The organism is Sabulicella rubraurantiaca (assembly GCF_017355885.1).
Taxonomy (GTDB): domain Bacteria; phylum Pseudomonadota; class Alphaproteobacteria; order Acetobacterales; family Acetobacteraceae; genus Roseococcus; species Roseococcus rubraurantiacus.
In genome coordinates this window covers 1-53744 of record NZ_JAFEUU010000016.1, presented here as the reverse complement: position 1 = coordinate 53744, position 53744 = coordinate 1, and the positions used below count along the sequence as shown (strand labels likewise).

Below are 53744 nucleotides of genomic sequence, written 5' to 3'. Positions count from 1 at the left end.
GGCGACACCTTGCTGGCCCAGCGCATTGCAGAGGTGAACAACCAGCTCACCTCCGCCGTCTCGGAGCGCAGCGCGCGCGAGGCGCGGCTGGCCCAGGCGCGGGAGCAGGTGCGCCGTGGCGAGGCCGACCGGATCACCGAGGTCGGCGGCTCCCCCGTCATCCAGCGCCTCCGCGAGCAGGAGGCCACGGTGATTCGCCGCGAGGCCGAGCAGTCCAGCCGCTTCGGTCCCCGCCATCCCGAGATCCTGCGGATCCGGGCCGAGTTGCGCGACCTTCGCAGCGCCATCGGCCAGGAGATCCGCCGCGCCATCTCCTCGCTCGAGAGCGAGGTGGCGGTGGCGCAGGCCCGCGAGGCCGATTTGCGCGCCCAGGTTTCCTCGCTTGAGCGGCGCGTCGCCACCACCGAGCAGGCGGAGATCACCCTGCGTGAGCTGGAGCGCGAGGCGGCCGCGAGCCGCAGCCTCTACGAAAACCTTTTGCTGCAGCGACAGCAGATTGCGGTGCAGCAGGGACTGCAGCTTCCCGATGTCCGCATCGTGTCGGAGGCCAGCCCGCCGGCGAAGCCAAGCTCGCCTAACGTCCTCCGCTTCACTCTGATGGGCGCCGCGCTGGCCGGGATGCTGCTGATGGGAGTGGCTTTCGTGCGGGAGTTCCTGCACGGCGGCATTCGTGGCGTGGCGGATCTCGAGCGTGCGACGGGGCTGCCCTGCCTCGGCACGATCCCCGCCCTGCGCCGCCGCGAGATCGCGAAGCGCGGGGCTTCGGAGATCATGGTGCGCGAGCCGCTGTCCCGCTTCGCCGATGCGGTGCGGTCGCTGCGGGTCGCGCTGCTGTCGCAATTCTCCGAGCGACGGCCGCCGGCCACGCTGCTCGTCACCTCGGCCCTGCCGGGCGAGGGCAAGACCACCCTGGCATTTGCGCTGGCCCAAAGCTTGGTGGACGCCGGCCACCGCGTCCTGCTGATCGACGCCGACCTGCGCCGCAACTCACCCGCGCCGCGCGGCGAAGCGGGTGCACGGCGGGTCTGGCTGAACGATCTACTCAAGCCCGGCGGCGACGAGTTATGGCCCGTCCTGCCTGATCCGGAGACCGGCCTCGCCTATGTCCCGAGCCGTGCAAGCGACCGTGCACCGCAGGACGTGCTGGGCTCGCCCGCGATGCTGCGCGCGCTCAAGCGGGCGGCGCACGATTTCGACGTTGTTCTGTTGGACTCGCCGCCGCTCGTGGCGGCATCCGATGCGCTCGTGCTGGGCGCGCTGGCCGAGGCAACGATCCTGGTTGCGCGCTGGCGGCGCACGCCGAGGGATGCGGCCGCTTCGGCCGCGGCGGAACTCGCCAAGGCCGGATTGCCGGTCGTGGGGGCGGTGCTGACCCTCGCGAAGTCTGACAGCCCACTCTTCCAGGCCGGCGAGCTGGAGACGTACCGCCGCCAGGCCAAGAGCTACTACGACTCCCTGCCGGTGCCGCAGCGCCCGGCACGGGAGGAAGGACGCCGGCGCGCGGCGGAATTGACCCACCGCCCGACGCGCGAGGAAACATCCCCGTGAAGGCCGGCGTGACTGGTGGCATTGGGCGGCGCGCCGCCCTGAGTGCCGGCGTGGCGCTGGCGGTCCCGGGACTGCCCCGAGAAGGCGCCGCAACGGAGCTTCCGCTGCGAGAGCGCGCGCGGCGCAAAGGCCTTCTGTTCGGCGCCGCTGCCCGCTCCTTCAACCTGCGCGACGACCCCGCCTATGCTGCTGCCTTCGCCCGCGAATGTGGGGTGCTGGTGACGGAATGGGAGGCAAAGTGGGGCCCCCTGCGTCCCGCGCGTGAGGAATTCAGCTTCGGTGCCGTGGACGCACTCTGGCAGTTCGCGCGGCGCAACGGCCTCGGCTTCCGTGGCCACGCCCTGGTCTGGCATGAGCACATGCCGCGCTGGATCGCCGGCATGGAGAACCGCGCCGCGCGGGGCATCCTGGAGGAGCATATCCGCCGGGTTCTTGGCCACTATCGCCGCGCGCAGTCCTGGGACGTGGTGAACGAGGCCATCGACGTGAAGGATGGCCGTGCCGACGGGCTGCGCCAGACCGTCTGGCTCCGTGCCCTCGGGCCCTCTTATGTGCGCGACGCCTTCGTCCTGGCGCGCGTGGCGGATCCTCACACGCTGCTCGCCTACAATGATTACGGCATCGAGTACGAGGACCGCGACAGCCGCGCGAAGCGCGTGGCGGTGCTGCGCCTGCTGGAAACACTGAAGCAGCAGGGCGCACCGGTCGACATCTTCGGCGTGCAGGCGCATCTGAACCCGGCGCGGCCCTTCGACCCCGCTGCCCTGCGCGGCTTCCTGCGCACGGCGGCCGAGATGGGCCTCGACATCTACATTACCGAACTTGACGTGCACGACCGCGACCTCCCGGCCGATGGCGCCCGGCGCGACCGGATCGTGGCCGAGCACGCCCAGGCCTGGCTGGAAGCGGCGCTTTCCGAGCCGCGGGTGAAGGCGGTGTTCACCTGGGGCCTCAGCGACCGCTACAACTGGCGCAACGAGGTGGATTGGAGCCGCCGCCGCGACGGGCTTCCCTCGCGCGGATTGCCGCTCGACCAGGATTTGCAGCCGAAGCCCTTCTGGACGGCCATTGCCCGCGCCCTCGACGGCGCAGATCCCCGGGGCGGGTGAGAAAGGAGCCACGGGTGATCTACATCGCGACCCCGGGCGGCCTCGAGGCCAAGGGCGGCATCGGCCGGATCGTTTCCTACTTCGTGCGGGAGATTGAGCGGCGTCCGGACGCGCCACGCCTCATCATTGTGGACACATACGGGCCTGGCCGGGCCGTGCTGATGCCGCTCTTCTTCGCCGCCGCCCTGCTGCGCCTGTTCTTCGCTTGCCTCACGCGCCGTGCGAGCCTCCTGCACGTCCACATGGCCGAATACGGCAGTGTCCTGCGCAAGGGGATCATTACCTTGATGGCGCGGGCGCTGCGCGTGCCGGTCGTTCTGCACCTGCATGGAGCGAATTTCCGCGACCATTGCGAGCGCGCCGGCCCCATGGAGCGCCGCCTGATCCGGCGAGTGCTGCGATCGGTGGCCGAGGTGGTCGTGCTCGGCGCCTATTGGCGCGACTTCGTTTCGGAGTTCCTCGGACCCGGTGGCCCACGCGTGACCATCCTGGTGAACGCCGTCGAGGGGCCGGCATCGGTGCCGAAGCGGCCGGAAGCGCCGCCCCTTCAGCTCCTCTTCCTCGGGCGGGTTGGCGAGCGGAAGGGCGCGGGCGAGTTCCTGGAAGCCCTGGCCTCGCCGGAATGCCAGCCTTTCGACTGGGTGGCCAACGTCGCCGGCGATGGCGAGGTGGAGACCTATCGTGCGAAGGCGGGGACGCTCGGCCTCGCCGGACGGGTGAGTTTCCTCGGCTGGACGGAGGAAACGCGAAGCCGTGAGCTGCTTGCCCGCTCGCACCTCTTCGTGCTGCCCTCCCGCAACGAAGGGCTGCCGGTCGCCATCGTGGAGGCCATGGCCTACGGGTTGGCGATCGTCGCGACACCCGTCGGCTCCGTTCCAACGGCGGTCGAGGATGGCAGGACCGGCATCCTCGTCCCGCCTGGGGACGCCCCCGCCCTCGCGGCCGCGCTCGCGCGGCTTCTCGGCGAACCGGCGCTGCGGCGCGAACTCGCGTCGAATGCCCGTGCGCGGTTCGAGCGCGACTTCGACATTCGCGGCTTCTGCGACCGGCTGCTGGAGATTTACCGCCGCAACGCGGCGCGGTGGCCCACGTGAGCGTCTCGGCCCGCTTCCCCGAGCGTCGCGCCGCCTCCGCGCCGCGGCTCGCCATCACGCAGGACGGTGCGGTCCGCGCCGCGGTGGTGCTCCTGCTCGTCTGGTATCTCGGTCCGACGGCGCCCTTCCTGCCGGCGGAGGCCTTTGTCTCCGAGGATGCGAAGCACGGCGTCTTCGTGGAGCAGGCCTTCCTGCGCCTGTCCTGGATCCCGGTCTACGGGCTGACCTTCATCCTGGCGCTGCCGCACCTGCCGAAGGTGATCCGTGCCGCGGCGCGAAGCCCCTTTGGCGTATTGCTCGTCGCGCTCGCCCTGGTTTCTACGGCGTGGTCCACCTCACCGGCGGATACGCTGCGCCGCACGGTCGGCCTCGCAGGAACGACGCTGCTCGGCTTCTATCTTGTTGCGCGTTTCGAGCGGGAGGAGCTGATGCGCCTGCTCGGCTGGGCCTTCGCCCTGGCCGCCGTGCTCAGCATCGTCTTCGTGGCGACGCGGCCGGGCGTCGGCATTTCCGGCCCACCGCATCCCGGCGCATGGCGCGGGGTCTTTCCGCACAAGAACGTGCTGGGACAGACCATGCTGATGGGAATTGTGACGGCACTCGGCCTCGCGGCGGTGAGCCGCCGCAGACGCTGGGCCTTTGTCCTGGCGGGGCTGTGCGGGCTCCTCCTGCTTCTTTCCACGGCCAAGACACCCATCGCGGTCGCCGCCGTGCTGACGATGCTTGTGGGCGTGTCGCAGCTGCTGCGGCGACGTCCTGGGCGCGCGGGTTTCCTGGGCGCGCTGGTCGTCGTCCTGGTACTCTGCGCACCTTTCTTTGTCTTCGTCGTGCTCGAACCCGTGCTCGCCTTGTTGGGGCGCGACCTGACGCTCACGGGCCGCACGGATATCTGGGGCCTCTCGCTGGCCGCAGTTGCGGAGAAGCCGCTGATCGGCTGGGGCTATGGCGGGTTCTGGACCGCGCCGCTGGGCCCCGTACTCGATATCCGCTTCATCATCGGGTGGGACGTGCCGAACGCCCATAATGGCTTCCTGGACCTGTTGCTGGCCTTCGGCGTCGTCGGGCTGCTTCTTTTCCTTATGCTCGTGGTCCGGGTCATTCGCGCCAACGTGCAGGAGATCCGCGACACCGGGTCCTGGGGCGCCACCTGGTCGCTCGCCTCGGTGACGCTTCTGATGATCTATGGCTTCGCGGAGAGCGCGATCATGGTGCAGAACACCTTTGCCTGGGTGCTGCTGATCGCGCTGACGGCCTATGCCGGAAAGCCGCGCGCGGTCGCGCGGGGCCGTGCCGTCACGGTGCCGCGCTTCCAGTGGGCAGCCCGCCGCCCCACATCCTTTGGGGCTGCGGAAGCGAGGCAGGCAACTTTCCCACCGCGCAAGCCGGGCTGAAGCGAAGCATGTCGGAACCCTCCTCGCCCGCCGTTGCCGGCCGCGCGTTGCTTTACCTCGTCGGGCGCATCGTTCCCGCAGCGGTGACCTTTATCTCCATCGGGGTGCTTACGCGCTTCCTTTCCCCGGAGGAGTACGGAACCTATGCCATCGCACTGTCGATGATCTCGCTCTTCTCGATGGCGGCGTATAACTGGCTCTACGTCTCGATCGTGCGGCTCCGGCCCATGGAGGCGGATGCGGCCAAGCCCTTCCAGGCTGCTATACTCATTCTCTATCTGGTCTGCGTGGCGCTCGTCCTGTCGTTTGGCGCCCTCTATGTCGCCGCCTTTTCCCCCTGGGGCGAAGCCTCATTGTGGGGGGCGGCGGCGGCGCTTTTCGTCGTGCAGGGCTGGCTTGAGATCAACCTGCATTTCCTCATCAGCCGGAGTGAGGCTGGGCGCTATGTCCTCGTCACGCTCGTCCGCTCGCTCGCAGTCACCGTCCTCGCGATCCTTGCCGCGGCGCTGGGCGGCGGCGCGGCGAGCGTGCTGGTCGCCACCGCGCTTGCCATGCTCGGACCTGCGCTCTGGCTGACCTTCAGCCTGTGGCGCGAGGTCCGGCTGTGGGAGACGGAGGCAGCGGACATAAAGCGCATCGCCCGCTTCGGCCTGCCCCTCGCCCCCAGCTTCGTCCTCGACAACGTCATCTTCTACGCCGACCGGCTGATCTTGGGCTGGCTGATCAATGCGCAGGCGGTCGGTCTCTACGCCGTGGGCTACGACCTCGCCGACCGTACGCTCAAGGCGCTGATGTACTCGATCGGCTCGGCGTCCCTGCCTGCGGCGGTCCAAGCCCTGGAGAGCGAAGGCGAGGAGGCCGCGCGACGCCAGCTTGCGCAAAACCTCCTCACCCTCGCGAGCTTTGGCCTGCCGGCGACGGTGGGGCTCTGCCTCACAGCTTCCGAGCTTTCCATCCTCGTGGGGTCGGAGTTCCGCGAGGTCACCAAAATCCTGATCCCGCTGGTGGCGGTGGCCACCTTTCTGGCCTGCATCCGGTCGAGTTACCTGGACCATGCCTTCCACTTGGCACGGCGGCCCCTGCCGTTGCTGCTGGTGACGGGCACAACGGCCACCTTCAACATCAGCCTCAACATCCTGTTGATCCCGTCCTTCGGCTTGCTGGGCGCGGCCTACGCCAACCTGGCCGCCTTCCTCATTGCGGTGTTCCTGGCCTGGTCCATGGGACGTTCCGCCTTCCGCCTGCCGTATCCCTGGCGTGGCCTCGCCAAGATCGCCGCCGCAACTGCGGTGATGGGCGCTGTCCTGGCCCTGCCCATCTGGCCCGATGCACCGGTCCTGGCCCTGGCACTCAAGACGACGCTGGGCGGGGCGGTCTTCTTGACCATCGCACTCCTGCTGCGAGCCGAGATCGTCTCCGAACTAACTTGGAGCGTTAGGAATCGGCTTTCTTCTCGTAAACGCGACAAGGGGGGCACGACGTGACATCTCGCAGGCTTCGACGCCTCGCAGCACTGCTCATCGCTTTTCTCCCGACGAACGGGTTGCGGCGCGCCGCCTACCGGCTGGCTCTAGGCTACGAGATCCACCCCACGGCGCGCGTGGATGGGCTGAGCTTCATCAACGTGGCGCGGCTGGTCCTCGGCCCCGGCGCGCATCTGGAGCGCTTCAATCTCTTCTCCGGCCCTCTCTCGCTCACGGTGGGCGCGCGTTCCTCCATCGGTTCATCGAACCAGATCCGTTGCGGCCGATGGACAGGGACTTCCGCGCCCTCCGATCACGGCGCGCGGTATCAGCAGCGCATGGTGGTGGGCGATGGCTGCCGCATCTCACCCGGCCATTTCTTTGATGCGAATGGTGAGATCCTGATCGGCGACCGGTGCTGGATCGCCGGCCGCGGCAGCCAGTTCTGGACGCACGGCGCCAGCACGCCACGCTCTACCGTCCATATCGGCGCCGATTGCTTCATCGGTTCCGCCTGCCGCTTCGCCCCTGGCTCGGCGGTGGCGGATAACACCATCGTCTCGCTTGGAAGCGTGGTGACGCGCAGCTTCTCGACGCCCTATCGGCTGCTGGGCGGCGTGCCCGCCAAGGAGTTGCGCGACATCGAGGAGGACATCACCTCCAAGCGGCTCTTTGCCGGTCGTTGGACCGAATCCTCCCAAGTGTGACGGGTCTCGTCAGGGCTCTTCGGGTGCGGCGGCACGACTGCGCGTGAGGCGGGAGCGGACCCCCTGGTAGAGCCCCTCAGGCAGGGTGGAGCGCGCGGCCAGCTTGATGGCGCCGGGCAGGGAGATGGCTCGCGTCGTCACGGCCCGCAGCAGCAGGGCCAGCGCGTCGCGCTTGCGCTCGCGCCAGAGCCAAGGGCCAAGCTCGTTCGCCTCGAAGGCGATGCGGGCGCGCTCGGACATGGTGTCGCCCGCCGCATCCAGGAATTGCCGCGCGCGGCGCTCGCTGACCTCGGCGCTCAGCCGGTCCGGCCGCTCATCGTTATGCCAGGTGACAAGCGGCTCGCGCACGAGCCGGTATTCCGCCCCCGCCGCACCGCACTCGATGAAGAAGAGGTGGTCCTCGTACTGGCGCAGCCCTTCGCGGAAGCGGACGGCATCGACGAGGGAGCGGGTCAGGAGAAAGGAACTGGTCTGCGCGAAGCCGCCGTCAACGTAGAGATACTCGGCGAAGCTCTGCCCGGGATGTGGTCCATGCTCGGGACGCACCCGCGTCCAGCCGCCGGGCATGATGACCTCGGTCTGTGTCACGCAGAAGATTTTCGCTTCATCCGCGCCCGCGATGGCGGCAACTTGCCGTTCCAGCTTCGCAGGATGCCAAAGGTCATCGGAATCGAGAAAGGCGACGAAGCGGCCACGCGCCGCATCCATCCCCGTATTCCGCGCCGCCGACACCCCACGATTCCGCTCGTGCCGGAGCAGGTGGAGACGCGGGTCGTAGCGAAAAGGAGCCAACGCACCGCCGAGATCGTCCGATGAGGCGTCGTCCACGATGAGAAGTTCGGTCTCCTTGAGCGTCTGGGACAGGACGGAACGAATCGCGGGCGCCACGATGCCTGCACGGTTGAAAACGGGCATCACGACGCTCACGACGGGTGGGAGATGTTGGTCGGGAGAAGCGATGACTGCACCTCGCGTTGCTGCTGGCCGGTAAGACGTCGGGGCCGCCCGAACGGCCTCGCTGGCCAGGGCGCGACGCCGTATATGAAGTGCCGGGGAGGCTGAAAGGCAAGCATTGGTCGCTTTCCAACCTGCGGGCGCGCCGGCCCTTCGCTGGTCCGTCGGCGCGGCACTCGCGCTGGTGCTGCTGGCAACGCCTGCCGAGCTGCACGGGCAGGGCCGCCCATCGGATTCGGCATCCACCGCCCAAGGCGTGACTGTCCAAACGCGGCCGCGGCCGGAATACGACCCGGTCGGCGTGCGGCTCGGCGCATTCCGGCTCGATGGCTCGCTCGAGGCGGGGCCTGGACTCGACGACAACCCCGCGCCCAACCAGCGCCGCAGCCGCGGCCAGGCGACACTGGAGGAGGCGCTCTCGCTCAGGCTGGCGAGTGGTTGGACCCGGCATTCCGTCACGGCCGCGCTGACGCAGGAGACGCGCCGCTACCTTTCAGATCCCAGCCTGAGCTGGAACGACTTCGCCTTCGATCTTGGGGGGCGGTTGGATATCGGCCGGGCCTCCTCCCTCGGGATGCTCTACAGCCGCCAGCGCAATCACTATGACCTGGGCAATTTCGACGTCCAGCGCGCGGGGGTGAGGCGTCCGGTCCAGTTCGACTCCGACGTGTTTCAGCTGCGGGGCATTGGCGCGCTGAACCGGCTGAACTTCGTCGGCGGCCTCGAACATCGCACCTTCCGCTACGAGCGCACGGGCGCCGCGGTCGGCAGCGATCGCGACCACCTGACGGCAGAGGCGGGAGCTGCCTATCTCTTCCAGCCGGGGCGCGGCCTCGATGCCGTGACTCGGCTGACCCGCATCTCCTACCTGCAGCCGGGGCAGCGCGGCCGCGATTCTTTGACCTGGGAAGCGCTGGCGGGGCTGCGCTACGACTTCAACGGCGTCTGGGGCGTTCGCTTCAGTCTTGGCTATCGCCGCCGCGAGTACGAGGATCCCAATCTGCGCGCCCTTTCCGGCCCGGCCTTCGACGCGCAGGTGACGTGGATGCCCTCGCAAGTGGCCACGCTCGGTCTGTTGACGCAGCGGACCATCGAGGAATCCATCCGGCCCGGCAGTGTCGCCTATACCCGCACCGCGTTGCGCACGACGCTGGACTATGAAGTGCGACGCAACATCATCGCCACCGCGACGCTCGGAGCGGAGATGAGGGAGTACGAAAGGCCGCGAGAGCGCGTGCTGGATGGCGTCGCCACGCTCGGCGTCACCATGTTGCTGAACCGACGTGCCACGCTGCTCTTCAACTATGAGCACACGCGCCGCTTCGAGGCGCCGAGCGGCTTCCGCGAATATGGCCGGAATCTGCTCTCGCTGCGCCTTCGGCTTTCGCTCTGATCGTCCCTCGACCGGAGGGTGACCGACCCTTAAACTGCGGACATGAGCGGCAAGCCAAGATGCCTTCCGGTCCCGGACCGGCGCCAATTCCTCTTGCGCCAGGCACCGGTGCTGGCGGTCCTGGCCACCGGCGTCGCCGGCTGCTCGACGCCCGGTGCTAAGCTTCCTCCGCTTCCGCCGGCCTCCGCGGAACCGTATCGCCTCGGCCCCGGTGACCGCGTGCGCGTCACGGTGTTCGACGATCCTCAGTTGACTGGGGATTTCCGGGTCTCCGACGCCGGGGCGATCGCCTTGCCGCTGGCGGGTTCCGTCTCGGCGAATGGCCTCACCACTGGCGAGGTAGAGCGCGCGATCGAGGGTATCCTGAAAGAGAAGGGCCTCTTTCAGCAGCCCTCCGTTGCCGTGGAGGTCACGGAATACCGGCCCGTCTACGTGCTGGGGATGGTGGAGCGCGGTGGGCAGGCCCCGTACCAGCCGGGAATGACGGTGCTTTCAGCGATCGCCGTGTTCGGCGGCTTCAACTACCGAGCCGTCCGTGACCACGTCAGCATCACTCGTATCGGCGAAGACGGTGTAGCCCGCGAGTATCGCGCCGGACCCCAGGCGCTGGTGCGCCCTGGGGATGTCATCAACGTCTTCGAGCGCTGGTTCTGAGGGTCCATCCCGGTGCCTCCGGGATGCCGCCTTGCAGGCCGCCTTCATTTCTTGGCCCGCGCGCTGGGAAGGCGCACAATCCTGCCGCGACGAAGGGCGGTTGGAACCTGCGATGTACGCTCTGATGTGGCTTCTGCCGATCACGCTCGCAATGGCCGGAGGCGGGCTGGCGCTTTTCCTGTGGTGCACGCGCTCAGGCCAGTTCGAGGACCTTGAGGGAGCCGCGTGGCGCATCCTGCAGGATGACAAGCCGCATCGCCCCTCACGGCGCGAGCCGGACCACCACGAGGGCTGAGCGCCCTTCCTCGTCCCGCGCCACCGCCGTCACCTGCCAGTTGCCGGCATCCGGCAGCGTGACCCGGGCCGACCAGCTTCCATCGGCGCGCGGGATGGCCTGGATGGAGCTATCGGAGGCGGCGTGAGTCGTGCGCTCGAGCCGAGCCTCGGCAAGGGAAGCGGGCACCTGGGCGCCCGCCGCATCCCGCAGCCGCAGGACCAGGTCGTAGCCATCCCGGCCCGCCTGCGACACGGACGCATCCAGCCGGAGTTCCGCCGTGGGGCTGAGTCGTGCCATGCCCACGCGCCGGGGCGCATCGGCCACCATCCCGGGGTCGGTGCGGGCGGCCAGCACCGCCATGACCGCATCGGCCGCCATCAGGGCCAGCAGCGGCAGCAGCGCCAGCAGCGGGATCCAGCGCGGGGCGGCACGCCTATTCACCGAGGCCCCGGACGTGCAGGACCAGCTTGCGGATCATGTCGTCCGAAAGCCGGCCACCGAAGGCCGGCATGACGCCATTGCGCCCGCTCCAGAGCGTCTGGAACAGGGAGTTCCGGTCGCTGCCGTAAAGCCAAACCTGATCGGTCAGGTTCGGCGCGCCTAGTTCCTGGTTCCCCTTTCCATCCTCGCCGTGGCAGGAGGCGCAGTTCTCCGCGAAGACGGGGCCGGAGCGCTGCGCGGCCGCCGCATCGTGCTCGAGCCCGCCGGAGCCACGCAGCCACTCGACCATGTCGAGCACCTGCCGACGGTCCATCATGCCCTGCGCGCCGAAGCCCGGCATCTGGCTGGTGCGGGTTTCGTCGGAGCCATGCCAGCGTATGCCGACGCGCAGCGTCTGCTCGATGGCATCCACCTCGCCGCCCCACAGCCAGTCGCCATCGGCGAGGTTGGGGAAGCCACGGGTGCCGCGCCCGTCCTTGCCGTGGCACGGCGCGCAATTCTCGCCGAACAGACCGCGCCCCGCTGCGGCGCCATAGGCGCGGAGCTCGGGGCTTGCCTCGATCTCCTCCCATCTTGCTGCGGCGAAGCGGCGGGCGACGCTGGGCGCATTGGCCTCGGCGATCTCGGCGGCGCGCGGCAAGTCGCCGCGCGAGTTCCAGCCCAGGATTCCCGGCGTGGCGCCGCCGAACCACGGCCAGGCCGGATAGGCGACCCAGATCCAAATCGAGGCGAAGAAGGTGAGGAGATAGATGTAGGTCCAGACCTTGGGCGGGCTGCTGTCCAGCTCGCGGATGCCATCGAAGGTTGGCAGGGTGTGGCGCAAAGGGGAGTTCGGATCCCGCTCCGGATCCGGCGCTCCGGGCGCCACTTGCGGCCTGGGCGGCACCCAGTCGCCGATGCGTTCCTCGCGGTCCGGGGGCGTGTTCATGCGCGGACCTCCAGGCCGGACCGGACGGGGCCGGGCATGGCCAGCGCCATCAACGGACCATGTCCGGGCGCGGCCTGCGCCAGTCGAACTCCACCAGCGTGCCAAGCATCTGCAGATAGGCGACCAGCGCGTCCATCTCCGTCAGGCCGGGCTGCCCATCGAAGTTGCGCGCCTGTGCCTTGGGGTAGCGCCCGAGCATCTCGGTCGCGTCGTCGGCAGAGCCGGCCTGGGCGACCAGATCGGCACGCGCATTCGCAAGCTGCTCCTCGGTGTAGGGGACGCCGACGCGCTGGTGCGTGCGCATCAGGCGGTCGATGCGCTCCACCCGCAGCGGCGTCGTCGCGAGGAAGGCATAGGAGGGCATGATGGAAGCGGGCACGACATCGCGCGGGTTGAGCAGGTGCCGCACGTGCCAGTCATCGGAGTACTTGTTCCCGACCCGGGCGAGGTCCGGTCCCGTGCGCTTCGAGCCCCATTGGAAGGGGTGGTCATACATGCTCTCGGCGGCGAGGGAGTAGGGGCCATAGCGCTCCACCTCGTCGCGGAAGGGGCGGATCTGCTGGCTGTGGTAGACATAGCAGCCCTCGCGGATGTAGACGGCGCGGCCGGCGAGTTCGAGCGGCGTGTAGGGCCGCATCCCCTCCACCTTCTCCACCGTGTTCTCGAGGGCGAAGAGGGGCGCCACCTCGACAATACCGCCCACCGAGAGCACGACCAGGATGGCGAGGGCGAAGCGCACCGCGCGGCGTTCGAAGCGGCCGTGCAGCCGGGCGAAGCGGGGGGATTTCTCGTCGGTTGCCATGGCCGCGCTACTCCGCTGGCACCGGGGCTGGCGCCTGCACCGGGCGCGGCTCCTGAATGGTGTGCCACACGTTCCACGCCATGACGCCCGCGCCCGAGAGGTAGAGCACGCCCCCCATCAGGCGCATGGCGTAGTAGGGCTTCGCGGCGATGACCGTGTCGAGGAAGGAGTATTGGAGGAAGCCGAGCGAAGTGTAGGCGCGCCACATTAGCCCCTGCATGACGCCCGCGCCCCACATGGCGGTGACGTAGAGCATGATGCCGGTCAGCCCGAGCCAGAAATGCCATTCCAGGGCGGCGCGGGAGTGCATGCCCTCGCGGCCCCAGATGCGCGGGACGAGGTAGTAGATGGCGCCGAAGACGATGAAGCCGTTCCAGCCGAGGGCGCCGGAGTGGACGTGGCTGATGGTCCATTCGGTGTAGTGCGACAGGCCGTTCACCGTGCGCACGCCCATGAAGGGACCTTCGAAGGTGGCCACCGCGTAGAACACCACCGCCACGATCATGAAGCGCAGCACCGGATCGGTGCGCAGCCTGTCCCAGCGGCCGGAGGCGGTCATGAAGCCGTTCAGCGCCGATGCCCAGGAGGGCATCCAGAGCATGATCGTGAAGGTCATGCCCAGCGTCTGAACCCAGTCGGGCAGGCTGGTGTAATGCAGGTGGTGCGGGCCGGCCCACATGTACATGAAGACCAGCGACCAGAAGGAGATGATGGAGAGCCGGTAGGACCAGATCGGCGCATCGGCCTGCTTGGGCAGGTAGTAGTACATGACGCCGAGGAAGCCTGCGGTCAGGAAGAAGCCCACCGCGTTGTGGCCGTACCACCACTGCGTCATTGCATCCTGCACGCCGCTGAACAGGGAGACGCTGTCCGACTCGTTCCATGCCACGGGCACGGCAAGGTTGTTGACCACGTGGAGCACGGTCACCGCGACGATGAAGGCGAGGTAGTACCAGTTCGCCACGTAGATATGGGCCTCGCGCCGCTTCAGCAGCGTCCCGACGAACAGGCCGAGATAGGTCAGCCAGACGATCGCGAGCCAGAGGTCAGTGAGCCATTCCGGCTCCGCATATTCGCGGCTTTGCGTCACGCCCATGACGTAGCCGAGCGCGGCGAGCACGATGAAGAGCTGATAGCCCCAGAAAACGAACTCCGCCGCGAAGCGGCCGGGGAGCCGGGCCCGGCAGGTCCGCTGGACGCAGTAGAGGCTGGTGCCGATCACGGCGTTGCCGCCGAAGGCAAAGACCACGCCACTCGTGTGAACGGGGCGCAGTCGGCCGAAGGTGAACCAGGGTTCGACGTTCAGCTGCGGCCAAACCATTTGCGCGGCGATGAGCACGCCCATCCCCATGCCGACGAGGGCCCAGAAGACGGAGGCGACGATGAAGAGGCGGACGACGTGATCGTCGTAGTCGGGAACCTCATCCACCGCTGCGCGCCCGGCTACGCCCGTCATAGCCTCGCTCATTCGCGGTTCCTCCGCAGAACAGGCATATGATGAAACAGCATGGTGGCCGCGCCGTGCAACCCGCGTTCGCATGCAACCGCAAGTTTTACGCTTTCCAACCGCGCGCTTGATGTGGAAGGATTTCCCGATGGAAGAGAATTCCGAGCAGCGCGGTTCATCGGGCACCGATGGCTACGGGCTGGCCACCGGCGGCTGGGCGCTTCTCGTCGCCCTGCTGGTGATCGGCGGGCTCTTGCTGTCGGCCCGCGCGGGGGATGACTACATGGCGGCGAGTGGCATGCTCTTCGCGGGGTTCGGGGTGTTCCTTGGCTATCGGCTGCTGCATCGGTCGCTGCCATGAACGCCCCGGTTCCCGGCCGTTTCGAGGACCCGCCCGTCGGCGCGGCGGTCGATCCCGTCAGCGCCAGTGGCGAGCTGGTGGCGGCCGGCATCCCAGTGCGGCGCGCTCCGCCCGAAGCGGTGGCGCGATGGATGGGCGCGGGGTGGCGCGACTTTCAGCGGAAACCCGCAACCGGGCTCGGCGTGGGCCTGTTCTGCGCGCTGGTCGGCTGGGCCATCGTCGCGGCGATGTGGAATGCTCAGAGCGCGGTGCTGATCCTGCCGCTCATCACCGGCTTCATGCTGGCGGCGCCGATCCTGGCCGTGCCCCTCTACGAGGCCAGCCGGCGCCAGATGCGGAGCAAGGCGCCGGGCGGTGGGGCGCTCTTCGCCGGCTTCTCCCGCAATCGCTGGGGCATCGGCCTGATGAGCGCGCTGCTCATGCTGTTCTTCTATGGCTGGATGCGCGTGGCGACGATGATCTGGTTCCTGTTCTTCGGCCTCGACCTGCCGCCGATCGACACCTTCCTCGCCACGGCCCTGGCGGATTACAGCTTCGTCATCACCTCCTTCGGGGTGGGCGCCGTGCTCTCTGCCCTCGTCTTCGCGCTCAGCGCCGTCAGCCTGCCGATGCTGGTGGATCGGCAGGTGGATGCGATGACCGCCGCGATGACGAGCCTGCGCGCCTGCCTCACCAACCCGCTCACCATGGCGCTGTGGGCTTTCGTCATCGCGATCCTGACACTGATCGGGATCGGCGCGGGGCTGTTCGGGCTGATGCTGGTCGTGCCCGTGATCGGCCATGCGACGTGGCATGCCTATGCGGAACTTGTCGGGACCGTGGATGAGCCCGCCGGGTCCGGTCAGCTCCCGCCCTGAGGCGGGGCCTCGTCACTCCGCGGCGTTGCGGGGCCACTCCGGCATCTCGCCGCCGAGGCGGCGGGTCAGCGTGACGGCCGCCTCGCTCAACAGCGACCTTGCGGCAGCCTGCGCCTCCGGCGTCCAGCGAATGACCGGCGCAGACAGGACGAGCGCCCCGGCGAGGGCGCCATTCGGCCCGAAGACAGGCATGGCCATCGCCCCGGTATGCGGGTCGGTCGCGCCCATGGTCACGATCGGCAGTTCGAGCGCCGCGGCATAGGCGGGCAGGGGCCGCGGCGTGAAGGCGCGCAGCACCTGCGCGATGGCGGAACTGTCGAGCGGCAGTGCGTCACCCACCCGGACATGCATGCGCAGGAGGTGGGGGCTGTCCACGCGGAACAGGCAGAGGCGCTGCTCGCCGCGCCGGACGTAGAAAGCCGCCGTCTCTCCGGTGCGGGCGACGAGTTCCTCCAGCACCGGGACGACATGCGCCTCCATCCGGAAGGACTGGGTGTAGATCGTGCCGAGTCGCAGCACCTCCGCATCCAGCCGGTAGGAGCCATCCTCCTCGCGCGCCAGATAGCCGTGGTCCTCCAACGAGATGGCGAGGCGCATGATCGTGCTCTTCACCAGCCCGGTCCGGGCCGCGAGTTCCGCAAGGGACACGGAGCGGTCGCCCTTCCGGAAGGCCGAGAGCACGGTCAGCGCCCGGTCCGCCGCGGCGACTCCTTCCAGCGCCGGGCGCCGCTTTGCCTTCTCCGCCATCCCTACCTCCAGCCTCGGTCCAAGCTAGGCTCTCTCCCCCGGCGGCTCCACCCGGGCGCGCAGGATGCTGCCTGTCTCGCTGTCGGTGATGAACAGGTCGCGCCCGTCGCGTCCGCCGAGGCAGAGATTGGTGGTCGAGGCGCCGGCGCAGGAGGTGATCGCGAGGATCGGCTCCGCCCGCGCATTGATGCGCCAGATGGTACCGATGCCCGTATGCGCGACGAGCAGGTTCCCGTCCGGGTCCCAGGCCAGCCCGTCGGGGCCGCTCGGCCCGCCATGCAGATGCAGGAAGACGCCCGCCTTGGTGACCGCGCCGTCGCCGTGCAGCGGCAGGCGCCAGATCTGGTTCGCGCGCGTCACGGCGACGAGGCAATGCGACAGGTCCGGCGCGACGACGATGCCGTTCGGGCTGGGCACCGTGCCGATCAGCAGGTCCAGCCTGCCATCGGGGCGCAGCCGGTACACGCGCCCCGTGGGGTCGTGCAGCCCGGTCTGGCCCTGGTCGGTGAAGAAGATGCTGCCATCGGCGCCGAGGGCGAGGTCGTTCAGCCCCTTGAAGCCTTCGCTACGCGCAGTCTCCAGAATGGGTGAGATGGCGCCCGTCCCCGGATCCACGCGGATCAGCCCGCGCTTGTAGTCGGTGACGAGCAGCGTGCCGTCGGCGGCGACCTTCAGCCCGTTTGGCCAGCCATCATACTCAGCCACCTGGTCCCAGTCGCCATCCGGCCCGATGCGGAAGATGCGCCCATAGGGGATGTCGGTGACATAGAGGCGGCCTGCCGCGTCGAAGCAGGGTCCTTCGAGGAAGCTGTCCACGTCGCGGCCGCCGCGATTCCAGCGCGCCCATTCCGTGGCGCGGGGGCGGCGGAACCGGTCCGGCAGGCGCGTGAAGACCTCGGTGCCGATGCGCGGAGGCGGGGCGAAGAAGGGCATCGGCCTTACTGCTTTTCGATGCCGCTGGTGCGGGCGACGTCGCTCCAGCGGGCGGTCTCCTCGGCAAGGAGGGCGGCGAAGGCGGCGGGCGGCATGCCGCCGGGCTCGGAGGCGATCGAGGCGAGGAAGTCCCGGACTTCCTGCGCCTGCAATGCCTTCGCGACCTCGCCCTGGAGGCGCGTCACGATGGCCTCCGGCGTGCGGGCTGGTGCGGCAAGGCCGGACCAGTTCACCACGCCCTCTCCATTGGGGCCGAAATTCGCCATCCCGGCTTCCCGGAAGGTCGGGACGTCCGGCAGGGCAGAAGTGCGCCGCGTGCCGCTGATCGCGAGGACGCGAAGCATCCCGCCCTGCACGTGACCCAGCGCCGAGCCCAGCGAGACCATCACCATGTCCACCTGCCGCGCCAGCACGGCCGTCACCGCATCGCCGGCGCCGCGGAAGGGCACGTGAAAAAGCCTGACTCCGGCCGCCTGTGCGAAGGCGGCGGTGGAGAAATGCGGCGCGCTGCCGATGCCGCCCGTGCCGAAGGTAATCTTCTCCGGCTCGCGCTTCGCCGCCTCCATCAGCGAGGCGAGGTCTCGCCACGGTGCGTCGCGGTGGACGGCCAGCATGACCGGCGAGAAGGCGCTGACCGTCACGGGGCGGAAGGCTGTTGCGTGATCGAAGGGCAGGCGCTGGAACAGGTAGGGAAGCATGGCGTAGGTGTTGTCCATCGCCAGCAGCGTGTGCCCGTCCGGCGCGGCGCGGGCCACATCCGCAGCGCCGATGGTGCCCGTCGCGCCCGACTTGTTTTCCACCACCACCGGCTGGCCGAGAGCTTCCGAGAGCTTGGGGGCAAGGCGCCGCGCGATCGTGTCTACGGCCCCACCGGGTGCCCAGGCGACGACGATCCGGACCGGGCGCGTGGGCCATGCATCGCCCTGCGCAAGGCCGGCACGGGGCGCCCCGCCCAGCATGAGCGGCAGCGCGGGAAGGGCGGAGCGGAGGATCTGGCGACGAGAGAGCATGACGGGGTTCCCTTGCCTGGCGTGCCGCGTCATTTCGTGCGGCCTTGATTTTCGAAACTTTATTTCGTTATACGCGAAAACCGGCTGCGCCTGTCAAGCGAAGCCGGAGTCAGGGAAGGAAACCTCCAGAATGCCAGCATCCCGTTTCAGCCGGCGCACGGCCCTTCTCGGCGGGGCGGTGGCCCTGACGAGCCCGGCCCTTGCGCAGTCTCGCGCTTGGCCAGCAGGTCGCCCGATCGAAATCGTCGTGCCCTTCGCACCCGGTGGCGGCATGGATCTGATGGCGCGCACGGTCGCGCCCTTTCTCGCCGAGCGGCTGCCCGGCGCACGCATCGTTGTGAATAATCGCCCCGGGGCCGGCGGCCAGCTCGGCACGGAGGCGGTGGCGAATGCAGCGCCTGACGGCTTCATCCTGGGCGCCTGCGCCACGCCGACCATCCTCAGCCAGCCCATCGAGCGTCCGGTCCGCTGGCGCCCCGCGGAACTCACCTTCCTTGCGCAGGTGGTCGAGGATCCCTGCGGCCTCTTCGTCCGGGCCGACAGCCCGTTGCAGGGCCTGCCCGACTTCCTCGCGGCGGCGCGGGCCCGCCCAGGCGATTTGTCCTACGGAACGGCCGGCATCGGCGGGGACGACCACATCGCCACACTGCTGCTGGAGGAGGCGGCCAATGTCCGGCTCAGCCATGTGCCGTTCAATGGCACCTCGCAACTGCTCGTCCCGCTCCTGGGCGGGCAGCTGGAGGTCGGCGCCTTCAACATCAGCGAGGCCCTGCCCCTGCTGCGCGACCGCGTCATCCGCGGCTTGGCGTTGGCCAGCGAAGCGCGCGACCCGACCGCGCCGGACATCCCGACCTATCGCGAGGGTGGCGTGGACGTGGTGTTCGCCGCCGGAAGGGGAATCTTCGGTCCTCCTCGGCTCTCGGACCCGATCCGCGCGGCGATCGAGGCCGCCTTCACGGCGATTTTCGCCGATCCGGCCTGGCCCGAGGCTGCGGCGCGCGCGGGCTTGCCGCTGAAGCCGCTGGTCGGCGCGGCCTATCGCGAGGCGGCGCTGGGAGGGGAGGCGGCGCTCCGCGCCCTCTGGTCCCGCCGTCCCTGGAAAGAGTGATCGACAAAATAAAACATCGTTGCATTTTGGCGCATGGGGGGGATAATCAGCCCCCACACGACCCCTGGGAGAGTTTCGGCATGGCCACTGGCTTCAGGATCCTGGCACGCTCGCGCAAGGCCGAGCCCGAGCTGATCGCACGCTTCAGCGGCCTCCCGGTCGCCAATGTCAGCGACGTGATGTCGCGCATGACGGCAGGCGGGGCGCGGCTGCGCCCCATGCATGCGGGCGGCGTGCTGGCCGGCCCGGCCCTGACGGTGAAGACGCGCCCCGGCGACAATCTGATGGTCCACAAGGCCATCGGCCTCGCCGAGCCGGGCGACGTCATCGTGGTGGATGCGGGCGGCGACCTGAGCAACGCCATCATCGGCGAACTCATGCTCGCGCAGATGGTGAAGCGCGGCCTGGCCGGCATCGTCATCAACGGCGCCATCCGCGACAGCGCGGCGATCCGGGCGCAGGGCTTCCCGGTCTTCGCCGCCGGCGTCACCCATCGCGGCCCCTACAAGGACGGTCCGGGCGAGATCAACGTTCCCATCGCCCTGGATGGCATGGTGATCGAGCCGGGCGACCTCGTGCTCGGCGACGATGACGGGCTGCTCTGCGTTCCACTTGGCGAGGCGGAAGCGATCCATGCCGCCGCGACCGCCAAGCAGGAAGCGGAGGAGAAGCAGATGGCCAATATCGTGGCCGGCAAGCACGACCCCTCCTGGGTGGATGCCACGCTCCGGCGCCTGGGCTGCGAAGGCCTCGGCTGAAGACGTCCCGATCCGAACCCCCCGAAAGAGATCCCCCCATGCCTCAGCCCCCTGCCACCCAGCCCGCCGTCCTCGTCACGGCCGCGAAGCTCGCACCGGAAGCGGTCGCCATCCTCGAGGAGGCTGGCTACGCGGTGCCCTGCACCACCGCCTACCCATCGGAGGCGGAGCTGCTTGCCGCCATCGCCGAGCACCGGCCTGTCGCGCTGCTGCACCGCCAGGGGCTGATCAACGGTACGGTCATGGATGCGGCGGCGCCCGCGCTGCGCGTCATCGCGCGTCACGGCGCCGGGGTGGATGGCATCGACCTCCCGGCGGCCGAGGCGCGCGGCCTGACCGTCACACGGGCCGCGGGCGCCAATTCCCGCTCCGTCGCTGAGCACGCCATGGCGCTGATGCTCGCCCTGCTGAAGGACCTGCCGTCGGTTGCCTCCGGCATGCGCGAAGGCCTTTGGGAGAAGACCTCCCGCATGACGCGCGACGTGGAGGGGGTTTCGCTCGGCATCGTCGGCTACGGCGCGATCGGCTCCAAGGTCGCGCGCTACGCGGACGCCTTCGGCATGCGGGTCGTGGTCTATGACCCGTTGCTGCCCGAGGGCGCGCTGCCAGGGCCTGGAGAGCGCGTCGCCACCCTGCGTGACCTGCTGGTCCGCTCCGAAGTGCTGTCGCTCCACTGCCCGCTGGACGCGACGACGCGCGGGATGATTGGCGCGGCGGAACTTGCCCTGCTGCCGCGCGGTGCCATCCTGGTCCACACGGCCCGCGGCGGCATCGTAGACGAGGCCGCGCTGCTGGCTGCCCTGGAGTCCGGCCAAATCGCCTGGGCCGGGGTGGACGTGTTCGAGAAGGAGCCCCTGGACGCCGACAGCCCGCTGCGCGCCCATCCCCGGGTGCTGCCGACGCCCCATCTGGCGGCCAACACCCCGCGCGGCGCCGTTGGCATGTCCACGGGCGCGGCGGAGAGCATCGTCGCGGTGCTGGCCGGCCGCCTTCCCGCGCTGCCGGGCGCGGTGGTGGTCCCTGGCGGTCTCAGCGCATCCCACGCCTCGGCCGCCTGAAGAAGGGCAGGGCGCCGGCCGGGATTTGCCGTGCGCGAAGCGGCTGGAACGAATTCAGGAAGGGAGGAACCTATGAGAACACAGTTCGCAATCGCCCGCCGCGGCCTAATCACCGCCGGCATCGCGTCCCTGGCGGTTCCCGCCCTGGCGCAGGCGGCCTGGCCTGCGGCTCGGCCTATCGAGGTGATCGTCGGCTTCGCGCCGGGCGGCGGAACCGACGTGATGGTTCGCGCCCTCACGCAGGCGCTGATGGCTGAATTGCCCGGCGCCAATTTCGTCGTGAACAACCGCCCCGGCGCGGGTGGCGAGACCGCCTATGTCGCCCTGCAGGCCGCGCGGCCGGACGGCTACACCTTCGGCACCATCAACACGCCGGGCTACATCTCCCTCGCCGTGCAGCGCCGCGTGCGCTACGACCGCGCGCAGATCCGCCTGATTGCCCGCCTCGTGGACGACCCGAGTGCCTTCGTGGTGCATCGGGACTCGCCTTTCCGGTCGCTGCGCGATCTCGTCGATGCCGCGAAGCGCCGGCCCGGGACGATCAGCGTCGGCTCCTCGGGCATCGGCACCGACGACCATCTCGGCCTGACGCTGTTCGAGGCTGCGTCGGGCACCGAGTTCATCCATGTTCCCTTTGCAGGCGCGGGACCCTCGCGGAATGCCGTGCTGGGCAAGCAGATCGACGTCGCCGGGTTGAACCTGGGCGAGATCGGCATGCTGGGGCAGGAGAACCCGGCACTGCGTGCCCTGGCCGGCATGGGCGAGCGGCGATGGGAGCTGATGCCCGACGTGCCCACCTTCCGCGAGGAAGGCTTCGACGTGCTGATGAGCAGCGAGCGCGGCCTCGGCGCGCCGCGCGGCGTCCCCGACGAGATCGCGCGGCGGATGGAGGATGCGATCGCCAAGGTGATCGCCACCCCCGAATGGGCCGAGAAGGCCCGGCAGCTCGAACTGGCGATGGACTTCCTGCGGGGTGCGGAGTGGGAAGCGCGCCTGCCTGCACAGCTCGCGCGCTTCCAGCAGATCTGGGCACGGACGCCTTGGCAGTGACGGACGCGATGGGGGACACGGGCCCTGGAATCCTGCGTGTCCAAGCTGATCGCATCCGCGCGCAGATCATCGCCATCCTCCTCGCCTGGGGCATGCTGGAGGATCTGGCGGAGACGACGGCGGAGGTGATGACCGAGACCGACCTGATAGGGGTCGATTCACACGGCATCTCCATGCTGATGCTCTACGAGCGGATGCGCACCGCTGGTCAGCTTCAGCTGCAGGCGCGGCCACAGGTGGTGCGCGAGAATGCCTGCACCGCGCTCGTGGATGGCGGGGCTGGCCTGGGTCATCCCGTCGGCGTCATGGGGATGCGCCTCGCGGTGGAGAAGGCGCTGGCGGCAGGCATCGGGGCGGTGGGGGTGTTCAACTCCCACCATTTCGGGGCGGCTGGCTACTATGCGCGCCTTGCCACTGAGCGTGGGCTGCTGGCGATGATCACCAGTTCCGCGCGCACCGTGGTGGTGGTGCCGACGCGTGGCGCGGTCCCGGTCCTTGGGACCAATCCGATCGCCTTCGCCGCACCCGCGAAGCGGAACCGGCCCTTCGTGCTGGACATCGCAACCAGCACCGTCGCCGCGAACAAGGTCAAGGTCTACGGCCTCAATGACAAGACGCTGCCCGAGGGCTGGGTCGCGGACGAGGCCGGCCGGTCCGTGACCGATGCGGCCATGGCGATGGACTATCTCTACCGGCGGCCCGAGGGTGGGCTGACGCCGTTGGGCGGCACCGCGGAGATGGGAAGCCACAAGGGCTATGGCTTGGGCCTGATGGCGCAGATCCTTGGTGCCACGCTGACGGGCGGCTCCTTCTCTCCGTTGCGGGAGGGCCGGCGGACGCGAGCGGATGAGCCGGACAATGTCGGCCACTTCTTCATGGCGATCGACCCGCGCGCCTTCCGGCCGCCCGGCGCGTTCGAGGAGGACATGGACGCGATGATCGACGTGCTGCACGCCACGCCGCCGGCCGACCCGGAGCGCCCAGTCCTTGTCCCGGGCGAGCCGGAGGATCTCGCCCGCGCCGAGAGGCTGCGTGATGGCGTCCCGATCCCGCTGACGCTCGATGGGCATGTACGGGAGATCTGCGCGCGGTCTGGCGCTGCCTACGTGCTGCAAGGCGAATGACGGCACCGCGCCGCGCTTACCTGTGGCGCGGCCCGATTCCTTGTTCAGCCGCAAGGGAGAGGGGAAGCGGGGCTCCAGAGCGAGGGCCTCAGCTTGTCGGGCTCACAAACTCGATCTCGACGCTTCCGAGACTTCCGAAATCGGCGATGGCCGTGACGCCTGGGCTGACCGGGTCCAGGCCCGTGCATGTCCCGGTCGCGACGATGTCGTCGGCCTTCAGGCCCCGTCCGGTGTCGGACAGCATTCCCGCGAGCCAGGAAAGCGCGTGGAGCGGATTGCCCAGGACGCGTTCACCGGTCCCGGTTCCTCGTGGAACGCCATCCACAGTCATCGTCACGGTGTGCTGCCGCAAGTCCTGACCTTTCCAGGGATGCCAACGGCCGACCACCAGGGCGATGTTCGCACTGCCATCGGCGGTCGTGAGAAAGCGGCCCTGCTGCGCAAGACCGCCGGCAAACCGCGAACCTACCACTTCAATCGAGCCGGCCACGCTTTCGATCGCTGCGGAGATCTCTTCCCGCGTATAGGGGGCGCCCCGCGGCGGAAGGTCAGCGCCGATCCGGAAGGCAAACTCGGCTTCGACCGCTGGAGATTGGTCCTGGACAACGGAGAGTCGTAAGGGGCTTTCGTAGAGGAATGAGCTCAGCAGGGCCCCAGCCCCCGGCTCGCTGGTGCCCAGGATCGCCTGCGCTTCCTTGCTGGTGGAGCCGATCTTGTGGCCGCACTGCCGTGACCCGCTTAGCGCGATGATCTCGTGCTGGATGGCATAGGCTTCCTCCCTCGAGGCCGGCAACCGGTGCTGGGTGCGGTCAATCGTGCGGCCGTTGCGCCGGGCCTCCCAGAGATGCTGCGCGAGCTCCTGTAAGCCTCTGTCCATCTCGCGTCTCCGGATCCCGCTGCGGCGGCTTGGGTGGCTGCACGTGTTGAGAAGAATGTTCCTGGATTCTCGACCACTGCCAATCTTCTATGAGATCATCGACGGCGGCTGATCACCGCTTCATCATGCGGCCGTCACGAGCCCAAGCCTCGGCCCGCGATCGGTCTTGACCGAATGGCGACGAGACATTGCCTCCCCATTCCCCGCGCCCCGAGAAAAACTTCCTGCATCCTTCAGACGTGGCCTTTCCCTATCGGGGGCGACTTGACGGCAAAGGCTCCATGATGCTTGGCCCGTTTCGAAACCAAGCGGATCGGGGGCAGTAAAGGATGGCGAAGGGCAAGCGTATCGAGCGGGTCGTGGAATCCGCGATTTTCGGCATGCGCTGGGTCATGGCGCCTGTCTATCTGGCCTTGATGGCGGTGCTCCTGCTCCTCGCCTATCGGTTTTTCCTGGAGCTCATTTCGGCGGTCGGCAGGGTGCCGGGGATGGGCATCGACGATCTCGTGATACTGATCCTGACGCTGATCGACCTGACGCTCGCGGCCAATTTGCTGGTGATCGTGGTGATGTCCGGATACGAGAACTTCGTTTCGCGTCTGGAGGTCGAGGGACACGAGGACAGGCCGCAATGGCTCGGCCATGTGGATTTCTCCGCGCTCAAGCTGAAGCTGATCGCCTCCATCGTTGCGATCTCCGGCATTCATCTGCTGAAGACATTCCTTGCGATCCACGAGACGCCGCGCGAGGAAGTGCTGCTCCAGCTCCTTGTCCATCTCGGCTTCTGCATCACTGGGGTGCTGCTTGCTTGGATGGACCGCCTGTCCGATGGCGGGCGGTGAGGGCCGCTGAGGGCGCGGCAGCAGGGCTACCGCTTCGGTCACCTCGTGCTTGACCGTTAGCGGCCATCCCAGACCCGAGAACGGCTCTCGACACCGCCTAGCGCGGCAGTGGCGTCACCAGCCGGAAGCGCTGCGCACGCTTGCCGGTATCCACCTCGGTGGTGAAGATGTTGCCGCGGCTGTCCACGGCAAGGTTGTGGACCCAGTGGAAATGGCCGGCATTCCGGCCGTGGCGACCAAATAGCCCCAGCACCGCCCCGTCATCGCGGGCCACCAGCCAGACGTGGTTATTGCTGCCATCCGCCGTCAGCAGCACGGATTGCTGCGCGTCGGGGAAGAAATCGAGATCCCAAACCGACCCGCTGCCGCGCGTTTCCGGCGCGAGGACGAACTCCCTGACGAAGCTTCCATCCCTGCGGAAGACCTGGATGCGGTCATTGGCGCGATCGCAGACATAGACCAGGCCGTCACGCGCCAGGCGGACGCAATGCACCGGGTTCCGGAAGCCCCGCATCGGCGGCTGCCCCGGCTGGTAGGCTGGAAGCTGGTCGTCGTTCGGACGATCGCCATAGGCGCCCCAATGACGGCGATAGGCCCCGTTCGCGTCGAAGACGATGATGCGGCGGTTACCGTAGCCATCGGCGACGTAGATCTCGCCAGTAGCGGGGTCCACGTCCATGTCCGCCGGCCGGCCCAAGCGCTCGGGATCGTTGCTGCCGCCGGTTTCGCGGTGCCGGCCGATCTGCATCAGGAAGCGTCCGTCGCGGGTGAACTTCAGCAGGACGTGGTCGTTGGCGCCATTACCGGCGATCCAGACATTGTCCTGGTGGTCCACGAAGATGCCGTGCTCGTTCTCCGGCCAGTTCGGGTGATGGCCGGGCCCGCCCCAGGCCTGGACCAGATTGCCGTCCGGATCGAACTCAAGGACCGAGGGGGCCGGGACGCAACAATCCGAGCGCGGCGGGTTCAGCGTCGCGCCCCGCTCGTCCTCGGTCATGCTGCGCGGACGGTGGATCACCCAGACGTGGTCGCGCGCATCGGTGGCGACCCCGGCCGCTTGGCCGATTTCCCAGCGATTCGGCAGCGGCTTCGGCCAGAAGGGGTCCACTTGATACTGCGGCACCGGCTGCGAAGGCTGCTGTGCCGCCGCTGTCAAGGAGAGGGCCAGGGTGACGGCAGCAGCGCGCAGGGCACTGGCGAGACGGTGCATGGCGGCGGTTTCTCCCGTGCCAGCGTCGGTCCCTGGGATGTGCCAAGTCAAGCGCAGCCGTGGCACGGGCCTCGCCGCGCTATCCCTTCTGAAGCTTCCTCGCATTCGCCCGCACGCGGCGGCGGGCGGGAGCCATGGCGGCCTTCGCGATCACCTCCGGGCTCGACCCGCGCAAGGCGGCGGCGCTGGCCCTGATGGCGCCCTGGGCGAAGGCCTTCTGCTTTTCAGCGCCCAAGGCAGCCAAGCGTGCGCTGGCCTTGGGGTCGGCCCAAAGCTGGGCGCTGTGCATCATGAAGACCCACCCCGCCTCGGCGAGCCAGGCATAGGGGGCGAAGGGATTGAGTGTCTTGCGGGGCATGGGCTGAGAGATGGGCAATCCGGTGCTGCAAGACGAGGGCGTTGGATGCTCATTGCTGTCGGTCGCTCGCGTGCCTGCGCCTACGTGACGGGTCTGCCTCCCGACCTCAGGCCTGCATATCGCGTTGGGACAGCAGCCCTTGGATATGCTAAACTGAGGAAAATCCAGGAGTTGAGGCCGTCATCTGGCGGACAGGGTGGGATTCGAACCCACGGTACCCTTGCAGGTACTCCGGTTTTCGAGACCGGCGCGATCGACCACTCCGCCACCTGTCCTTGCCGCGGGCGGGGTATAGGGGCAAAGCCCCGGGCTGGCAACGGGACGGGTTGACTTCCAGCCCCCACCGGCCCTAATCACCCCCTCCCGGGCGGCGCCTCAGCGTGTCGCCCGCGGCTGTTTTTGGGTTCCTGTCCCGGGCAGCCGAAATCCATGGTTTCTCGGGCAGCGCCGCGTGTGGCGGCAAGCCCAAAGGGCACGAGTGATGACCTTCGCAGTGATCCGCACCGGCGGGAAGCAGTACAGGGTGACGCCGAATGCGGTGCTCACCGTCGAGAAGCTGGAGGCCGAGGCCGGCAGCACCGTCACCTTCCACGAGGTGCTGGCGCTGGGCGGTGAGGCCGGCCTGCAGATCGGTGCCCCCATCGTGCCGGGCGCCAAGGTCACCGCCACCGTGCTGGAGCAGAGCCGCGGCGACAAGGTGCTGATCCTGAAGAAGCGCCGCCGCAAGAACAGCCGCCGCAAGCAGGGCCACCGTCAGCACCAGACCGTGCTGCGGATCGCCGAGATCGCGGCCTGAGGACGGAGTAGCAAGAGATGGCACACAAGAAGGCAGGCGGCTCGTCTCGCAACGGCCGCGACTCTCCCGGGCAGCGGCTCGGCGTCAAGAAGTTCGGCGGCGAGCACGTGCTGGCCGGCAACATCCTGGTGAAGCAGCGCGGCACCAAGATGAAGCCTGGGCACCATGTCGGCCTCGGCCGCGACCACACGATCTTCGCCCTGGTCGAGGGTCACGTGAAGTTCGAGCGCAAGGCCGAAGGCCGCGTTCACGTCTCCGTCGAGCCGCTCAAGACCGCGGCGGAGTGACCGTCTCCCCCTTCGGGTGACAAGGTTCCGGGGGCCCTCGCGGCCCCCGTTGCCGTTTTTGGGGTTCCGATGAAGTTCCTGGACGAAGCCAAGGTGTTTGTGAAGTCGGGCGATGGCGGCAACGGCGTCGTCGCCTTCCGGCGTGAGCGCTACATCGAGTTCGGCGGCCCCGATGGCGGCAATGGCGGCAAGGGCGGCGATGTCTGGGCCGAGGCGGTGGAAGGGCTGAACACCCTGATCGACTACCGCTACGCCCAGCATTTCAAGGCGCGCAAGGGCGGCAACGGCGCCGGCTCCGACCGCACCGGTGCGAAGGCCGATGACGTGGTGCTGAAGGTCCCCGTCGGCACGCAGATCCTGGATGAGGACAAGGAGACGCTGATCGCCGACCTGGACACGGCCGGGAAGCGCGTCCTCCTGGCCAGGGGCGGCGATGGCGGCTTCGGCAACGCCCATTTCAAGAGCAGCACGAACCGCGCCCCGCGCCGCGCCGATCCCGGCTTTCCGGGCGAGGAGAAGTGGGTCTGGCTGCGGCTGAAGCTGATCGCCGATGCCGGTCTGGTCGGGCTGCCCAATGCCGGCAAGTCCACCTTCCTGGCCGCGGTCAGCGCCGCCAAGCCCAAGATCGCCGACTATCCCTTCACCACGCTGCACCCCCAGCTTGGCGTCGTCCGGCTCAATGCGACGGAGGAGTTCGTCCTGGCGGACATCCCCGGGCTGATCGAGGGGGCGAGCGAGGGCGCGGGGCTCGGCACGCGCTTCCTGGGCCATGTGGAGCGGTGCCGGGTGCTGCTGCACCTGATCGACGGCTCCCAGTCCGACCCGGTCGCCGCTTGGCGCCTGATCCGGCACGAGCTGGAGGAGTATGGCGGCGGGCTGGCCGAGAAGCCGGAGATCCTGGTGCTGAACAAGCTGGACGCCATGACGCCCCAGGCGCGCACGAGCCGGGCGAAGGCCCTGGAGCGGGCGACGGGCGGGCGCGTGCTTCTTGCCTCCGGCGCGACGGGGGAAGGGGTGCCGGAGGTGCTGCGCGCCGTGGCTGATCTGGCGCGCGCGCGGACAGGGGTCTAGCGTCTTTTCCCAGACGACTGGGGAAATGACGCCATGGACCTGCGCGACACTTTGAAGGGGCGGCTGCGGCTGCCGCTGATCGGCTCGCCGCTCTTCATCATCTCGGTGCCGGACCTCGTGGTGGCGCAGTGCACCTCGGGCGTCATCGGTGCCATGCCCTCGCTGAACGCGCGGCCGCTGGAGCAGCTGGACGAATGGCTGCACGAGATCAAGGAGAGGCTCGCGGCGCATGACGCGCGCCATCCTGACCGGCCTAGCGCGCCCTTCGCCATCAACCTGATCGTCCACAAGTCGAATGACCGGCTGGAGCAGGACCTCGCGCTCTGCGTGAAGCATCGCGTGCCGCTCATCATCACCAGCCTTGGCGCGCGGGTGGAGGTGAACGAGGCCATCCACTCCTATGGCGGGCATGTGCTGCACGACGTGATCAACCAGAACTTCGCCCACAAGGCGATCGAGAAGGGGGCGGACGGGCTCGTGCTGGTGGCGGCCGGGGCAGGGGGCCATGCCGGCTCGCAATCGCCCTTTGCCCTGCTGCAGGAAACGCGGATGTGGTTCGACGGGCCAATCGCCCTGTCCGGCTCCATCGCGCATGGGCGCTCCATCCTGGCTGCCGAGGCGATGGGCGCCGACTTCGCCTATATGGGCACCGCCTTCATCGCGACGGAGGAGGCGCGCGCGGTCGAGGACTACAAGCGCATGATCGTCGAAAGCGGGGCGTCGGACATCGTCTACACGAACCTCATCACCGGCGTGCACGGCAACTACCTGAAGCCCTCCATCAGCAAGGCCGGGCTGGATCCGGAGAATCTGGAGACGGGCGACAAGTCGCAGATGAGCTTCGCCTCCGACCGCAAGAAGCGCTGGAAGGATATCTGGGGCGCGGGTCAGTCCGTCTCGGGGATCGGCGCGGTGGTGCCGGCCTCACGGCTGGTGGACCGGCTGCATGCGGAATACCTGGAGGCGCGGCGCGCCCTCGGCGCCGGCAGCCCGATGCTGAACCGCGCCTGGGAACGGACGCCGGAACCCGCCTGACCGCAGCCTTGCCGGGCCGGAGGGGCAGCCATCCGGCCCGGCGCGTTGCCCCGCCCGCCGACAGGGGTCAGATTCGGCGCATGAACGCCATCCCCGAGAATGCCGAACGCCGCGCCGCCCTGGCGCGCGAGATCCGGGAGCGGACCGGGTTGGACGAGGCGGTCATCGCCGCCTTCCTGCGTGAGTTCTACGACACCGCCCGCGCCGACAAGCTGCTTGCCCCCGCCTTTGCCGGGGTGGCGGATTGGGAGGCGCATCTGGCGCGGATCGGCCAGTTCTGGGGATCCGTGGCGCTGATGACCGGCGAGTATCACGGCCAGCCCATGCGGGCCCATGCGCATCTGGGCCTGACCTCCGCACATTTCGCCCGCTGGCTTGCCCTGTTCGAGGAGGTGGCACGACGCACCCTGCCGGAGGCAGCGGTCGAGCATCTGCTGGAGCGCGCCCAGCGCATCGCCCGTTCTCTGGAGATGGGGTTGGTGCCGATGGAATTCCCGCCACGGCGACCGGCGGCCTGAGGGAGGGGCGGCGGTAAGCGCGCCGCCCCATCCCGTTCAGCTGTGCGCCAGAACTGCCAGCAGCAGCAGCGCTACGATGTTGGTGATCTTGATCATCGGGTTCACGGCGGGGCCGGAGGTGTCCTTGTAGGGATCGCCCACCGTGTCGCCGGTCACGGCGGCCTTGTGGGCGTCGCTGCCCTTGCCGCCGTAATGCCCTTCCTCGATGTACTTCTTCGCATTGTCCCAGGCGCCGCCGCCCGTGGTCATGGAGACGGCGACGTAGAAGCCTGTGACGATGACGCCCAGCAGCATCGCCCCCACCGCCGAGAAGGCCGCAGCCTTGCCGCCGATGGCCAGCACCACGAAGAAGCACACGATGGGCGAGAGCACCGGCAGCAGCGAGGGGATGATCATCTCCCGGATCGCGGCGCGGGTGAGCATGTCCACCGCCCGTCCATAATCCGGCTTGTCCGTGCCCTCCATGATGCCCGGCTTCTCGCGGAACTGGCGCCGGACCTCCTCCACCACGCTCTGCGCCGCGCGGCCCACCGCCGTCATGCTCATGCCGCCGAACAAGTAGGGCAGCATGCCGCCGAAGAGCAGGCCGACGACGACGTAGGGGTTGGCCAAGGAGAAATCGACCGGCCCCATATTGGCGAAGTAGGGGTATTCGGTGCTGTTGGCGGTGAAGTAGTTGAGGTCCTGCGTGTAGGCGGCGAAGAGCACCACGGCGCCCAGCGCAGCAGAGCCGATGGCGTAGCCCTTGGTCACCGCCTTGGTGGTGTTGCCCACCGCGTCCAGCGCGTCGGTGGTCACGCGGATCTCCGGCGGCAGCCCCGCCATCTCCGCTATGCCGCCGGCATTGTCCGTCACCGGCCCGAAGGCATCGAGCGCCACGATCATCCCCGCGAGGGAGAGCATGGTCGTGGTGGCGATGGCCACGCCATAGAGCCCCGCGAGGCCATAGGAGCAGAGGATGCCCGCGATGATGATGAAGGCAGGCAGCGCCGTGCTTTCCATGGACACGGCGAGGCCGCGGATCACGTTGGTGCCGTGACCGGTCTGAGAGGCTTCGGCAATGGCCTTCACCGGGCGGAAGCCGGTACCAGTGTAGTATTCGGTGATCCAGACGATCGCCGCCGTGACCACCAGCCCGACCGCGCCGCATAGGAAGAGCGAGAAGGCGCCGAACGCATGGGTGCCCACCACCACCGTGCCGCTGCCGAAGATCAGGTAGGTGAGCGGCAGCAGCACCACCAGCGACAGGACGCCCGTCACCACGAGGCCGCGATACATCGCCCCCATGATGCTGTTGTTGGCCGGGAGCTTCACGAAATACGTGCCGGCGATGGAGGTGATGACGCAGACCGCGCCGATCGCCAGCGGCAGCAGCATGCCGGCCGCACGGATCTCGTCGCCGAAGGTGATCGCGGCCAGCACCATGGTGGCGACGGCGGTGACGGCATAGGTCTCGAACAGGTCGGCCGCCATGCCGGCGCAGTCGCCCACGTTGTCGCCCACGTTGTCGGCGATGGTGGCGGGGTTGCGGGGGTCATCCTCGGGGATGCCGGCCTCGACCTTGCCGACCATGTCGCCGCCCACGTCGGCGCCCTTGGTGAAGATGCCGCCGCCCAGTCGGGCGAAGATGGAAATGAGCGAGGCGCCGAAGCCCAGCGCCACCAGGCTGTCGATCACGGTGCGGGAGTTCATCGGCAGGCCGCCGATCACCACCAGGATGAAGAAGTAGAAGGCCACCCCCAGCAGCGCGAGGCCGGCAACCAGCATGCCGGTGATCGCCCCCGACTTGAAGGCGACATCCAGCCCGGCAGCGAGGCCATGTGTGCTGGCCTCCGCCGTGCGGACATTGGCGCGCACGGAGACGTTCATGCCGATGAACCCGGCCAGCCCTGACAGCACGGCGCCCAGCAGGAAGCCGATGGCCACCGCCGCGCCGAGGAAGGCGAAGACGAGCACGAAGAGCACGGCGCCGACGATGGCGATGGTGGTGTATTGCCGGCGCAGATAGGCGCTGGCGCCCTCCTGGATGGCCTGGGCGATCTCCCGCATGCGCGGATTGCCCGCGGGCCTGGCCAGAATTTCCTTCGTGGTCACCCAGCCATAGGCGAGCGAAGCCCCGCCCAGCAGGATGACCAGCAGCAAGGTTGCTGTGATCAAGGTCCTGGTGTCCTTTCCGTCCCTGTTGGTTGCGCGGCCCATTCCCGCCGCGATCCCAGAAGGTTAGGCAGGGGACTCCGGCGCGGGGAAGGGGAAAAGCGGCCCCCCTCCCGGCCCGGCCGGTTTCGTGGTTCAAGCCCGGCCAGCCCATTCCCGGAGAGCAGGCATGAACCTTTCCGCCATCCCAACCGGCAAGAACCCGCCGGAGGACGTGAACGTCATCATCGAGGTCGCCATCGGCGGCGAGCCCATCAAGTACGAGATGGACAAGGACGCGGGCGTCCTGTTCGTGGACCGCTTCCTCTACACGCCCATGCGCTACCCCGGGAATTACGGCTTCGTCCCGCACACGTTGAGCGACGACGGCGACCCGATCGACGTGCTGATCGCCAATACCCGTCCCATCGCCCCCGGCGCGGTGATGAACTGCCGCCCCGTCGGCGTGCTGCTGATGGAGGATGATGGCGGCACGGACGAGAAGATCATCGCCGTTCCCTCCTCCAAGCTGACCAAGCGCTATGAGGGGGTGAAGGACGTGGGCGACATCCCGCAGATCACCCTCGACCAGATCCGTCACTTCTTCGAGCACTACAAGGATCTGGAGCCGGGCAAGTGGGTGAAGGTGAAGGGCTGGGGCGACGCCGCCATGGCGCGCCGCCTCATCCAGGAGGCCGTGGAGCGGGCCAAGACGAAGGGCTGACCAGGGGCGTGGACCGGCCCCGCGGCATCAGGAAGCGGGTTCCGGCGCGCGGACCGGCACGAAGAGCGTCTTGAGGATGTTGCGGAGCAGGAGGATCTGCTCCGCCATCGCCTCGGGCTCCCGCAGGGCCTTGGACATGACGATCGAGCCCTCCAGCACCGTCCCGACGAAATCCGCCAGCTGGTCCACGGAAAGCGGCTGGCGCGGGGCGTGGTCGCGGAGCACCTCCTCGAACATGGCGCGGAAGCGGCCGCGCCACATCAGGGCGGCCTGCCGGTTCAGCTCCCGCACCTCGCGGTCGAAGAGGCGCTCCCCATAGACCGAGACGGCGACGAGGCAGCCTGGATGCCCGGCGGGCAGGTCCCGCACCTGTTCGGCCAGGAGCTTCAGCCCCAGCAGCAGCGTCGGCAGCGGTTCCTCCGCCAATTCGCGGGCGCGTCCGAAGATGGTCTCGAACAGCTCCTCTTCACGCGCGATGTAGCGTTCGAGCAGGGCGCGCGCGAGGGCGTTCTTGTCGCGGAAATGGTAGAAGAAGCCGCTCTTGGTCAGGCCGGTGGCAGCGATGATCTCGTCGATCGAGGTGCCGCCGAAGCCCTTGGCGAGCACGGCATCCTCGGCGGCGTCGAGGATCCGGCTGCGCGTATCCTGCCCCTTGCCCATGGTTTTCCGTACCGCTGGTCTGGTTCGCTGGGCCTGACAAAGCCTGAATCATCGTGATGCCGCAAGTACTTCGACGTAAGCTGTTGAATTTCTTCCAATAATCTTTCTGCGCCGACTGCACCACCAGTCGAGTAGAGTCGGGACGCTTCCTTCGGCACATCCCAACCCAGGTGGCGGCATGTGCGACCGCCCGGGCGAGGAGCAGGCAAATGGCAAAGTACCGGGCGGCGCTGCCGCAGCTCAAGGGCGCGAATTTCCTGACCGATGGCGGGATGGAGACGACGCTGATCTTTCATCAAGGGGCGGAGCTTCCCTGCTTCGCGAGCTTCGTCCTGCTGGAGACGGAGGAGGGGAGGGAGCAGCTTCGTGCCTATTACCGCCCCTTCCTGGAAGTGGCACGAAGCCGAGGGCTGGGCTTCATCCTCGACACGGCGACGTGGCGTGCCAATCCGGATTGGGGCGCGAAGCTCGGCTACGATGCGGCGGGGCTGGACCGGATCAACCGCCTCGCCGTGGCCGAGGTGCTGGCCCTGCGCGAGGAATACGAGACGCCGGCCACGCCCCATGTGGTCAGCGGCGCCATCGGGCCGCGCGGCGATGGCTACAAGCAGGGGTTCATGGATCGCAGCGAGGCCGAGGATTACCACGCCCCGCAGATCGCAAGCTTCGCCGCGGCAGGGGCCGACATGGTCGCCGGCTTCACCCTGACCGGGATCGAGGAGGCGATCGGGATCGCCCGCGCCGCGCGGCGCCTCGCCATGCCTTGCGCCATCTCCTTCACCCTGGAGACCGATGGCCGGATGCTGGGCGGGGAGACGCTGCGCGAGGCGATCGAGGCCGTGGACGCGGCGACAGACCGGTCGCCGGCCTATTTCATGCTGAACTGCGTCCATCCCCAGCACCTCGCCACCAGCTTCGAAGAGAGGGGCGACTGGACCTCGCGCATCCTGGGGCTGCGGGCCAATGCCTCGACCAAGTCCCACGCGGAGTTGGATGAGAGCGAGACGCTGGACGAGGGCGACCCGCTGGATCTGGGGCAGCGCTATGTCGGCCTGCGCAAGCGCCTGCCGACGCTGCGCATCCTGGGCGGGTGCTGCGGCACGGATCACCGCCACGTCGCGGCGATCTGCGAGGCGGCCGTACCGGCCGCGGCCTGACGGCACGGCCCCTGGACGGAGCGCGGGGGGCTTGGCACAAACCCTCCGTCCCTCGCGCCCGTAGCTCAATGGTTAGAGCGGGCCGCTCATAACGGCTTGGTTGCGGGTTCAAGTCCTGCCGGGCGCAGGGGCGTTCAGGCCCGCGATGGATGAGAGTCCGACCTGCCCGATCTGCCTGCGCCCTATCCCGCTGGGCGCGAAGGCCAGCCGGCACCACCTCGTCCCGCGCCTCAAGGGTGGGATGCACAAGGGAACGGTGCTGGTCCACCACATCTGCCACCAGGCGATCCACGCCCGCTTCACCGAGGCCGAGTTGGCGCGGCGCCTGGCCGAGCCCGAGGCGATCCGCGCCGCGCCGGAGATGGCGGAGTTCCTCGCCTGGATCGCCAACAAGCCCGCGGATTTCCACGCGCCGACCCGGCTGAAGGGCGGACGGCGCGGCCGATTCCGCCGGTGAGGCCGGGGCTTAACCCCGCGCCGCCGCGCCGCTAGAACCCCCGCAAGACAGGAGTTCCCCCATGCCCGCCTACCAGTATGTCTATGTGATGAAGGATCTCACCAAGGCCTATCCGGGTGGGCGCGAGGTGTTCAAGGGCATCACCCTGTCCTTCCTTCCCGATGCCAAGATCGGCGTGCTGGGCCCTAACGGGGCCGGCAAATCCACGCTGATGAAGATCATGGCCGGCATCGACAAGGAATATGGCGGCGAGGCCTGGGCCGCCGAGGGCGTCCGCGTCGGCTATCTGCCGCAGGAGCCGCAGCTCGACCCCACAAAGAACGTGGGCGAGAACGTGCGCGAGGCCTTCGCCACGCTGGAAGCCCAGCTCAAGCGATTCAACGAGATCTCCGAGCGCTTCATGGAGGAGATGTCTGAGGAGGAGATGAACGAACTCCTCGCCGAGCAGGGGCAGCTCCAGGAAGCCATCGACGCCGCCGATGGGTGGGAGATGGACCGGCGCATCGACATCGCCCTCGACGCGCTGCGCTGCCCGCCCGCCGAGAGCCCCGTGACCAACCTCTCCGGCGGCGAGAAGCGCCGCGTGGCGCTGTGCAAGCTGCTGCTCGAAAAGCCGGAGCTGCTGCTGCTCGACGAGCCGACCAACCACCTGGACGCCGAGAGCGTGTCCTGGCTGGAGCACACGCTGCGCGACTATCCGGGCGCGGTGCTGGTCGTCACCCATGACCGCTACTTCCTCGACAACGTGACCAACTGGATCCTGGAAGTCGATCGCGGCCGCGGCTTCCCCTACCAGGGCAACTACTCCTCTTACCTTGAGCAGAAGAAGAAGCGCCTCGAGCAGGAGAATCGCGAGGAGACTGCCCGCATCCGTGCCCTGGCGCAGGAGCAGGAGTGGATCGGCCGCTCGCCCTCCGCCCGGCAGGCCAAGAGCAAGGCGCGCATCCAGCGCTACGAGGAACTGCTGGAGCGCTCCAACGAGAAGGGGCCGGAGGAGATGCAGATCCTCATCTCCCCGCCGCCGCGCCTGGGCAACACGGTCATCGAGGCCGAGAAGCTGCGCAAGGGCTACGGCAACCGCCTGCTGATCGACGATCTGGACTTCAAGCTGCCGCCGGGCGGCATTGTCGGCGTGATCGGCCCGAACGGCGCCGGCAAGACCACGCTGTTCCGCATGATCACGGGGCACGAGGAGCCGGATTCCGGCACGCTCCGCATCGGCGACAGCGTGAAGCTCGGCTACGTGGACCAGTCGCGCGATAGCCTGGACGACAAGAAGTCTGTCTGGGAGGAAATCTCAGGCGGGGACGACGTCATCAACATCGGCAAGCGTACCATCCCGTCGCGCGCCTACACGGCGGCCTTCAACTTTAAGGGCCACGACCAGCAGAAGCGCGTCGGCGTGCTGTCGGGTGGCGAGCGCAACCGCGTCCACCTCGCGAAGATGCTGCGCACGCCGCACAACGTGCTGCTGCTCGACGAGCCGACCAACGACCTCGACGTGGATACGCTGCGCGCGCTGGAAGAGGCGCTGATGGAGTTCGCGGGCTGCGTGGTGGTGATCAGCCACGATCGCTGGTTCCTCGATCGCTTGGCGACGCACATCCTGGCCTTCGAGGGCGACAGCCACGTCGAGTGGTTCGAGGGCAACTTCCAGGCCTACGAGGCCGACAAGCGACGCCGCCTCGGCGCGGCGGCGGACCAGCCGCACCGGATCAAGTACCGGCCCTTGGTCCGCTGATGCGGGCCTAGGGCTTGTTTGCCAAGCCCTCAAACGCCGGGCGCGGCCTCTGGCCGCTTGGCTTGCGCGCCTCAGACAAGGCGCGCTGGTCCAGCGGTTCCGAGCCGCGCGCCGGCCGCCTTGCGGCCGTTGGCGACGGAAGCTCTTCCCAGTGAACCACCCCGTCCTGCGCGCACCGCGCATCATCACCACGGCGCGCCTTTCCCTCCTCCCGCCAGGGCTGGAGCATCTGCCGGACCTCATCCGCCTCAAGGCCGACGAGGCCGTGTTCGGCTACATGCTGCACGGCACCCGCACACCGGAGCGGACGCGCGAGGAACTCGAGGACGACATGGATTTCTGGCAGGTGCGCGGCTACGGCACCTGGAGCGTCTTCGAACGCGAGACCGGGAACTTCCTGGGCATTGCCGGGCTGATGGAACGGCCGGACGGACGCGGCATCGCGGTGCGCTTCGCCCTCTGGCCCGAATGCCGCGGTCGCGGCTATGCGCGGGAAGCGGCGCGGGCCGCGCTCGATTTCGGGCACGATACGGCGCGCCTTTCGCGAATTATAGGCATCGCGCGCGAGACGAACCACGCGAGCCGGGCCGTGCTGACCGACATCGGCATGCGCGAATGCGACCGCTACGAGCACCGCGGCCACATGATGGTGGTGCACGAGAGCGTGCGCGCGGGCTGACCGCGCTACGCGCCGCGGCTCCAGGCCCGACGCGCCATGGCGGCGGCGCCGGCGACGCCGCCGAGCAGCGCGGCCACCGGCGCGAGGCCGAAGACCAGCCCCATGGCAAACGAGCCCTCGCGCTGGTCCGCGCCGAGCAGCGCTCCGAGCACGCCTCCGAGAAACAGCCCCGCCATCGCCCCGGCCACCGCGCCCAACACGAAGCCGCCGAGGCCGGCGACGAGCGCTCTGCCGGCGCGATTCGGTGCCACACCTTGCGCCGCGCCGAGCGCCGCGCAGGGCAGGGCGACGGCGAGGATGATGGTCCACATCACCCCGTCCGAGCCCCAGAGCGAGGTGGGCAGGGCGAACTCCCGGGCGAGGAGGTAGGCAAGGAAGCCGAGCGCCAGCCCCGCCGTGCCCGCCATCACGAGACCAAACAGGCCCCGCAGCGGCGAGCCCCGGCGCGGCGTCCCCCGGACGGTGTCCGCCATCGTCTCCTCCCTTTGCCGGGCGGCGAAGCTTCGCGCGCCGGCTTTGCTAACCTGCACCCGTGACGAGCCATGCCGCCACCGCCACGCCTGGTCAGGGCCCCAGGCCCAGCGGGCTCCGGCCATGCCGCCGTCCTGCTGCGTATTGATGGCGTTGCGCGGGAACCAGCGATGCCAGCCCGATAGTGCTAAGCGGTGCCAGCATTTGAAAGCCTGAAATCAGGGCAGCGATAGGCGTGCATGCTGCGCCACGCGTCATTCCAGGCCTCCATGACCCTAATTGCCGAAAGATTCGGCGGCAACGGCCGGCACATCCGAGCCATCCTCGCTGGTGGAGAGGCTTCCACAAGAGTGGAAGCGCGCGCCCCAAGGAGGCCCCATGCAACGCCGCGCCATGCTGACCACCGCCCCCATTGCGACCGCTGCCCTGGCCGCACCGGCCGTCGCGCAGTCGCTGCCCGCCCTGCGCTGGCGCATGACCAGCGCTTTCCCGCGCAACCTCGACCTCACCTACGGCGCGGGCGAGTTCTTCTGCCGGGCGGTGAGTGAGATCACTGAGGGCCGCTTCACCATCACCCAGTTTCCGGCCGGTGAGATCGTCGGCGCCTTTCAGGCGATGGACGCCGTGCAGCAGGGATCGGTCGAGGCGGCCTATTCGGGCGGTCTGTTCTATGTCGGCAAGGATCCCGCCTTCGCGCTTTCTGCGGCGGTGCCTTTCATGATGAACCCGCGCCAGCAGCATGCCTGGATGTGGCAGGGCGGCGGCAGCGCCATGCTCAACGAGTTCTTCAAGCGCTTCAACGTTCATGCCGTGCCCTGCGGCCAGACCGGCAACCAGTGGGGCGGCTGGTTCAGGCGCGAGATCCGCACCGCCGACGACCTTCGCGGCCTGAAGATGCGCGTCGCTGGGGTGGCGGGAAACGTGATGCAGCGCGTGGGCGTCGTGCCGCAGCAGATCCCGCCCGGCGACATCTACCCGGCGCTGGAGCGCGGCGTGATCGACGCCGTCGAATACATCGGCCCCTATGACGACGAGAAGCTCGGGCTGAACCGCGTCGCCCGCTACTACTACTATCCGGGCTGGGGCGAGGGCGGGACGGTGTTCCACGCTTTCTTCAACCTCGATCACTGGAACGCCCTGCCGCGCGCCTACAAGGCGGCGATCGAGGTGGCGAGCCAGGCGGCGACGCTGAACATGATGGCCGCCTATGACGCCCGGAACCCGGAAGCGATCATGCGCCTCGTCGCCAATGGCACGCAGCTTCGCGGCTTCTCGACCGAGCTGGTGGACACGCTCTACCGCTCGGCGCAGGAATTCTACGCCGAGACCTCGGCGCAGAACGCGGCCTTCAAGGAAATCCTCGACAGCCAGGTCGCCTTCCGCGACCGGAACTTCCAGTACCATCAGGTGGCGGATTTCCAGTTCGACGCGATGATGCTGCGGCTGCGGCGGCGCTAACCGCCGCCCGCGCTTGGCGACTTGGCGCGGCGCTGCTGGAGTGTCGCCGGGCGCGGAGAGGCAGGGCCATGGCGATGGGCGGTTTGCGCGATTGGGCGCGACGGGTGAAGCGCGACGTGGTGGCGCTGTGGCTGGCGGCGCGCGACCCGCGCGTGCCCTTCGCTGCCAAGCTCGTCGCGGGGCTGGTTGCGGCCTATGCACTCTCGCCGATCGACCTGATCCCCGACTTCATCCCGGTGCTGGGCTACCTGGATGACGTGATCCTCGTGCCGCTTGGCATCCTCCTGGCCGTGCGCCTTGTCCCGCGCGCGCTGATGGCCGAGTTCCGGGCGGAGGCCGAGCGTCGCGCCGCGCGGCCCGTCAGCCGGGCCGGCGCGGTGGCCATCATGCTGATCTGGGTGGCGGGGGCGGCGTTGCTGCTCTGGGCCTTCTGGCCAGCGCGGCTGCAGTGACTACAGATCGAGCGTGACGCTCACCCGCGCCCGGCTGACGCAGGGTGTCATGCGGTCCTGCCGCTCGGCAAGTTTCAGCACCTGGTCGCGATGGATCACGACGCCGTCGCGATAGCGGCAGATGCAGGCGCCGCACACGCCGGATTCACAGGAGGAGGGGGCGGCATGCCCGGCGCGGCGCAGCGCTTCCAGCAGCGACAGATCCGCAGGCACCAGGATCTCCTCGCCGGTGGAGGCGATGCGGGCGGTGAAGGGTTCGGGCTTGAAGTTCTCGTCCAGCGTCGCCTGGAAGACCTCGTGGTGGAAGCGCTCCTCCGGCCAGACCGTCTCCTTCAGCGCATCCAGCAGGCGCTGCGGCCCGCAGGCATAGAGGTGGTCCGCCGGGCCGGGTGGGCGCAGCACGGAGGGGTCGAAGCGTCGCCCCTCATCGCCGAACCATGTCACGAGGTGGCCGCCGCAGGCCGCCTCGGTTTCCTCCAGCAGCGGCACCAGGGCGCGGGAGCGGGCCAGGAAATGCAGGGTGAAGTCGGCGCCGCGCCGCGCCAGTTCCCGCGCCATGGGCAGGAGCGGCGTGATGCCGATGCCGCCCGCGATCAGCACGTGGCGCGCCGCGTCCTCGGCCAGAGGGAAGTTGTTGCGCGGCGCGGTGACCATCACCGTCTCGCCCGCGCGCAGCGTCTCGTGCACCCAGCGCGACCCGCCGCGCCCGGCTTCCTCCCGCTTCACGGCGAGGCGCCATTCCCCGCGCTCCGCCGGGTCGCCGCAAAGGGAGTATTGCCGCACCCGCCCATCGGGCAGGCGGAGATCCACATGTGCGCCGGGCGCCCAGGCCGGAAGTTCCGGTTTGGTGGCGTGGCGCAGCGTCAGCAGCAGCACCTCCGGCGTGGTGGGCCGCGCCTCCTCCACGCGCAGCCGCATGACGATGCGCGCGGTCACAACGGCTCCAGCACGTCGCCCGGACGGATGATGCCGCCCTGCTCGATGGAGCAGTTGAGGCCGGAGCGGTTGTAGAGCGGCAGATAGACCGACATCCCCAGCAGCTCCTCCAGATACTTGCAGGGGAAGTTCAGCCGCCCGCCGCGGAGGATCGTCTCGCCCACGCGGAAGCGCCGGCCGACAAGGTGGTTCAGCGGCACGCCGCGCACCGTGAGGTTGCGGCGATGCATCTCGGGCGTCAGCACCAGCGGGCCATTCTGCAAAGGCGGGTCGTTGCGGGACAGGGCGTCCAGCGCCTCCTGCTCGATCAGCGTCACCTCGCGCACATCCGGCTTGGGCGAGTAGGTACCGGTGCCGAGGAAGTAGCGGTCGCCCTCGATGCCGCGCCCGGCGACGAGGCGAGCTTCAGTCAGCTCCGTCATCTCGAATGAGGCGGCCTCGGCGATGTGGATGTGCAGCAGCGTGCCGCGCCAGTTCTCCGCTCCGCCCGCGACCTCGGTCGCCGCGCGGCCGGCCGGGTGCTCGAACCCGTCCTTGTGGATGGGCGTGGCGGGAAGGTCCATCGTCGCGGCTCCTCTGGTCTCGCTCCCTCGTCATAGGGGTGGTGGCGCGATGATGGAAGGGATTCCCTTGAAGTGGAATCTGGCGCTACCGTCCCCGGGAGCTGTCGATCACCAGCAGGTAGCGGCATTCCGCCGCGCCCGGGTTGGAGAAGCCATGCGGTCCATCCGCCTCGAAGAACAGGCTGTCCCCTTCGACGAGACGCACCTCCCGCCCGCCGAGGCGGGCGAGCAGCGTGCCGGCGAGGACGAAGATGTATTCCTCGACGCCGCGGCGATGGGCGGTGAACTCGCCCGTGCCGGCGCCGGGCGGCAGGGTGTTCAGCACGAAGTCCACGCCGCGCCCCGGCAGGACGGGGGACAGGACGCGGCGGGTGAAGCCCGTCTCGGCGTCGCGCAGCACGGGCTGGTGCTGCGCGGGGATGACGATCATCTCCCGCTCCGCCGCCGGCAGCATCAGCTGCGCGAAGGTGACGCCCAGCGCCTCGGCGAGGCGCGAGAGGATGACGGTGGAGGGGACGGCCCCGGCCCGTTCGATCTTGGAGATCATGGAGCGCGACACGCCCGAGCGCGCGGCCAGCTGCTCCAGCGTCAGCCCCTGGCGCTGGCGCTGCGCGCGCAACTCGGCGGCGAGAGCTTCCATCTGCTCGGCTTCGGGGGTGGCGGACATGCGCCCCCACATACACGGGGAGCGGCATGAGCCAAATCGGGGTGATCCTTTACGACGGGGTGGAGCCGATCGACATCGGTGGCACGGTGGGGGTGATCTCCATGGCTTCGCGGCTGGTGCCGGGTATTGCTGCCGTGACGGTGGCGAAGGAGGCCGGACCGGTGCGCTGCGCCGGGGGGCTGACGGTGTTGGCCACGCACGGCTTCGACGACGCGCCGGATTGCGATGCCTGGATCGTCACCGGCGGGCCAGGCTGGCGCGTCCAGACCGAGGACGAGGCGATGCTCGGCTTCCTGCGGCGCCTCGACCCCGCTCGGCTCGCCAGCGTCTGCACCGGGGCACTGATCCTGGGCGCGGCGGGGCTGCTGGAGGGCCGCCCCGCGACCACGCGCCGCAACGCCAGCCCCGGCGAGGCCGAGGCCCCGGTTGCGCTGCTGTCGCGGATGGGGGCGGAAGCACGGCCGGCGCAGATCGTGGATCCACCGGGCGGCCCGGCGACCGGGGGCGGCGTCAGCCTCGCGCATGACCTGACGCTGCATCTGATCGGCCGGCTGCACGGCGTGGCGACGCGCGACGCCGTGGCGCGGCTGATCGAGTATGACCGCGCCTTTGTCGCCAATCGCGCGGCGCTCGGCTGATCGGCGCTTCGGCCGCTTCCGAAGCGTGGCGGGACGTGCTGGCCTTAGCCTCGTGCCATGACCAGCCTCGCCGCCACCGCCGCCCTGATCGGCGATCCCTCCCGTGCCGCCATGCTGCAGGCCCTTTTGCCCGGCGAGGCGCTGACGGCGGGCGAGCTGGCGCGCATCGCCGGGATCGGCGCGCCTGCCGCCTCGGCGCAGCTCAAGGCGCTGGCCGAGGGCGGGTTGGTGGCCGTGCATGCCCAGGGCCGCCACCGCTGGTTCCGCCTGGGCGGCGAGGAGGTGGCGCAGGCGATCGAGACGCTGCTCGGCCTCGCGGCGCGCCCGGCGCGCCGCCCCTGGCCGCATGACGAAGCGCTGCGGCGCGGACGTTTGTGCTGGCATCACGTCGCCGGGCGCATCGGCGTCGGGCTGCACGAACGCCTGACCGGCCAGGGCTGGCTGGAACCGGAGGGCGGCGGCTGGGTCGTCACGCCGCGTGGCGAGGCGCGGCTGGTGGCCCTGGACGTGGACCTCGCTGCGGCGCGCCGCGCTCCGCGCTTCGCCTGCGACTGCATGGACTGGTCGGAGCGCCGGCCCCACCTTGCGGGTGGGCTGGGGCGCGAATTGGCGACGCTGCTGCTGCGCCGGAAGTGGCTGGTGCGCATCGAGCCGGCGGCGACCGACACGCTGCGTCGCCGCCGCCTACATCCCACGCCCGAGGGGCTGCGCGCGCTGGAGGCGGAGTTCGGCCTCGCCGCATGACACCCGGGTCGAGGCTGATCATCGCCCTGGTCGGGATGACCGGAATCTCGAACTTCCATCGCGCGGCGGTGGGGGTGATCGCGCCGGAGCTTGCCGCGGATCTCGACATGGGGCCGGGCGCCTTGGGCGCGGCCAATTCCGCCTTCTTCGGCGCGTTGCTGGCGGCGCAGATTCCTGTTGGCGTGGCGCTGGACCGCATCGGGCCGAAGCGCCTCGTCCTCCTGCTGACCGCGCTGGCGGTGCTGGGCGCGGCGTGGCAATCCGTGGCGCGGACGGGGACGGAGTTCATCGTCGCGCGCTTCCTTCTGGGGCTGGGCTGCGCGGCGTCCTTCATGGCGGCGGTGGTGCTGTCCGGGCGCTGGCATCGGGGCACCGCCCTGACCCGCGCCATCAGCACGACCTTCGCCTGGAGCCAGGCGGGGATCCTCGCCGCGGGGGCGCCGCTTGCCGTGCTGGCCGGGCTGACGGGGTGGCGCGGCGCCTTTCTCCTTTCGGCGGGGGTGACGGCGCTGCTGGGCCTCGCCTGGTGGTGGCTGGCGGCGGATGACCCGCCAGACGCGCCGCCGCGCGTCATCCGACGGGAAACGCTGGGCGAGATCCTCGCCGGGCAGTTCTCCGTGTGGCGCACGCCAGGCCTGCTGCGCATCCTGTCGCTGCACACCTTTGCCTATGCCGCCATGGCGACGCTGCTCGCCCTCTGGGCGGGGCCCTTCCTCCATGACGTGCATGGGCTGACGCCGGCCGCGCGCGGGACGGTGCTGCTGGCCATGGGGATCTGCGTGCCGCTCGGCCAGCTCCTGGTGCCGCCGCTGGAGCGGCGCCTGGGGCGGGACCGGACGGTGGCGCTGATGTGCGGCACGGTCATCTTGGCGCTGCTGGCCCTGGCGGCGGGGCCCGCCCTGCCCGTGGCGGTGCCGCTGCTCTGCCTCGTCTGCGCCGGGTCGGCCTATTCCATCCTGCTGGTCACGCAGGGCCGGATGCTGTTCCCGGAGCATCTGGTGGGGCGTGGCGTGACCACGGTGAACCTTGCCCAGGTGCTGGGGTCGGCCGCGCTGCCGGCGGTGATGGGATGGGCGGTCGGCGCCTCGGGCTACCCCGCCGGGTTCCTGGCCCTGGCGGCGTCGCTGCTGCTGGGCCTTGCGGGATACCGGCTGGGGAAGCGGTAATCAGTAGAGCGTCTGTGTGTAGGCGACGGTCAGGCGGGCATCCACCTCCTCGCTCTTCACGGCGCCCTTCATGTGCGCCTGCATCAGCGCGCCCATGCTGGGTAGCCCGGCGGGACGCGGCGTGCCGGCCCAGAGGCGCGAGCGGATCACCGACTTGGCGCATTGCATGTAGAGCGAGGTGACGCGCACGCGTAGCACCGTCGTCGGCTCCTTGCCCTGCGCGACGTGGCGGGCGCGCAGGGCGGGGTCGGCGGTGATGGTGGCGCGGCCGTGCACCCGCAGCGCCTCCGCCGCGCCGGGCACCAGGAAGAGCAGCGCGACGCGGTCATCGCCGACGATATCGCGCAGCGCGTCCAGCCGGTTGTTGCCGCGCCGGTCGGGCAGGATCAGCGTCTCGTCATCCGCGGCTTCCACGAAGCCGGGCGCGTCGCCGCGCGGCGTCACGTGCGGCCCGTCCGGGCCCGTGGTGCCCAGCAGGACAAAGGGTGAGGCCGCGATGAAGGCGCGGGTCGGCGCGTCTAGGAGCGACGCCACCTTGTTCCGCGCCACCTCCGACGGCTCGGCGTACAGCGCGTTCAGCGCCGCGAGGCTCGTGATGGCGTGAGGGTCGGTGGGGAGGGGCGCGTCCATGTCCGGATGGTGGCGGAAGCGCGGCCCCTTCGCTATAGGGCGCTTCGCAACCGAACATCCGCAGAACCATGGCCGGCCATTCGCAGTTCAAGAACATCATGCACCGCAAGGGCGCGCAGGACGCGAAGCGCGCCCGGATCTTCGCCAAGTTGGGGCGCGAGATCACCGTCGCCGCCAAGCAGGGCCAACCCGACCCCGCCTTCAACCCGCGCCTCCGCGCCGCGCTGATCGCCGCCCGCCAGGCGAACATGACCAAGGACGCGGTGGACCGCGCCATCAAGAAGGCGCAGGGCGCGGGCAGCGGCGAGGATTACGTCGAGGTCCGCTACGAGGGGCGGGGCCCGTCGGGTGTCGCCGTGATCGTCGAGGCGCTGACCGACAACCGCAACCGCACCGCCTCCGACCTCCGCTCCATGTTCTCCAAGGCTGGCGGATCGCTAGGCGAGACGGTGGCGTTCCAGTTCGACCGCCTGGGGGTGCTGCGCTTCCCCGCCGCTGTGGCCGATGCCGATTCGGTGCTGGAAGCGGCGATCGAGGCGGGCGCGCAGGACGTGGCGAGCGGCGAGGAGGGGCACGAGATCCTCACCGCCCCGGACGATCTGAACGCGGTGCGCGAGGCGCTGGAGGCGCGGTTCGGCGAGGCCTCGGAGAGCAAGCTGGAATGGCGCCCGAATCTTTCGGTCGAACTTGATGAAGAATCGGCGCAATCCGTGCTGAAGTTCGTGGACCTGCTGGAGGACCATGACGACGTGCAGAACGTCTTTACCAATTTCGAGGTGAGCGAAGCCGTGCTGGCCAAGCTCTCGGCCGCCTAGACCGGATGAGCACGCACCTTCCGCCCCCGCCGCCAACCCTGGCGCCGCGGGAGCGGAGGGGACAAAACGTGAACGGATGCGTCCGCATCCTCGGCCTCGATCCTGGGCTGACACATACGGGCTGGGGCCTGATCGAATCCGCCGGCTCGCATCTGCGCTTCCTCGCAGCCGGAGCCATTTCCACCACCACGGCCGAGGATCTGCCGGAGCGCCTGTGCCGCATCCATTCCGCACTGATGGCGCTGATCGCCGAATGGACGCCGGATGAGGCCGCGGTGGAGCACACCTACGTGAACAAGAATCCGCAGGCCGCGCTCAAGCTCGGCCAGGCACGCGGCATCGCGCTGCTCGCCCCTGCCTCCGCCGGGCTGCGCGTCGCCGAGTACCAGGCGATGGAAGTGAAGCGCGCCGTGGTCGGGACCGGCCACGCCGACAAGATCCAGGTGCAGGACATGGTGAAGCGCCTGCTGCCCGGCGCGGCGCTGCGGCGCGCCGACGCGGCGGACGCGCTGGCCATCGCCATCTGCCACGCCCACCACCGCGGCACGCGCGCGCTCCTGGCGCAGCTCGCCCGGGCCTAAATCATGTTCGCCTCCCTGACCGGCCTCGTGCAGTCCACCGGCGACGGCGCCTGCGTCCTCGACGTGAACGGTGTCGGCTACCTCGTTTCCTGTTCCCGCAAGACGCTGGACCGGCTGACGGCGAAGGAGGGGGTGCAGCGCCTCCTGGTCGAGACGCGAGTGGCCCAGGACAGCATCACCCTCTACGGCTTCCTCGACGCCGCCGAGCGCGACGCGTTCCGGGCGCTCACCCAGGTTAAGACGGTGGGGCCGCAGAAGGCGCTGCTCGTCTTGTCTGGCCTGTCCCCCGCCGACCTCGCGCGCGCCATCGCCGGCAAGGAGCGCAAGCGCCTGGGCGAGGTGAAGGGGGTGGGCGCGGCCACCGCGACCCGTATCGTGGATGAGCCGGCGATGCAGAAATGGGCTGTGGGCAAGGCGACGCCCGACGCGGACGGGGTGGGGGGCGTGGAGCTTCCCTCGGCCGGCTCAGCGCAGGATGCCGTCTCGGCCCTGCTCAACCTCGGCCTCAAGCGGCCCGAGGCCGAGAAGGCCGTGGCCAAGGCCATGAAGGCGCTGGGCGAGGAGGTCGACCTGAACGCCCTCATCACCGCCGCGCTGCGCGAGTCGGCGCGCTGATCCTGGCGCCGCAGCCTCGCAGGGAAAGCGGGACTTTTCCCTCGATGTGCCCTATATGTTCTCATCATGAGTGAAGCCACCAACCGCATCGCCTCCGCCCAGCGGCAGGAGGAGGACACGGGCGAGGGGAGCCTGCGCCCGCAGCGCCTCGCCGACTTCACGGGCCAGCAGCGCAGCCGCGAGAACCTGGAGGTCTTCATCCAGGCCGCCGGGGCGCGCGGCGAGGCGCTCGACCACGTGCTGCTGCATGGTCCGCCGGGCCTGGGCAAGACGACGCTGGCCCAGATCATCGCGCGCGAGCTGGGGGTGGGATTCCGCGCCACCACTGGCCCCGTGCTGCAGCGCGCCGGTGACCTCGCGGCCATCCTGACCAACCTCCAGCCGCGCGACGTCCTGTTCGTGGACGAGATCCACCGCCTCCAGCCTGCCATCGAGGAAACCCTCTACCCGGCGATGGAGGATTTCCAGCTGGACCTCATCATCGGCGAGGGACCGGCGGCCCGCACCGTCCGCATCGACCTGCCGCCCTTCACCCTGGTGGGGGCGACGACGCGATCGGGCCTGCTTTCCACCCCGCTGCGCGACCGCTTCGGCATCCCGCTGCGGCTGATGCTCTATACGCCGGAGGAGCTGCACAAGATCGTCGCGCGCGGCGCCGGCAAGCTGGGCTTCGCGCTGAGCGAAGAGGGCGCGTGGGAGATCGCCACCCGGTCCCGCGGCACGCCGCGCATCGCGGGCCGTCTCCTGCGGCGCGTGCGCGACTTCGCGGCGGTCGCCGGCAAGGTGGCCGACCGTGCCATGGTGGACGCGGCGCTCCAGCGCCTGGAGGTGGATGCCAAGGGGCTGGACGCGATGGACCGCCGCTACCTCCGGCGCATCGCCGAGCACCACAAGGGCGGCCCCGTCGGGGTCGAGACCATGGCCGCCGCCCTGTCGGAGAGCCGCGACACGCTGGAAGACGTGGTGGAGCCCTTCCTGATCCAGGAAGGCTTCGTCCTGCGCACCCCACGCGGCCGCGTCCTGGCCGAGATGGGCTGGCGTCACCTCGGTCTGACACCACCCGCGCCCCAGACCTCCGACCTGTTCGACGGTCTGCCGGACGGGAAGTAAGCGGCGCGGCTCAGTCGAGCCGCGCCATCCAGAAGCGCATCCGCCCGTCGGCCGAGGCCGGCATGTCCAGCGGCCGGCGCATCGCCACCACCATCGGCTCGCGATAGAGCGGCAGCGTCCAGAAGGCGCGCCGCTCCATCGTGAAGGCCTCGGTCATCAGGGCGGTGCGCCGGGCCGGGTCCATCTCCACCGCCGCGCGCGCCACGATCGCGTCGAAGGCGGGGTCGCTGACGCGGCCCGCATTCCAGCTGCCGCTGCGCTGGTTCTTGGTATGGAGCACGTTGTTGAGCAGGGAGAACCCGTCCAGCTGCGGCGTATTGGCCCAGCCCAGCAGGAAGATGTCGCTCTGGTGGTTCAGGAACCGCGCCATGTAGGGCGGGTAGCGCATCACGTTCAAATTCGCCCGCACGCCGATCCGCGCCCACATGGAGGCGATGGCGCGGCACACACGCTCGCCATTCACGAAGCGGTCATTCGGGCAGTCGAAGCCGATGCCAAAGCCCTCCGGATAGCCGGCCTCGGCCAGGAGGCGGCGCGCCGCGGCCGTGTCGTGCGCCACGCGCGGCGTGGCCAGCGCGGCGTCGTAGCCGCCGATCTCGGGCGCGATTAGCGTGTGGATGGGTTGCGTCAGGCCGCGCATGACGCTTTGCGTCACCGCGCCAACATCCACGCCCATGCTGAGGGCTTGGCGCACGCGCGCATCGGCGAGAGGGTTGCGCGGCTGGCCTTCCACCGGGTGGTCCGCGGCCACGTTGAACACCAGGAACATCACGCGCAGGTCCTGGGCCTCCACCACGCGCAGCCCGTTCGCGGCGCGCAGCCGGTCGAGATCCTGGAGCGGCGTGGGGGTGATGACGTCCAGCTGCCCGCCCAGAAGCCCCGCCACCCGCGTCGCATCATTGGCCACGGGGGTGAAGACCACGCGCTGCACCGGCACGGGCGAGCGGTCCCACCAGCCGTCGAAGCGTTCCAGCACGGTCTGCGCGTCGGGCTCGCGCGAGACCAGCCGGTAGGGGCCGGTGCCGTTCGTGTTCATGCTCGTGTAGGCGGTGCGCCCGCGGGCGGGATCGGCCGGCTGTAGCGCGTCGTGCCGCTGCATCCACGCCTCGGAGAGGATGGAGATGCCGGCCAGGTCGTTGATCAGCACCGGGTAGGGGCCGCGCAGGCAGATATCCACCGTCCAGTCGCCGCTCTGCTCCACTGACTGGATCATGTGGGTGACGGAGGCATAGGGCGAGTTGGGCAGCGAGGCCCGGCGCAGCGAGGCCACGACATCCGCGGGCGTCAGCGGCGAGCCATCGTGAAAGCGCACGCCTTGGCGGATGGTGAAGCGCCAGTGGTCGGGGGCCAGCACCTCCCACCCCGTGGCCAGGGCGGGCTCGAAGCGCAGCTCGCGGTCGTGGCGGACCAGCCCCTCATAGATGTTGCCCAGCAGCGCCGCATTGGCCGTGCTGAAGGCCCCGTGCGGGTCCATGGTCGAGACCTCGCCATTATTGCCCCAGCGCACGGTCTGGGCCGAGGCGGGCAGGGCAACGGCGAGAAGCAGCGCAAGGGCTGCGAGGCGGCGGATCATGCGTTGCTCCTGTCCAGCGGGAAGATCGGCCGGCGCACGCGGCGCCAGGGCAGGGCGGCCAGGTCCAGCCCCGCCACGCCGGGGGCGTGGCAGGCCACCTCCGCGCGGGCCAGGGGGCCGAAGGCGGGGCGGTGGTTGGTCTTGCTCTTCAGAATGATCGCCTGGAACCGCGTCGGCTCAACCCCGAAGATTCGGTATTGCAGGGGGTCCAGCGCCTCGACCCGGCCCTCGCTCAGCAGCAGCGTCAGCCGGTCATTCCGGACCACCGCGCAGCGCCCGAGATCCACGGGCATCCCCGTGAAGACCGGTCCCTCGACCGTGAACCGCCCCATGGCGAGGGTCTGCACCGTGCCCGTCACGCGCAGGGGCGCGCGGGGGAAGGGCGTGTCCGCCCAGGCGCCCACGTCAAGCGTCACGGTCGCGCCGATCCCGGCCTCGCAGCAGCGCGCCACCGCCGCCGGGTCGCGCACCGGCCCGGCCAGGATTCCGCTGATCCCGGCTTCCAGCGCGGACGCGATCACCGTCACGTCGTCCATGGCGCCGCCCGAGTGGCAGTTATCCGACTGGTCGGAGAGGATCACCGGCCCTTCCGACATCGTGGCCGCGCGGGCCACTGCCTCCACCAGCGGCTCCAGGCGCTGGGTGAACTCCTCGCGCAGCGACCAGGCCAAGTCGCCCACGCGCCGGGCCGCTGCCTCGGCCGCCGCGCGGTCGCGGTGGGCGGTGGCCAGCACGCAGAGCGAGGTGTCGGCCGTGTCGGCGAGCGGGAAGCCGGTGAAGACGGTGACGCAGGGCAGGCCGGCCGCCTCCTCGGAAGCGGCGGCGGCGATCAGCCGCGACATCGGCTCCCGGTCGGTCTGGCCGCGCACCATGTCGGGTAGCATGGGCACGGCGTGGCGCACCGTCACCGGCTCCAGCCGCCCTTCCAGCACGTCGCGCAGCAGGCGCGCGGCCATCCGGCCGGTCTCCACCATGTCGGTGTGCGGATAGGTGCGGTATCCCGGCATCACCGTGCAGTTCGCCACGAAGCGGTCGGTCACGTTGCCGTGGCTGTCCAGCGCCGCGCCGATCGGCAGGCCTGGGCGCACATGGCGCAGCCGGGCCAGCAGCTCGCCCTCTCCGTCCTCGTGGTGCTCCGCGACCATGGCCCCATGGAGGTCCAGCAGCATCGCGTCGCAATCGCGCGCGGCGGCGCAAAGAATCTCGGACAGGCGCTCGAACGCGTCGCGCGCCACGGGGGCGCTGGGGAGGGCGCGGGCGGCCAGCGGGATGGTGATCGCCGCGCCCATTGCCTCCGCCCCGTCCAGCAGCCCGGCCATGGCATAGCCGGAGTGGCGATAGGCCCGGTGCGCGGCCTCCCCCTCCAGCGCGCCGAAATCCTCCCACCGCGTGGGCACGGGCGAGAAGGTGTTGGTCTCGTGCTTGAACATGGCAACGGCCAGTCGCGGCGTCATTGGTTGTCCCCTGTCCGCCCCTCGCCGTCAGCGGACCATGCCCTGGCTTGGGTAGCAAGGCTGGAAGGTTCGACGGGCGCCGGCAACGGCGCTATGCGCCGTGCATGCCCGGCCACGACTTTCCCATCCGCGTCTATTTCGAGGACACCGACGCCGGCGGCGTGGCCTACCACGCCTCCTATCTGCGGTGGGCAGAGCGGGCACGGACGGAATCCCTCCGCGACATGGGAATGCCGCATTCCGACATGCAGCGAATTCATGGCTGCTTCCTGGTGGTGAAGCGCCTCGCGGTGGAGTATGCACGCCCGGCGCGGCTGGATGACCTGGTGCAGGTCCGCACCCTGATCCGTCGCGTTTCCGCATCGGTTGTCCTGGAACAGCAGGTGCGGCGGGGGGAGGAGAGGCTGGCCGTGCTGGATGTGACCCTCGCTTGCGTGGACGCGGCGAGTCTCCAGCCCCGGCGGCTGCCCGAACCCTGGCTGGGCGCCCTGCGCGCCCTGGTGGATCATGGAGGCTCTTCGCAGTGAATCCCGTCACCTCCGCGCCGCTCGCCGCCGCCGCGCACGACATGACCCTGTGGGGCCTGTTCATGCAGGCCGACTGGGTGGTGAAGACCGTCATGGTCCTGCTGCTGCTCGCCAGCGTCTATGTCTGGGCCATCGCCTTCGAGAAATTCACCTCGCTGCGCAAGGCGCGCAGCGAGGCCGACGCCTTCGAGGATCGGTTCTGGTCCGGCGGCTCGCTGGACGAGCTGTTCCGCCGCGAGGGTGAGCAGCCGAACCACCCCTTCGCCGCCGTGTTCAGCGCCGGCATGCGCGAATGGCGCCGCTCCACCCAGGCCGGGGCCGGCTCGATGATGGTGGCCGGCACGAAGGAGCGCGTGGAGCGCGCCATGGCGGTGACGATCCAGCGCGAGATGGAGCGGCTCGAGAAGCGTATGACCTTCCTGGCCAATACCGGCTCCGCTGCGCCCTTCATCGGGCTGTTCGGCACGGTATGGGGCATCATGAACAGCTTCACCGCCATCGCCTCCATGCAGAACACCAATCTCGCCGTGGTGGCGCCGGGCATCGCGGAGGCGCTCTTCGCCACGGCGATCGGCCTCGTCGCCGCCATCCCGGCGGTGCTGATCTACAACATGCTCACCTCCAACCTCGCCAAGTTCGCGGCGCGGATGGAAGGCTTCGCGGCGGAGTTCGGCGCCATCCTGGCCCGGCAGACCGAGGCGGCTGCCGCCCCGGGCCGTTCCGCCCCCGCGCCCACCCCGGTGGCGGAGTAAGCCCATGGCTGGTCCGATGCTCGGGCGTGGCGGCGGGGGGCGCCGCTACAAGCCCATGGCGGAGATCAACGTCACGCCCATGGTGGACGTGATGCTCGTGCTGCTGATCATCTTCATGGTGGCGGCCCCGATGATGACTTCCGGCGTGCCGGTGGATTTGCCGCGCACCACCGCCCAGCCCCTGAACCAGGAGCAGGAGCCGCTGACCATCACCGTGGACCCGCAGGGCCGCATCTTCCTGCAGGAGACGGAGGTGCCGCTGGAGGGTCTGGTGGAGCAGCTTCAGGCCATCGCCCGCAACCAGCCCCAGGGCCAGCCGGAGCGCCGCATCTTCGTCCGCGGCGACCGCGGCATCTCCTACGGCCGCGTCATGGAGGTGATGGGCACGATCAGCGCCGGCGGCTTCACCCGCGTCGCCCTGCTCGCCGAGCAGGCGAACCAGCAGGGCGCCCCCGCACAGCGCCCGGCTGCGACTGCCCCCAGGACGAACGCGCCGCGCTGACCATGGAGGAGGGGCGGTTCCGCCTGTTCGTCGGCATCAGCCTTGGCCTGCACGTCGTCGTGCTGGTGCTGATGCTGCTCGAACTCGACCGGCGTAAGATCGAGGAGCCGATGGAGCAGGCGATCGCGGTGGAGCTCGTTGCTCCGTCCGAGATGGCCCAGGGCGAGGAGCTTGCCCCGCGCCCGGCGCCGAGCCCGGTTCCGGCCCCGCCCTCGCCCGAGCCGCCGACGCCGGAACCCCCGCGCAACGCGCCGCCCACGCCGCCGCCACCCCCGCCGCCTCCGCCACCGGCCCCGGCCGCCGCACCTTCGCCGCCCACGCAGGCGGCGCG

General features: G+C 69.4%; 59 protein-coding genes, 2 tRNA genes and 1 pseudogene (1 of these 62 running past the window's edge). 42 read left to right on the top strand and 20 right to left on the bottom strand.

The annotated features are described in order from the left end of the window. The 6 genes in view from JTJ31_RS20435 to JTJ31_RS20410 are tightly spaced (at most 14 nt apart) and all read left to right on the top strand, a layout consistent with a single transcriptional unit that may run on beyond the window. Window positions 1-1548, top strand: the 3' portion of a protein-coding gene (locus JTJ31_RS20435) for a GumC family protein (protein ID WP_207540595.1). It extends 711 nt beyond the left edge of the window; only the last 1548 of its 2259 coding nucleotides appear in the window; its start codon lies off the left edge, out of view; its stop codon occupies window positions 1546-1548. Beyond that, window positions 1545-2657, top strand: coding sequence for an endo-1,4-beta-xylanase (locus JTJ31_RS20430; RefSeq protein WP_207540594.1), 1113 nt, complete (start codon window positions 1545-1547; stop codon window positions 2655-2657). Before JTJ31_RS20435 ends, JTJ31_RS20430 begins: the two co-directional genes overlap by 4 nt. Before the next feature lie 14 nt (window positions 2658-2671). Continuing rightward, window positions 2672-3751, top strand: coding sequence for a glycosyltransferase family 4 protein (locus JTJ31_RS20425; RefSeq protein ID WP_207540593.1), 1080 nt, complete (start codon window positions 2672-2674; stop codon window positions 3749-3751). Continuing rightward, window positions 3748-5142 carry an O-antigen ligase family protein gene (locus tag JTJ31_RS25260; protein WP_207540592.1) on the top strand — a complete coding sequence of 465 codons (1395 nt, stop codon included), beginning with the start codon at window positions 3748-3750 and terminating at the stop codon, window positions 5140-5142. The genes JTJ31_RS20425 and JTJ31_RS25260 overlap by 4 nt, the downstream gene beginning before the upstream one ends. Before the next feature lie 8 nt (window positions 5143-5150). Beyond that, window positions 5151-6626, top strand: a complete 1476-nt coding sequence (locus JTJ31_RS20415) for an oligosaccharide flippase family protein (protein WP_207540591.1) — start codon at window positions 5151-5153, stop codon at window positions 6624-6626. After that, window positions 6623-7312, top strand: a complete 690-nt coding sequence (locus JTJ31_RS20410) for an acyltransferase (protein ID WP_207540590.1) — start codon at window positions 6623-6625, stop codon at window positions 7310-7312. Before JTJ31_RS20415 ends, JTJ31_RS20410 begins: the two co-directional genes overlap by 4 nt. Before the next feature lie 9 nt (window positions 7313-7321). Here the strand turns inward: JTJ31_RS20410 and JTJ31_RS20405 are convergent, their stop codons facing one another. Beyond that, complete coding sequence (locus JTJ31_RS20405) at window positions 7322-8239, bottom strand: glycosyltransferase family 2 protein (RefSeq protein WP_328805786.1); 918 nt, start codon at window positions 8237-8239, stop codon at window positions 7322-7324. 145 nt (window positions 8240-8384) lie between these two features. On the opposite strand from JTJ31_RS20405, the gene JTJ31_RS20400 reads away from it, so the two are divergent. The 3 genes from JTJ31_RS20400 to ccoS are packed head-to-tail and all read left to right on the top strand — an operon-like array spanning window position 8385 to window position 10608. Beyond that, on the top strand, window positions 8385-9659 hold the full coding sequence (locus JTJ31_RS20400) for an outer membrane beta-barrel protein (RefSeq protein WP_207540588.1): 1275 nt from the start codon (window positions 8385-8387) through the stop codon (window positions 9657-9659). Window positions 9660-9701: 42 nt separating this feature from the next. Continuing rightward, window positions 9702-10313 carry a polysaccharide biosynthesis/export family protein gene (locus tag JTJ31_RS20395; protein WP_207540587.1) on the top strand — a complete coding sequence of 204 codons (612 nt, stop codon included), beginning with the start codon at window positions 9702-9704 and terminating at the stop codon, window positions 10311-10313. Window positions 10314-10344: 31 nt separating this feature from the next. Beyond that, entirely contained in the window at window positions 10345-10608 is a 264-nt protein-coding gene (gene ccoS, locus JTJ31_RS20390) for a cbb3-type cytochrome oxidase assembly protein CcoS (RefSeq protein WP_236020477.1), read from the top strand. Here the strand turns inward: ccoS and JTJ31_RS20385 are convergent. From JTJ31_RS20385 to ccoN, 4 genes are read right to left on the bottom strand one after another with little or no spacing between them, the layout of a single operon-like run. Continuing rightward, window positions 10576-11031, bottom strand: a complete 456-nt coding sequence (locus JTJ31_RS20385; protein WP_207540586.1) for a FixH family protein — start codon at window positions 11029-11031, stop codon at window positions 10576-10578. The genes ccoS and JTJ31_RS20385 overlap by 33 nt on opposite strands. Further along, window positions 11024-11959, bottom strand: coding sequence for a cytochrome-c oxidase, cbb3-type subunit III (gene ccoP / locus JTJ31_RS20380; protein ID WP_207540585.1), 936 nt, complete (start codon window positions 11957-11959; stop codon window positions 11024-11026). The genes JTJ31_RS20385 and ccoP overlap by 8 nt, the downstream gene beginning before the upstream one ends. 49 nt (window positions 11960-12008) lie before the next feature. Beyond that, window positions 12009-12761: a cytochrome-c oxidase, cbb3-type subunit II gene (ccoO, locus tag JTJ31_RS20375; RefSeq protein WP_207540584.1), complete on the bottom strand. Its 753-nt coding sequence runs from the start codon at window positions 12759-12761 to the stop codon at window positions 12009-12011. A 7-nt stretch (window positions 12762-12768) separates the two neighbouring features. Beyond that, on the bottom strand, window positions 12769-14229 hold the full coding sequence (gene ccoN, locus JTJ31_RS20370) for a cytochrome-c oxidase, cbb3-type subunit I (protein WP_207540583.1): 1461 nt from the start codon (window positions 14227-14229) through the stop codon (window positions 12769-12771). A gap of 127 nt (window positions 14230-14356) precedes the next feature. Between ccoN and JTJ31_RS20365 the strand changes: the two genes are divergently transcribed. Further along, on the top strand, window positions 14357-14569 hold the full coding sequence (locus JTJ31_RS20365; protein WP_207540582.1) for a hypothetical protein: 213 nt from the start codon (window positions 14357-14359) through the stop codon (window positions 14567-14569). Further along, a complete protein-coding gene (locus JTJ31_RS20360) occupies window positions 14566-15426 on the top strand; it encodes a DUF2189 domain-containing protein (RefSeq protein WP_207540581.1) in 861 nt (286 codons plus the stop codon). Before JTJ31_RS20365 ends, JTJ31_RS20360 begins: the two co-directional genes overlap by 4 nt. Window positions 15427-15438: 12 nt before the next feature. On the opposite strand, the gene JTJ31_RS20355 is transcribed toward JTJ31_RS20360, so the two are convergent. Genes JTJ31_RS20355 through JTJ31_RS20345 form a run of 3 tightly spaced genes read right to left on the bottom strand, consistent with a single transcriptional unit; the run spans window position 15439 to window position 18116 of the window. Then, window positions 15439-16173 carry an IclR family transcriptional regulator gene (locus JTJ31_RS20355; RefSeq protein WP_207540580.1) on the bottom strand — a complete coding sequence of 245 codons (735 nt, stop codon included), beginning with the start codon at window positions 16171-16173 and terminating at the stop codon, window positions 15439-15441. 24 nt (window positions 16174-16197) lie between these two features. Then, on the bottom strand, window positions 16198-17106 hold the full coding sequence (locus tag JTJ31_RS20350) for an SMP-30/gluconolactonase/LRE family protein (protein WP_207540579.1): 909 nt from the start codon (window positions 17104-17106) through the stop codon (window positions 16198-16200). 5 nt (window positions 17107-17111) lie between these two features. Next, window positions 17112-18116: a Bug family tripartite tricarboxylate transporter substrate binding protein gene (locus tag JTJ31_RS20345; RefSeq protein ID WP_207540578.1), complete on the bottom strand. Its 1005-nt coding sequence runs from the start codon at window positions 18114-18116 to the stop codon at window positions 17112-17114. A 130-nt stretch (window positions 18117-18246) separates the two neighbouring features. Here JTJ31_RS20345 and JTJ31_RS20340 point away from each other — a divergent pair, with 130 nt between their 5' ends. The 5 genes from JTJ31_RS20340 to JTJ31_RS20320 all read left to right on the top strand — a co-directional run bounded on the left by JTJ31_RS20340 (window position 18247) and on the right by JTJ31_RS20320 (window position 23214). After that, window positions 18247-19224: a Bug family tripartite tricarboxylate transporter substrate binding protein gene (locus tag JTJ31_RS20340; protein WP_207540577.1), complete on the top strand. Its 978-nt coding sequence runs from the start codon at window positions 18247-18249 to the stop codon at window positions 19222-19224. A gap of 80 nt (window positions 19225-19304) precedes the next feature. Continuing rightward, the gene (locus JTJ31_RS20335; protein WP_207540576.1) at window positions 19305-19982 is read left to right on the top strand and encodes an RraA family protein; all 678 of its coding nucleotides are present in this window, start codon (window positions 19305-19307) and stop codon (window positions 19980-19982) included. A gap of 38 nt (window positions 19983-20020) precedes the next feature. Beyond that, window positions 20021-21040 (top strand): hydroxyacid dehydrogenase, encoded by a 1020-nt coding sequence (locus JTJ31_RS20330; RefSeq protein WP_207540575.1) that lies wholly within the window; start codon window positions 20021-20023, stop codon window positions 21038-21040. A gap of 72 nt (window positions 21041-21112) precedes the next feature. Further along, window positions 21113-22090 carry a tripartite tricarboxylate transporter substrate binding protein gene (locus tag JTJ31_RS20325; protein WP_207540574.1) on the top strand — a complete coding sequence of 326 codons (978 nt, stop codon included), beginning with the start codon at window positions 21113-21115 and terminating at the stop codon, window positions 22088-22090. Further along, window positions 22087-23214 carry an Ldh family oxidoreductase gene (locus tag JTJ31_RS20320; protein WP_328805787.1) on the top strand — a complete coding sequence of 376 codons (1128 nt, stop codon included), beginning with the start codon at window positions 22087-22089 and terminating at the stop codon, window positions 23212-23214. The genes JTJ31_RS20325 and JTJ31_RS20320 overlap by 4 nt, the downstream gene beginning before the upstream one ends. 88 nt (window positions 23215-23302) lie before the next feature. Here JTJ31_RS20320 and JTJ31_RS20315 read toward each other — a convergent pair whose 3' ends face one another. Beyond that, the gene (locus tag JTJ31_RS20315; RefSeq protein ID WP_207540572.1) at window positions 23303-24091 is read right to left on the bottom strand and encodes a 2-keto-4-pentenoate hydratase; all 789 of its coding nucleotides are present in this window, start codon (window positions 24089-24091) and stop codon (window positions 23303-23305) included. A 329-nt stretch (window positions 24092-24420) separates the two neighbouring features. Between JTJ31_RS20315 and JTJ31_RS20310 the strand changes: the two genes are divergently transcribed. Next, window positions 24421-24933, top strand: coding sequence for a TIGR00645 family protein (locus JTJ31_RS20310; protein WP_207540571.1), 513 nt, complete (start codon window positions 24421-24423; stop codon window positions 24931-24933). Window positions 24934-25030: 97 nt separating this feature from the next. Here the strand turns inward: JTJ31_RS20310 and JTJ31_RS20305 are convergent, their stop codons facing one another. Continuing rightward, entirely contained in the window at window positions 25031-26143 is a 1113-nt protein-coding gene (locus JTJ31_RS20305) for an NHL repeat-containing protein (protein ID WP_207540570.1), read from the bottom strand. A 134-nt stretch (window positions 26144-26277) separates the two neighbouring features. On the opposite strand from JTJ31_RS20305, the gene JTJ31_RS20300 reads away from it, so the two are divergent. Next, the gene (locus JTJ31_RS20300) at window positions 26278-26469 is read left to right on the top strand and encodes a hypothetical protein (RefSeq protein ID WP_207540569.1); all 192 of its coding nucleotides are present in this window, start codon (window positions 26278-26280) and stop codon (window positions 26467-26469) included. Window positions 26470-26686: 217 nt separating this feature from the next. Here JTJ31_RS20300 and JTJ31_RS20295 read toward each other — a convergent pair. Then, window positions 26687-26776: transfer RNA gene (locus tag JTJ31_RS20295), tRNA-Ser, on the bottom strand. A gap of 206 nt (window positions 26777-26982) precedes the next feature. Between JTJ31_RS20295 and rplU the strand changes: the two genes are divergently transcribed. The 5 genes from rplU (at window position 26983) to JTJ31_RS20270 (ending at window position 30208) form a co-directional block, all read left to right on the top strand. Beyond that, window positions 26983-27297, top strand: a complete 315-nt coding sequence (gene rplU, locus JTJ31_RS20290; RefSeq protein ID WP_207540568.1) for a 50S ribosomal protein L21 — start codon at window positions 26983-26985, stop codon at window positions 27295-27297. 17 nt (window positions 27298-27314) lie between these two features. Beyond that, window positions 27315-27584, top strand: a complete 270-nt coding sequence (gene rpmA, locus JTJ31_RS20285; protein ID WP_207540567.1) for a 50S ribosomal protein L27 — start codon at window positions 27315-27317, stop codon at window positions 27582-27584. Window positions 27585-27653: 69 nt separating this feature from the next. Next, the gene (gene obgE / locus JTJ31_RS20280) at window positions 27654-28655 is read left to right on the top strand and encodes a GTPase ObgE (RefSeq protein WP_207540566.1); all 1002 of its coding nucleotides are present in this window, start codon (window positions 27654-27656) and stop codon (window positions 28653-28655) included. Window positions 28656-28688: 33 nt separating this feature from the next. Next, entirely contained in the window at window positions 28689-29690 is a 1002-nt protein-coding gene (locus tag JTJ31_RS20275) for an NAD(P)H-dependent flavin oxidoreductase (RefSeq protein WP_207540565.1), read from the top strand. A gap of 80 nt (window positions 29691-29770) precedes the next feature. After that, window positions 29771-30208: a group III truncated hemoglobin gene (locus JTJ31_RS20270; protein ID WP_236020476.1), complete on the top strand. Its 438-nt coding sequence runs from the start codon at window positions 29771-29773 to the stop codon at window positions 30206-30208. Window positions 30209-30244: 36 nt separating this feature from the next. On the opposite strand, the gene JTJ31_RS20265 is transcribed toward JTJ31_RS20270, so the two are convergent. After that, window positions 30245-32365: a sodium-translocating pyrophosphatase gene (locus tag JTJ31_RS20265; protein ID WP_236020475.1), complete on the bottom strand. Its 2121-nt coding sequence runs from the start codon at window positions 32363-32365 to the stop codon at window positions 30245-30247. Between the two features lie 166 nt (window positions 32366-32531). Between JTJ31_RS20265 and ppa the strand changes: the two genes are divergently transcribed. After that, entirely contained in the window at window positions 32532-33065 is a 534-nt protein-coding gene (gene ppa, locus JTJ31_RS20260) for an inorganic diphosphatase (protein WP_207540563.1), read from the top strand. A 27-nt stretch (window positions 33066-33092) separates the two neighbouring features. Here ppa and JTJ31_RS20255 read toward each other — a convergent pair whose 3' ends face one another. After that, window positions 33093-33725: a TetR/AcrR family transcriptional regulator gene (locus tag JTJ31_RS20255; protein ID WP_207540562.1), complete on the bottom strand. Its 633-nt coding sequence runs from the start codon at window positions 33723-33725 to the stop codon at window positions 33093-33095. A gap of 209 nt (window positions 33726-33934) precedes the next feature. Here JTJ31_RS20255 and JTJ31_RS20250 point away from each other — a divergent pair, with 209 nt between their 5' ends. From JTJ31_RS20250 to JTJ31_RS20230, 5 genes are all read left to right on the top strand, one after another. After that, entirely contained in the window at window positions 33935-34882 is a 948-nt protein-coding gene (locus tag JTJ31_RS20250; RefSeq protein WP_207540561.1) for a homocysteine S-methyltransferase family protein, read from the top strand. 54 nt (window positions 34883-34936) lie between these two features. Beyond that, a tRNA-Ile gene (locus JTJ31_RS20245) sits at window positions 34937-35009 on the top strand. Window positions 35010-35027: 18 nt separating this feature from the next. After that, window positions 35028-35339 carry an HNH endonuclease family protein gene (locus tag JTJ31_RS20240; protein ID WP_207540560.1) on the top strand — a complete coding sequence of 104 codons (312 nt, stop codon included), beginning with the start codon at window positions 35028-35030 and terminating at the stop codon, window positions 35337-35339. Window positions 35340-35400: 61 nt separating this feature from the next. Next, window positions 35401-37080 carry an energy-dependent translational throttle protein EttA gene (gene ettA / locus JTJ31_RS20235; RefSeq protein WP_207540559.1) on the top strand — a complete coding sequence of 560 codons (1680 nt, stop codon included), beginning with the start codon at window positions 35401-35403 and terminating at the stop codon, window positions 37078-37080. A gap of 151 nt (window positions 37081-37231) precedes the next feature. Beyond that, window positions 37232-37759, top strand: a complete 528-nt coding sequence (locus tag JTJ31_RS20230) for a GNAT family N-acetyltransferase (RefSeq protein WP_207540558.1) — start codon at window positions 37232-37234, stop codon at window positions 37757-37759. Window positions 37760-37764: 5 nt separating this feature from the next. Here JTJ31_RS20230 and JTJ31_RS20225 read toward each other — a convergent pair whose 3' ends face one another. Beyond that, entirely contained in the window at window positions 37765-38232 is a 468-nt protein-coding gene (locus JTJ31_RS20225) for a hypothetical protein (protein WP_207540557.1), read from the bottom strand. Window positions 38233-38608: 376 nt separating this feature from the next. Here JTJ31_RS20225 and JTJ31_RS20220 point away from each other — a divergent pair, with 376 nt between their 5' ends. Together JTJ31_RS20220 and JTJ31_RS20215 are read left to right on the top strand one after the other, a co-directional pair. After that, the gene (locus JTJ31_RS20220) at window positions 38609-39688 is read left to right on the top strand and encodes a TRAP transporter substrate-binding protein (RefSeq protein WP_207540556.1); all 1080 of its coding nucleotides are present in this window, start codon (window positions 38609-38611) and stop codon (window positions 39686-39688) included. A gap of 86 nt (window positions 39689-39774) precedes the next feature. Next, window positions 39775-40140: pseudogene (locus JTJ31_RS20215) on the top strand (YkvA family protein); the annotation flags it as partial. Here the strand turns inward: JTJ31_RS20215 and JTJ31_RS25255 are convergent. The 3 genes from JTJ31_RS25255 to JTJ31_RS20200 all read right to left on the bottom strand — a co-directional run bounded on the left by JTJ31_RS25255 (window position 40141) and on the right by JTJ31_RS20200 (window position 42306). Then, the gene (locus JTJ31_RS25255) at window positions 40141-41076 is read right to left on the bottom strand and encodes a PDR/VanB family oxidoreductase (protein ID WP_207540554.1); all 936 of its coding nucleotides are present in this window, start codon (window positions 41074-41076) and stop codon (window positions 40141-40143) included. Beyond that, window positions 41073-41639 carry an MOSC domain-containing protein gene (locus tag JTJ31_RS20205; RefSeq protein ID WP_207540553.1) on the bottom strand — a complete coding sequence of 189 codons (567 nt, stop codon included), beginning with the start codon at window positions 41637-41639 and terminating at the stop codon, window positions 41073-41075. The genes JTJ31_RS25255 and JTJ31_RS20205 overlap by 4 nt, the downstream gene beginning before the upstream one ends. Before the next feature lie 85 nt (window positions 41640-41724). After that, on the bottom strand, window positions 41725-42306 hold the full coding sequence (locus tag JTJ31_RS20200; RefSeq protein ID WP_207540552.1) for a helix-turn-helix domain-containing protein: 582 nt from the start codon (window positions 42304-42306) through the stop codon (window positions 41725-41727). Between the two features lie 26 nt (window positions 42307-42332). Between JTJ31_RS20200 and JTJ31_RS20195 the strand changes: the two genes are divergently transcribed. The 3 genes from JTJ31_RS20195 to JTJ31_RS20185 are packed head-to-tail and all read left to right on the top strand — an operon-like array spanning window position 42333 to window position 44854. After that, a complete protein-coding gene (locus tag JTJ31_RS20195; RefSeq protein ID WP_207540551.1) occupies window positions 42333-42944 on the top strand; it encodes a DJ-1/PfpI family protein in 612 nt (203 codons plus the stop codon). 57 nt (window positions 42945-43001) lie between these two features. Then, window positions 43002-43688, top strand: a complete 687-nt coding sequence (locus tag JTJ31_RS20190; protein ID WP_207540550.1) for an ArsR/SmtB family transcription factor — start codon at window positions 43002-43004, stop codon at window positions 43686-43688. Then, complete coding sequence (locus JTJ31_RS20185) at window positions 43685-44854, top strand: MFS transporter (RefSeq protein WP_207540549.1); 1170 nt, start codon at window positions 43685-43687, stop codon at window positions 44852-44854. Before JTJ31_RS20190 ends, JTJ31_RS20185 begins: the two co-directional genes overlap by 4 nt. Here the strand turns inward: JTJ31_RS20185 and JTJ31_RS20180 are convergent, their stop codons facing one another. Further along, window positions 44855-45484 carry an MSMEG_1061 family FMN-dependent PPOX-type flavoprotein gene (locus tag JTJ31_RS20180; RefSeq protein ID WP_207540548.1) on the bottom strand — a complete coding sequence of 210 codons (630 nt, stop codon included), beginning with the start codon at window positions 45482-45484 and terminating at the stop codon, window positions 44855-44857. 68 nt (window positions 45485-45552) lie between these two features. Between JTJ31_RS20180 and JTJ31_RS20175 the strand changes: the two genes are divergently transcribed. The 4 genes from JTJ31_RS20175 to ruvB all read left to right on the top strand — a co-directional run bounded on the left by JTJ31_RS20175 (window position 45553) and on the right by ruvB (window position 48605). Next, window positions 45553-46299: a YebC/PmpR family DNA-binding transcriptional regulator gene (locus tag JTJ31_RS20175; protein WP_207540547.1), complete on the top strand. Its 747-nt coding sequence runs from the start codon at window positions 45553-45555 to the stop codon at window positions 46297-46299. 68 nt (window positions 46300-46367) lie between these two features. After that, window positions 46368-46880 carry a crossover junction endodeoxyribonuclease RuvC gene (ruvC, locus tag JTJ31_RS20170; protein ID WP_328805785.1) on the top strand — a complete coding sequence of 171 codons (513 nt, stop codon included), beginning with the start codon at window positions 46368-46370 and terminating at the stop codon, window positions 46878-46880. Between the two features lie 3 nt (window positions 46881-46883). Beyond that, window positions 46884-47495: a Holliday junction branch migration protein RuvA gene (ruvA, locus tag JTJ31_RS20165; protein ID WP_207540545.1), complete on the top strand. Its 612-nt coding sequence runs from the start codon at window positions 46884-46886 to the stop codon at window positions 47493-47495. Window positions 47496-47561: 66 nt separating this feature from the next. Further along, window positions 47562-48605 carry a Holliday junction branch migration DNA helicase RuvB gene (ruvB, locus tag JTJ31_RS20160; RefSeq protein WP_236020474.1) on the top strand — a complete coding sequence of 348 codons (1044 nt, stop codon included), beginning with the start codon at window positions 47562-47564 and terminating at the stop codon, window positions 48603-48605. 10 nt (window positions 48606-48615) lie between these two features. Here the strand turns inward: ruvB and JTJ31_RS20155 are convergent, their stop codons facing one another. Then, complete coding sequence (locus JTJ31_RS20155; protein WP_207540544.1) at window positions 48616-50178, bottom strand: ABC transporter substrate-binding protein; 1563 nt, start codon at window positions 50176-50178, stop codon at window positions 48616-48618. Continuing rightward, entirely contained in the window at window positions 50175-51632 is a 1458-nt protein-coding gene (locus JTJ31_RS20150) for a M81 family metallopeptidase (RefSeq protein ID WP_207540543.1), read from the bottom strand. Before JTJ31_RS20150 ends, JTJ31_RS20155 begins: the two co-directional genes overlap by 4 nt. 104 nt (window positions 51633-51736) lie before the next feature. Between JTJ31_RS20150 and JTJ31_RS20145 the strand changes: the two genes are divergently transcribed. The 4 genes from JTJ31_RS20145 to JTJ31_RS20130 all read left to right on the top strand — a co-directional run. Continuing rightward, the gene (locus JTJ31_RS20145) at window positions 51737-52159 is read left to right on the top strand and encodes a YbgC/FadM family acyl-CoA thioesterase (RefSeq protein ID WP_207540542.1); all 423 of its coding nucleotides are present in this window, start codon (window positions 51737-51739) and stop codon (window positions 52157-52159) included. Between the two features lie 41 nt (window positions 52160-52200). Continuing rightward, the gene (gene tolQ, locus JTJ31_RS20140; protein WP_207540607.1) at window positions 52201-52911 is read left to right on the top strand and encodes a protein TolQ; all 711 of its coding nucleotides are present in this window, start codon (window positions 52201-52203) and stop codon (window positions 52909-52911) included. 4 nt (window positions 52912-52915) lie between these two features. Beyond that, window positions 52916-53413: a protein TolR gene (gene tolR, locus JTJ31_RS20135; RefSeq protein ID WP_207540541.1), complete on the top strand. Its 498-nt coding sequence runs from the start codon at window positions 52916-52918 to the stop codon at window positions 53411-53413. Between the two features lie 2 nt (window positions 53414-53415). Further along, on the top strand, window positions 53416-53744 hold a 329-nt coding region (locus JTJ31_RS20130; RefSeq protein ID WP_408015434.1), incomplete at its 3' end, for a hypothetical protein.

Excerpts from the sequence above, each read along its gene's own strand:
- JTJ31_RS20310 (WP_207540571.1), top strand. The coding sequence starts at position 24,421 with ATGGCGAAGGGCAAGCGTATCGAGCGGGTCGTGGAATCCGCGATTTTC.
- JTJ31_RS20205 (WP_207540553.1), bottom strand. The coding sequence starts at position 41,639 with ATGGACCTTCCCGCCACGCCCATCCACAAGGACGGGTTCGAGCACCCG.
- JTJ31_RS20220 (WP_207540556.1), top strand. The coding sequence starts at position 38,609 with ATGCAACGCCGCGCCATGCTGACCACCGCCCCCATTGCGACCGCTGCC.
- JTJ31_RS20195 (WP_207540551.1), top strand. The coding sequence starts at position 42,333 with ATGAGCCAAATCGGGGTGATCCTTTACGACGGGGTGGAGCCGATCGAC.
- JTJ31_RS20395 (WP_207540587.1), top strand. The coding sequence starts at position 9,702 with ATGAGCGGCAAGCCAAGATGCCTTCCGGTCCCGGACCGGCGCCAATTC.
- JTJ31_RS20270 (WP_236020476.1), top strand. The coding sequence starts at position 29,771 with ATGAACGCCATCCCCGAGAATGCCGAACGCCGCGCCGCCCTGGCGCGC.
- JTJ31_RS20200 (WP_207540552.1), bottom strand. The coding sequence starts at position 42,306 with ATGTCCGCCACCCCCGAAGCCGAGCAGATGGAAGCTCTCGCCGCCGAG.
- JTJ31_RS20365 (WP_207540582.1), top strand. The coding sequence starts at position 14,357 with ATGGAAGAGAATTCCGAGCAGCGCGGTTCATCGGGCACCGATGGCTAC.
- JTJ31_RS20175 (WP_207540547.1), top strand. The coding sequence starts at position 45,553 with ATGGCCGGCCATTCGCAGTTCAAGAACATCATGCACCGCAAGGGCGCG.
- tolQ (WP_207540607.1), top strand. The coding sequence starts at position 52,201 with ATGACCCTGTGGGGCCTGTTCATGCAGGCCGACTGGGTGGTGAAGACC.
- JTJ31_RS20360 (WP_207540581.1), top strand. The coding sequence starts at position 14,566 with ATGAACGCCCCGGTTCCCGGCCGTTTCGAGGACCCGCCCGTCGGCGCG.
- JTJ31_RS20275 (WP_207540565.1), top strand. The coding sequence starts at position 28,689 with ATGGACCTGCGCGACACTTTGAAGGGGCGGCTGCGGCTGCCGCTGATC.
- JTJ31_RS20350 (WP_207540579.1), bottom strand. The coding sequence starts at position 17,106 with ATGCCCTTCTTCGCCCCGCCTCCGCGCATCGGCACCGAGGTCTTCACG.
- ruvA (WP_207540545.1), top strand. The coding sequence starts at position 46,884 with ATGTTCGCCTCCCTGACCGGCCTCGTGCAGTCCACCGGCGACGGCGCC.
- ccoO (WP_207540584.1), bottom strand. The coding sequence starts at position 12,761 with ATGGCAACCGACGAGAAATCCCCCCGCTTCGCCCGGCTGCACGGCCGC.
- JTJ31_RS20180 (WP_207540548.1), bottom strand. The coding sequence starts at position 45,484 with ATGGACGCGCCCCTCCCCACCGACCCTCACGCCATCACGAGCCTCGCG.
- JTJ31_RS20330 (WP_207540575.1), top strand. The coding sequence starts at position 20,021 with ATGCCTCAGCCCCCTGCCACCCAGCCCGCCGTCCTCGTCACGGCCGCG.
- rpmA (WP_207540567.1), top strand. The coding sequence starts at position 27,315 with ATGGCACACAAGAAGGCAGGCGGCTCGTCTCGCAACGGCCGCGACTCT.
- JTJ31_RS20225 (WP_207540557.1), bottom strand. The coding sequence starts at position 38,232 with ATGGCGGACACCGTCCGGGGGACGCCGCGCCGGGGCTCGCCGCTGCGG.
- obgE (WP_207540566.1), top strand. The coding sequence starts at position 27,654 with ATGAAGTTCCTGGACGAAGCCAAGGTGTTTGTGAAGTCGGGCGATGGC.
- JTJ31_RS20300 (WP_207540569.1), top strand. The coding sequence starts at position 26,278 with ATGGCGGCCTTCGCGATCACCTCCGGGCTCGACCCGCGCAAGGCGGCG.
- ccoN (WP_207540583.1), bottom strand. The coding sequence starts at position 14,229 with ATGAGCGAGGCTATGACGGGCGTAGCCGGGCGCGCAGCGGTGGATGAG.
- JTJ31_RS20250 (WP_207540561.1), top strand. The coding sequence starts at position 33,935 with ATGGCAAAGTACCGGGCGGCGCTGCCGCAGCTCAAGGGCGCGAATTTC.
- ruvB (WP_236020474.1), top strand. The coding sequence starts at position 47,562 with ATGAGTGAAGCCACCAACCGCATCGCCTCCGCCCAGCGGCAGGAGGAG.
- JTJ31_RS20340 (WP_207540577.1), top strand. The coding sequence starts at position 18,247 with ATGCCAGCATCCCGTTTCAGCCGGCGCACGGCCCTTCTCGGCGGGGCG.
- rplU (WP_207540568.1), top strand. The coding sequence starts at position 26,983 with ATGACCTTCGCAGTGATCCGCACCGGCGGGAAGCAGTACAGGGTGACG.
- JTJ31_RS20190 (WP_207540550.1), top strand. The coding sequence starts at position 43,002 with ATGACCAGCCTCGCCGCCACCGCCGCCCTGATCGGCGATCCCTCCCGT.
- JTJ31_RS20150 (WP_207540543.1), bottom strand. The coding sequence starts at position 51,632 with ATGACGCCGCGACTGGCCGTTGCCATGTTCAAGCACGAGACCAACACC.
- JTJ31_RS20325 (WP_207540574.1), top strand. The coding sequence starts at position 21,113 with ATGAGAACACAGTTCGCAATCGCCCGCCGCGGCCTAATCACCGCCGGC.
- JTJ31_RS20155 (WP_207540544.1), bottom strand. The coding sequence starts at position 50,178 with ATGATCCGCCGCCTCGCAGCCCTTGCGCTGCTTCTCGCCGTTGCCCTG.
- JTJ31_RS20335 (WP_207540576.1), top strand. The coding sequence starts at position 19,305 with ATGGCCACTGGCTTCAGGATCCTGGCACGCTCGCGCAAGGCCGAGCCC.
- tolR (WP_207540541.1), top strand. The coding sequence starts at position 52,916 with ATGGCTGGTCCGATGCTCGGGCGTGGCGGCGGGGGGCGCCGCTACAAG.
- JTJ31_RS20255 (WP_207540562.1), bottom strand. The coding sequence starts at position 33,725 with ATGGGCAAGGGGCAGGATACGCGCAGCCGGATCCTCGACGCCGCCGAG.
- JTJ31_RS20240 (WP_207540560.1), top strand. The coding sequence starts at position 35,028 with ATGGATGAGAGTCCGACCTGCCCGATCTGCCTGCGCCCTATCCCGCTG.
- JTJ31_RS20305 (WP_207540570.1), bottom strand. The coding sequence starts at position 26,143 with ATGCACCGTCTCGCCAGTGCCCTGCGCGCTGCTGCCGTCACCCTGGCC.
- JTJ31_RS20315 (WP_207540572.1), bottom strand. The coding sequence starts at position 24,091 with ATGGACAGAGGCTTACAGGAGCTCGCGCAGCATCTCTGGGAGGCCCGG.
- JTJ31_RS20355 (WP_207540580.1), bottom strand. The coding sequence starts at position 16,173 with ATGGCGGAGAAGGCAAAGCGGCGCCCGGCGCTGGAAGGAGTCGCCGCG.
- ccoP (WP_207540585.1), bottom strand. The coding sequence starts at position 11,959 with ATGAACACGCCCCCGGACCGCGAGGAACGCATCGGCGACTGGGTGCCG.
- JTJ31_RS20415 (WP_207540591.1), top strand. The coding sequence starts at position 5,151 with ATGTCGGAACCCTCCTCGCCCGCCGTTGCCGGCCGCGCGTTGCTTTAC.
- ppa (WP_207540563.1), top strand. The coding sequence starts at position 32,532 with ATGAACCTTTCCGCCATCCCAACCGGCAAGAACCCGCCGGAGGACGTG.
- JTJ31_RS20145 (WP_207540542.1), top strand. The coding sequence starts at position 51,737 with ATGCCCGGCCACGACTTTCCCATCCGCGTCTATTTCGAGGACACCGAC.
- ettA (WP_207540559.1), top strand. The coding sequence starts at position 35,401 with ATGCCCGCCTACCAGTATGTCTATGTGATGAAGGATCTCACCAAGGCC.
- JTJ31_RS20185 (WP_207540549.1), top strand. The coding sequence starts at position 43,685 with ATGACACCCGGGTCGAGGCTGATCATCGCCCTGGTCGGGATGACCGGA.
- JTJ31_RS20345 (WP_207540578.1), bottom strand. The coding sequence starts at position 18,116 with ATGCTCTCTCGTCGCCAGATCCTCCGCTCCGCCCTTCCCGCGCTGCCG.